The organism is Stagnihabitans tardus, assembly GCF_009925085.1.
GTDB lineage: Bacteria > Pseudomonadota > Alphaproteobacteria > Rhodobacterales > Rhodobacteraceae > Stagnihabitans > Stagnihabitans tardus.
Map to the genome: position 1 here is coordinate 110,064 of NZ_JAABNR010000010.1, position 54,805 is coordinate 164,868.

Below are 54,805 nucleotides of genomic sequence, written 5' to 3' on the forward strand. Positions count from 1 at the left end.
GGCGCTGCCCCCGGCCTGCGGCCTCCCCCGGGATATTTGGGCCAAGTGTGAAAGGGGGAAGGAAGAAAGGGAGTATTTGAGCCAAATTGAAAGCAGGGGGCCGGGGGCGGCAAGGGAGTATTTGGGCAAGCATGAAAGGGGCTTGAGTTCGGACGCCTGGCCGTCAGGATGGGGCCAAAGGAGAGCCCCATGACCCCAGTTGCTGACCGTCGTCCCCTGTATCCCTCGATCCCGGCTGGCCGCGAGGGGCGGCTGCGGGTGAGCGCCTTGCACGAGATTCGCTGGGAGGAGAGCGGCAATCCCTTGGGCAAGCCTGTGGTCGTGCTGCATGGGGGGCCGGGGTCGGGCGTGTCGGACTTCATCCGGCGCGGGCATGATCCGGCGCGCTATCGCATCATCTCTTTCGATCAGCGGGGCTGTGGCGGCTCGACGCCCTTTGCGGAGTTGGAGGGCAATACGACCTGGGACCTGGTGGCCGATATGGAGAAGTTGCGGGTCCACCTGGGGGTGGAGCGCTGGCAGGTGGTGGGGGGGTCGTGGGGGTCCACCCTGGCGCTGGTCTACGCGATCAGCCATCCTTCGCGGGTCACGGAGTTGGTCCTGCGCGGCATCTTCATGCTGCGGCAGGAGGAGGTGGACTGGTTCTATGAATGGGGCGGGGCGTCCTTCCTGTTTCCCGAGGCCTTTGCGGATTACGCGGCGGGGGTGAGCGGGCGCGGGTCGCTGGTGGCGGAATACCACCGGGTCCTGACCGGGCCCGACACGCCCGAGCGGCGCCGGGCCGCCATGGCCTGGACGCTGTGGGAGGCGCGGACGATTTCGCTCTTGCCCGACCCCAAGCGCGAGGCGGCCTGGGAGGATGACCGTTTCGCCCTGGCCTTCGCGCGGATCGAGAATCACTACTTCATGCATCGGGGCTTCTTCGACCGCGACGACTGGATCCTGGCCCATGCCGACCGGCTGAAGGACATCCCCGGGGTCATCATCCATGGCCGCTATGACGCCTGCACGCCGGTCAAGAACGCCGTCGATCTGGCTGCGGCCTGGCCCGAGGCGCGGTTGGTGATCATCGACGACGCGGGCCATACCGGGGTCGAACCCGGGATTGCCGATGCCATGGTGCGCGCCACCGATGCATTTGCCTGAAGAACGGGCAGGGCGCTCGCCGGGGGCAAAGGTTCTGTTGACATCTGCGTGAAGAAGTTGCCCAATCGGTCAGGAACCAAAGACGGGACTCATCCCGCGAAGATAAAATTCCAACGATGACAGGGAGTTGCTGATGACCTTTCTTCCTCTTGCCCGCAAGGCTGGGGCTGCTGCCCTCGCAGGGCTGCTGCTGACCGCGGCGCCGACCGCGCTTTTCGCGGAGACGCCTGCCGATACGCTCGTGGTGGCCTCGGCCATCGACGATATCGTGTCCCTGGACCCGGCCGAGGCCTATGAGTTCTCGGGCCTCGACATGGTCAACAACGTCTATGACGGGCTGGTGGAAATCAACCCGGTGACGCTGGAGCTGGAGCCGGGCCTGGCCGAAAGCTGGTCGGTGGCCGATGATGGCGTGACCTATACGTTCAAGATGAAGTCGGGCGTCACCTTTGCCTCGGGCAATCCGGTGACGGCGGATTCTGCCGCCTGGTCGCTGCAACGCGCGGTCAAGCTGAACAAGACCCCGGCCTTCATCCTGAACCAGTTCGGCTGGACGGCGGAGAATGTCGACAGCATGATCACCGCCTCGGGCGATGTGCTGACGATCAAGGTCGACAAGCCCTTCGCGCCGACCTTCCTCTACAACTGCCTGACCGCTGGCGTGGCCTCGATCGTCGATGCCGAGACGGTCAAGACCCATGACGTCGCGGGCGACATGGGCAACGAATGGCTGAAGTCGAACTCGGCCGGGACCGGGGCTTATGTCCTGGCCTCCTTCAAGCCCAACGAGGGCATGGTCCTGACCGCGCGTCCGGGCTACTGGCGCGGCGATGCCAAGATCGCCAATGTCTTCATCCAGCATATCCCCGAAGCCGCGACCGAGCGTCTGCAGCTGGAAAAGGGTGACATCGACGTGGCGCGCAGCCTGACGCCGACCGATGTCGAGGGCATGGCGGGCAATGCCGATGTCAAGATCCAGTCCGACGTGGGCGGCCAAGTCTACTACATGGCCTTCAACCAGAAGAACGAGAACTACAAGAACGCCAAGTTCCTCGATGCGATGCGCTGGGCCATCGACTACCAGGGCATGGCCGACACGATCATGAAGGGCGCGGTCATCCCGCACCAGGCCTTCCTGCCCAAGGGCTATCTCGGCGCGCTGGACGACCTGCCCTATAGCCTCGACCTGGAAAAGGCCAAGGCGCTTCTGGCGGAATCGGGGATCGAAAACCCGACGATCAAGCTCTCGGTCCGCAACTCGGCCGACCGGATCGACGTTGCGACCTCGATCCAGAACACCTTCGGCCAGGCGGGCATCAAGGTCGAGCTCGACGTGGGTGAGGGTGCCGATCAGCTGAAGGCCTACCGCGCCCGGACCCATGATGCGACGCTGCAGACCTGGGGCCCGGATTATCCTGATCCGAACACCAACTCCTCGACCTTCGCGGAAAACCCCGACAACTCGGACGAGGCCAACAACACGGGCTACCTGGCCTGGCGCAACGCCTATGACCCGGGCGAGATGACCGCCATGAGCCAGGCCGCCGTGATGGAGCGTGATCCCGCCAAGCGCGTCGAGATGTATGCCGAGATCCAGAAGAAGCACCGCGAGACCTCGCCCTTCATCCTGATGTTCCAGCAGGCGCGTCAGACCGGCCTGCGGGCCGGGGTCGAAGGCTTCTATACCGGTGGCGCGGTGGATGCCGCCGCCTACTGGCTGGCCACGAAGTAAAGGCATGGCGCCGTGGGGATGACCCACGGCGCCTTTCCCATGACCCCTTTCCTGAAGCAAACGGGCAAGACCCTGTTTTCGCTGGCCCTGACCTTTCTGGGCCTGCTGATCGTCACATTCATCATCGCCCGCGTGGTCCCGGTCGATCCGGTCACCGCCATCCTGGGCGAGCGCGCGACGGGCGAACAGATCGCCGAGATGCGGGCCAAGCTCGGCCTCGATGACCCGATCTGGAAGCAGTTCGGCATCTATCTCTGGGATGTGATTCATTTCGACCTCGGCACCTCGATCCGCACCCGCGAGCCGGTGCTGGAGGAGGTCGGCCGCTATTTCCCCGCCACCCTGGAATTGTCCACCCTCGCCACGATCTTCGGCGTCCTCTTCGGTGTCCCGGCGGGCGTGCTGGGCGCGACGCGGCCCGGGTCGGTCTTTGACCAGTTCACCAGGCTTTTCGGGTTGATCGGCTATTCGGTCCCCGTCTTTTGGCTGAGCCTCATCGGGCTTCTCTTGTTCTACGGCCAGTTGGGCTGGGTCGGCGGGCCGGGGCGGCTCGATAGCATGTATGACATGATGTATGACATGAAGGTCCCCGCCGTCACCCATATGATCCTGATCGACACGGCGCTGGCCGGAGAGTGGGACATGTGGAGGAACGCGGTGTCCCACATCATCCTGCCTGCGGGGATCCTCGCCTGGCTCTCGATGGCCTATATCTCGCGCATGACGCGGTCCTTCATGATGAATGAGATGGGGCAGGAATATATCACCACCGCCCGCGTCAAGGGCATGCCCGAGGGCCGCGTCATCTGGGTCCATGGGCTGCGCAACACGATGGTGCCGCTGATCACCGTGATTGCGCTCTCCTACGCCTATCTCCTGGAGGGCGCCGTCCTGACCGAGACGATCTTCGCCTGGCCGGGCCTTGGCCGCTACATCACCGACGCGCTCTTGATCGGCGACATGCCTGCCGTTCTGGGCGGCACCATCGTCGTGGGCGCCGTCTATATCGGGCTGAACATGCTCTCTGACATCCTGTACCGCCTGGCAGATCCGAGGGCCCGATGACCTGGAACGAATGGCTCCTTGACCCCAACCCCAAGTCCCGCGCCCAGTCCCGCGCGGGGCAGGCCTGGCTGCAATGGTTGCGCTTTCGGCGCAATCACCTGGCCATGGCGGGGCTTTTCATCACGCTCGCCCTGGTCCTGGCCGCGATCTTCGCGCCCTGGATCGCGCCGCATGACCCTATCGCGCAGTCTCTGGCCGACCGCTTGCAGCCGCCCCTGACCCCGGGCCACCTGATGGGCACGGATGATTTCGGCCGCGATATCCTCAGCCGCATCCTCTACGGCAGCCGCATCACGCTTTACATCGTGGGCCTGGTGATCCTGACCGCCCCCGTGGCTGGCCTGATCATCGGCACGGTGGCGGGCTATTTCGGCGGCTGGGTCGATGCGGTGCTCATGCGGATCACCGACATCTTCCTCGCCTTCCCCAAGCTGATCCTGGCGCTCGCCCTCGTCGCCGTCCTCGGCAAGGGGATGGAGAATGCCGTCCTCGCCATCGCCCTGACCTCCTGGCCGCCCTATGCAAGGGTCGCAAGGGCCGAGACCCTGACCGTCCGAAACTCCGACTACATCGCCGCCGTGAGGCTGCAAGGCGCGGGCGCCACGCGGATCATCTGGGGCCATGTCATGCCGATGTGCCTGCCCTCGGTGATTATCCGAGTCACCTTGGACATGGCAGGCATCATCCTGACCGCCGCGGGCCTGGGCTTCCTCGGCCTTGGCGTGCAGCCGCCGGACCCGGAATGGGGCGTCATGATCTCCGCCGGCCGCAAGTTCCTGTTCGAGCAATGGTGGGTCGCCACCATGCCCGGCCTTGCGATCTTCCTGGTCTCATTGGGCTTCAACCTGATGGGAGACGGCCTCCGCGACGTCCTCGACCCCAAGGGGGCGCGATGACCCTGCTGTCCGTCGAAAACCTGCGGGTGACCTTCGACACCGAGACCGGCCCGGTCCAGGCCGTGCGCGGCGTGTCATTCTCCCTGGGCCGTGAGCGGCTGGGGATCGTCGGCGAAAGCGGCTCTGGCAAGACCATGACGGGCCGCTCGGTCCTGCGCCTGATCCGCCCCCCGGGCCGGATCGAGGCCGATGCGATGGTCTTCGACGGCCAGGACCTGATGCGCCTGCCCGAGCCGCAGATGCGCGCCCTCCGCGGGCGGCGGATCGCCATGGTCATGCAGGACCCCAAATTCTCCCTGAACCCGGTGATGAAAGTGGGCGCGCAGCTGACCGAGGGGCTCCGCCAACGCGACCGCATGTCGGCGAAGGAAGCCCGCACCAAGGCCCTCGCCGCCCTCGAGGCCGTCCAAATCCGCGACCCCGAGCGCGTCATGGAAGCCTGGCCGCATGAGCTTTCCGGCGGCATGGGTCAGCGCGTGATGATCGCGATGATGCTGATCCCCGAGCCCGACCTGCTGATCGCCGACGAACCCACCTCGGCCCTCGATGTCACCGTCCAGGCCGAGGTCCTGTCCATCCTCGACAACCTGGTCAAGACCCGTGGCATGGGGCTGATCTTCATCTCCCACGACCTGCGCCTCGTCTCACGCTTCTGCGACCGGGTGCTGGTCATGTACAAGGGCCGCGTGGTCGAGGAGCTCGCCGCCCGCGACCTGATGCAGGCCCGGCACCCCTATACGCAAGGGTTGCTGAACTGCCTGCCCAGGATCGGAGGGCCCCGCACCCCCCTCCCCGCCCTGGACCGCTCTGCCGCATGGGCGAAAGAATGATCGAGATCGACAACCTCTCCGTTACCTTCCAAGCCTCCGGCCGCGTGGTTCGCGCGGTGGAAAACGTCTCCCTCTCCGTCGCCGAGCAAGAGAGCTTCGGTCTGGTCGGAGAATCCGGCTCCGGCAAATCGACCATCCTGCGGGCCATCTGCGGCCTCGCCCCCATCTCTGGCGGCTCCATCAAGATCGATGGCAAGCCCGTGACGCCGCAAACCAAGGCATTCGCCCGCCAGGTCCAGATGGTCTTCCAGGACCCCTATGCCTCGCTCCACCCCCGCCACACGATCGACAGCGTGCTGTCCGAGCCGCTTGCGATCCACGGGATCAAGAACACCGACACCCGCATCGAACAGGCCCTGACCGATGTGGGCCTTCCCCCCGCCTTCCGCTTCCGCTTCCCCCACCAGCTCTCGGGCGGTCAACGTCAGCGCGTCGCCATCGCCCGCGCCCTGATGCTGGAGCCGCGCATCCTCCTCCTCGACGAGCCCACCTCGGCATTGGACGCCTCGGTCCAGGCCGAGACCCTGAACCTCCTGACCCGCCTCCGCGAAACCCGGGGCCTCACCTTCCTCATGGTCTCCCATGACCTCGCCGTCATCGACCACATGTGCGACCGCATCCTCGTCATGCAGCACGGAAAAGCGGTCGAGACCCTGACCCGCGAGGCCCTGGCCGCCGCCGAGATGACCACCGACTACGCCCGCGCCCTCTTCACCGCCTCGGCCGACCGGATGCTGGCGTGACCCCTCTGGACACTCAAATTCATCTTTTCATAAATATCCCGCAGGGGTCCGGGGACGCGAAGTCCCCGGCGCTATCAAGGAGAGCCCATGTTTCCGGTTTTCGACGGCCATAACGACATCCTCCTGCGGCTCTACAACGCCCCCGAAAAGCGGGAAGCAATCTGGCTGACGGGGGAGGGCAAGGGACATCTCGACCTGCCCCGGATGAAGAAGGGCGGCTTCGCGGGCGGCTTCTTCGCCATCTATATCCCCTCGCCGCATGACGACGACGGCATCGACTATCAGCAGTTGATGGAGAACCCGCCCTTCCTCCTGCCGCTCCCCGCCCTCATCCCGGCCTCCGAGGCGCTGCCGGTGGCCTGGGCCATGGCCAACCACTTCCTCTGGATGGAGCGCGCCAGTGCCGGCGCCTTCAAGCTGGTGCGGAGCGTGGCCGAGATCCGCGCCAATATGGCGCAGGGAGTGATCTCGGGCATTCTGCACATGGAGGGCGCCGAGGCCATCGGCCCCGACCTCGACGCGCTGCATGCGTTCCACGCCATGGGCCTGCGCTCGCTGGGCCCGGTCTGGTCGCGGCCCACGGTCTTTGGCCATGGCGTGCCCTTTGCCTTCCCCTCGACCCCCGACACGGGTGCGGGCTTGACCGAGGCGGGCAAGCGCCTGGTCCGCGAATGCAATGCGCTGAAGATCATGGTCGACCTGAGCCATATCAACGAAAAGGGCTTCGACGATGTGGCGGCGATCTCGGATGCGCCGCTCGTCGCCACCCATTCCAACGCCCATGCGGTGACCCAGTCGTCCCGCAACCTGACCGACCGCCAGCTTGCGGTGATCGCCGAGAGCGGCGGCATGGTGGGGCTGAACTACGCCACCTCTTTCCTGCGCCGCGATGGCAAGCAATCGGCCGATATGGACTGGACCGATGTGCTGGCCCACCTGGACCATCTGCTTGCGAAGCTGGGCGAGGATCACGTGGGCCTCGGGAGCGATTTCGACGGCGCGACCATCCCGCAGGGGATCGGCGACGTGACGGGTCAGCCCGCGCTGCAACAGGCCATGCTGGACCATGGTTATGGCGAAGCGCTGGTGAAAAAGATCAGCTCCGAGAACTGGTTGCGGCTTCTGGAGCGGACCTGGGGGGCGTGAGGGCGTCGAGGTTCCCGCCTGCGCGGGAACAGCGCGGCGCTGCGGTCAGTCGGTCACCCGGGCCTCGACCGAGATGCGATCCAGCTCGACCCCTTCGCGGGTCAGGGTGACCGTGCCACGATAGTCTCCTGGCGCCGCGTCGATCTTGCGGCCCTGCGCGCGGAAGGCCCGGGCCTGGGGTTTTTCCAGAACGGCCTCGCCTTGATACACTGCACCTTCGGGACCCTGCAGGTCAAAGGTCAGCACATCGCCCGGCCTTGCGCCAAAGACCTCGCCCCAGATCACCAGGGCCCCGGCATGGGCCCTGGGCCCGGGCAGGGCGCCCGCCTTGACCGCTTCGTAATCGGGGATCGCGTCGGCAATGCCCGCCTGGACCAGACCCGCAGGGACATAGGGCAGGGGATCGGCCCAAAGCGCCTCGGCCGGGCCGCAGGTCGCGGCCTGGGAGAAGGGATCGATGGGTTTCCCGCCCCGGCGGAGGGTCAGGTGCAGATGCGGGAAATCGGCATTGCCCGACTGCCCGATGAGGCCGAGCGGAGTTCCCGTCTCGACGACCTGGCCCTTTTGCACCAGGACCGACCCCTCGCGCAGGTGGCAATATTGCTCTTGGCCCAGGGCGCTTTCGATCAGCACGCCATTGCCGCAATCCTGGCCCTCGGGGAAGGGGGCGGCGTCGGGGACCCCGTCGCGGATGCCCTTGACGACGCCGGGCAGGGCGGCGGTCACGGTGACGCCCCGGGCCATCTCCGCCCGGTTGGCGATGGCGATATCGGTGCCGTCGTGGCCGTCGTAAGAGAGGCTGCCGCAGCCGTAATCCTGCACCCCGGCTCCCGGATCGCGGTCGACATAATGCTGGATGAAGCAGGTCTCGCCCAGGGTGCAATCGACCGGAAAGGCCAGCGCCTCGGCCTGGGCAAGGCCGGGCAGGGCGCCCCAGGTCACCAACGCAAAGGCGCCCCCGCGCAGGCGGGGGCCTCTTGCGGCGCAGAAAAAGGCCCCCGCTTTCACGAGGGCCCCAATCCTGCTCATTCCGCCGTCAACAAGGGCGGCTTCTGACCGGTCAGGCGGGGCTTGCCCGGCTCTTCATAAGTCAGGTGGATCATGTCGTCCTTGACGCCGACATGGACCAGGCCACCCTTGGTGAGCTTGCCGAAGAGCAGCTCCTCGGCCAGCGGCTTCTTGATATGCTCCTGGATCACGCGGCCGAGCGGTCGCGCGCCCATCTTGTCGTCATAGCCCTTGTCGCCCAGCCAATCGGCGGCTGCGGGCGAAAGGTCGATATGGACGCCACGGTCCAGAAGCTGCGCCTCCAGCTGCATGACGAACTTCTCGACGACCGAGCGGATGATTTCCTTGCCAAGCGCGCGGAAGGAGATGACGGCGTCCAGGCGGTTGCGGAACTCGGGCGTGAAGATGCGCTCGATGGCGGCGGTGTCTTCGCCCTGGCGCTTTTCGCGGCCGAAACCGATGGCGGCCTTCTGCATGTCGGACGCGCCCGCATTGGTCGTCAGGATCAGGACGACGTTGCGGAAATCGACCTGGCGGCCGTTGTGATCGGTCAGCTTGCCGTGGTCCATCACCTGCAGAAGGATGTTGTAGACATCCGGGTGCGCCTTTTCGATCTCGTCGAGCAGAAGCACGCAGTGCGGGTGCTGATCGACGCCATCGGTCAGCATGCCGCCCTGGTCAAAGCCGACATAGCCCGGAGGGGCGCCGATCAGACGCGAGACCGCATGCTTCTCCATATACTCCGACATGTCGAAGCGCAGGAGTTCGACGCCCAGAATCGAGGCCAGTTGCTTGGCGACTTCCGTCTTGCCGACACCGGTCGGGCCCGCAAAGAGATAGTTGCCGATGGGCTTTTCAGGCTCGCGCAGGCCGGCCCGCGCCAGTTTGATCGCGGAGGACAGGGCCTCGATCGCACTGTCCTGGCCGAAGACCACGCGCTTGAGGTTCTTTTCCAGGTCGCGCAGCACTTCCGCATCGTCTTTCGACACCGACTTCGGGGGGATGCGGGCGATCTTGGCGACGACGGCCTCGATTTCCTTTTGACCGATGGTCTTGCGACGCTTCGACTCCGACAGCAGGTGCTGCGCCGCCCCCGCCTCGTCGATCACGTCGATCGCCTTGTCGGGCAGCTTGCGGTCGTGGATGTAGCGCGCGGACAGTTCCACCGCCGCCTTGATGGCGTCATGGGTATAGCGCAGGTCGTGGTGCTCTTCGAAATAGGGCTTCAGACCCATCAGGATCTTGACCGAATCCTCGACCGAGGGCTCGTTCACGTCGATCTTCTGGAACCGGCGGGAGAGCGCCCGGTCCTTTTCGAAGTGCTGGCGGAACTCTTTATACGTGGTCGAGCCCATGCAGCGCAGCTTGCCGCCCTGCAAGGCGGGCTTCAGGAGGTTCGAGGCATCCATCGCCCCGCCAGAGGTCGCGCCCGCGCCGATCACGGTATGGATCTCATCGATGAAGAGGATGGCATCGGGATGCTCCTCCATCTCCTTGACCACGGCCTTCAGACGCTCTTCGAAGTCGCCGCGATAGCGGGTGCCCGCCAGAAGCGCGCCCATATCCAGCGAGAAAATGGTCGCCCCGGCCAGGATCTCCGGCGTCTGGCCGTCGATGATCTTCTTGGCCAGGCCTTCCGCGATGGCGGTCTTGCCCACGCCGGGGTCACCCACCAGCAGGGGATTGTTCTTGCGCCGGCGGCAGAGGACCTGGATCGCGCGTTCCACCTCGGCCTCGCGGCCGATCAGAGGGTCAACGTCGCCCTTCAAAGCCTTGTCGTTCAGGTCGACGCAATATTTCGACAGCGCCGATTCCTTCTCCGCCCCGGCCTCGGCCTTGGGCGTCTCGTGATGCGGTTCCTCGGCGCCGGTCACCGGGCGCGCCTCGCCGAAGGAGGGGTTCTTCGCCACGCCATGGGCGATGAAATTGACCGCGTCATAGCGGGTCATGTCCTGCTCTTGCAGGAAGTAGGCGGCATTCGACTCGCGTTCGGCGAAGATCGCGACCAGGACATTGGCCCCGGTCACCTCGGTCCGGCCCGAGGACTGCACATGGATCGCCGCGCGCTGGATGACGCGCTGGAAGGCGGCAGTGGGAACGGCCTCTGACCCTTCGACATCCGTCACAAGGGTCGAGAGGTCGTCATCGATGAATTCGGTCAGCGTCTTGCGCAGCGCGTCCAGATCGACCGAGCAGGCCTTCATCACGCGGGAGGCGTCGGGTTCGTCGATCAAGGCCAGCAGGAGATGCTCCAGCGTGGCGAGTTCGTGGCGGCGGGCATTGGCCAGAGCCAGCGCGCCATGGATGGCCTGTTCTAGGGTCGTCGAGAATGTCGGCACCGTTTCGTGCTCCTGTCCTGCAGGTCGTCAGGCTGGGGCGGGCATCGCCCCGGGCCTGTCTTCGACCGTGGCCTCATACTCTTAAGGATCGGTTTTTAGCGCGCCACTTCAAGTGCTATTTCTGGGGAAAACTGCCGGAAGGCCCGATGGGTCACAAAATGTGATGATGACCGCCCCCCCGCGGCCTAGAACTTGTCCTTCCGCGCGCGAATTTCGGCAAAGGCCTCGACGTCGGAGGTCTTCCCGATTGCGGCTTTCAACAGGGGCGCGCGCAGGAAAGGGTTGGTCGCCTTCTCCAGCGCCAGGGTCGAGGGCACGGTGGGCTCGGCCATGGCATTGGCGCGGGCGGTGGCCGCGATCCGGGCGGCAAGCGCCGTGTTGTCGGGGTCCACCGTCGCTGCAAAGCGCAGGTTGGAGGCGGTGTATTCATGGCCCGAACAGATCAGCGTGTCATCGGGCAGGGCGGCCAGCTTTTGCAGGCTCTCCCACATCACGGCCGGAGAGCCTTCAAACAGCCGCCCGCAGCCGCCTGCCATCAGGCTGTCGGCGGTAAAGCACATCCCCGGGAAGGAAAAGGCGATATGTCCCATCGTATGGCCCGAAACGTCCAGGACCACGCCCTCGACACCGCCGATGGTCACCCGGTCGCCCTCGGCCAGCGCGCGGTCAAGGCGGGGCAGGCGGGCAGAGTCGGCCCGCGCGCCCAGAACCATGGCCCCCGTCGCCTCGACCAGCGCTGCCACGCCCTGGACATGGTCGGCATGGTGATGGGTCAGAAGGATCATCCCCAGCTTCCAGCCGCGCTCTTGCAGGGCCTCGATCACTGGAATGGCGTCGGGCACATCGATGCAGGCGCATTGGCCCGTCTCGGGATCGCGGATCAGGAAGGCGTAATTGTCCTTGAGACAGGGGATCGTGACGAGGTCGAGCATGGGCATTCCACCGGCAATGAGACTGTGCCACTGTGACCGCGAAAGGACCGGGGGACAATGCATCTCGATGTCGTCGATCTGCGCAACTTTTACTACCGCACGGCCCTGGGTCGCGTGGCGCAAAGGGGCATCCGCGAGCGCGTGACCGAACTTTGGCCGCCCCTGCCGGGCCAGACCGTGGCGGGCTATGGCTTTGCCGTGCCGCTGTTGCGCCCCTACCTGGCCGAGGCGCGGCGGGTGATCGGGCTCATGCCGGGGCCGCAGGGGGTCATGCCCTGGCCCTTTGGCGAGGCCAATGTCTCGGTCCTGTGCGAGGATGGCGCCTGGCCCTTGGCCACCGGCTTTGTCGACCGGCTGATCGTGATGCATGGGCTGGAGACCTCGGACGACCCGGCCCTGGTGCTGGAAGAGGCGCATCGGGTGATCGGCCCCGGGGGGCGGGTGCTCTTCATCGTGCCCAACCGCATGGGGCTCTGGTCGCGCGGCGACGGCACGCCCTTTGGCCATGGCCGTCCCTATTCCATCGGCCAGATGGAGGCCGAGCTGAAGCGCCACGGTTTCACCCCCGAACGCGCCATGACGGCGCTCTTCTCGCCGCCCTCGGTCTCGCGCTTCTGGCTGCGGACCTCGAACTTCTGGGAGTGGATGGGGCGGCGCGCGCCCTGGCTGGCGGGGGGGGTCCTGATGGTCGAGGCCTCCAAGCAGGTTTTCCAGCCGACGCGGGGGGGAATCGGGGCCATCGTGCGCCGCCCGCTGAGGGCGCTGGAGGGGCTTCCGGCGCCCGCCCCGGTGCCGCGCCGGGGGGCGGAAACCGAGGCTTTGCCGCATCACGAGGGCGTTACGGGGGCGTGACGCGCGGCCCTTTCGCATCTGCGGCAAAAGACCCTTACCGAAGCCTTACTTCACGCGGGATTCTTGGTTGCGGGGTGGCAGTCGCTCTGCTATGCACCCCCCAACTTTGACAAGACGCAGACAATAGTGTGCGCCAACGGTGGCACATGGTCGCAAGCCCATGTGTCCAGACAGCGGAAGGGTTGACGTGTCCGAAACAGCATCCATCTCGCTCAGCATCGCCGGGCGCTATGCCCAGGCTCTGTTCGAACTGGCCAAGGAAGAGGGCGCGCTGACAGCCCTTGAGGCCGACGCCAACGCCCTGGGCGTGGTCCTTGCCGAAAGCCCCGAGCTGAACGGCGTGATCCATTCTCCGGTCATCGGTCGTGATGAGCAAACCGCCGCGCTGAACGCCGTGGCCGCTGCCATGGGGCTGCATGCGCTGACCCGGCAGACCATCGCCCTGATGGCGCAAAAGCGCCGACTTTTCGTCCTGCCGCAACTGGTCTCCGACCTCAAGGCGCGGATTTCGACCGAGAAGGGCGAAGTGACTGCCGAAGTGACCTCTGCCGTGGCCCTGTCGCCCGCGCAGGCCGAGGCGCTGACCGCCGCCATCAAGGCCAAGACCGGCCGCGATGTGAAACTGAATGCTGCCGTCGATGGGTCTCTCATCGGTGGCCTCGTCGTCAAGCTGGGCTCGACCATGGTCGACACCTCGATCAAGGCCAAGCTCGCCGCACTCCAGAATGCAATGAAAGAGGTTGGGTAATGGGAATCCAGGCTGCTGAGATCTCTGCGATCCTGAAGGCGCAGATCAAGAACTTCGGTCAGGATGCCGAAGTTGCCGAAGTGGGTCGCGTTCTGTCCGTCGGTGACGGCATCGCCCGCGTTCACGGGCTGGACAATGTCCAGGCCGGTGAAATGGTGGAATTCCCCGGCGGTATCCGCGGCATGGCGCTGAACCTCGAAGTCGACAACGTCGGCGTCGTGATCTTCGGCTCCGACCAGGACATCAAGGAAGGCGACACCGTCAAGCGCACCAAGTCCATCGTGGACGTGCCCGCCGGTGACGGCCTCTTGGGCCGCGTCGTGGACGCCCTTGGCAACCCGATCGACGGCAAGGGCCCCATCGTCGCCTCCGAGCGCCGCGTGGCCGACGTCAAGGCCCCGGGGATCATCCCCCGCCAGTCCGTGCACGAGCCCATGGCCACCGGCCTCAAGGCCGTTGACGCCATGATCCCGATCGGCCGTGGCCAGCGCGAGCTGATCATCGGCGACCGTCAGACCGGCAAGACCGCCGTGGCGCTCGACGCGATCCTGAACCAGAAGTCCTATAACGACGCCGCTGGCTCGGACGAATCCAAGAAGCTTTATTGCATCTATGTCGCCATCGGGCAAAAGCGCTCGACCGTGGCGCAGCTGGTGAAGAAGCTGGAAGAGACCGGCGCGATGGCTTACACCGTCGTCGTGGCCGCGACCGCTTCGGACCCCGCTCCGATGCAGTTCCTGGCCCCCTTCGCCGCCACCGCCATGGGCGAATACTTCCGCGACAATGGCCGTCACGCCCTGATGATCTACGATGACCTGTCCAAGCAGGCCGTGGCTTACCGTCAGATGTCGCTCCTGCTGCGCCGCCCGCCGGGCCGCGAAGCCTATCCGGGCGACGTCTTCTATCTGCACTCGCGCCTGCTGGAGCGTTCGGCCAAGCTGAATGCCGACTTCGGTTCGGGCTCGCTGACGGCTCTGCCGGTCATCGAAACCCAGGGCGGCGACATCTCGGCCTTCATTCCGACGAACGTGATCTCGATCACCGACGGCCAGATCTTCCTGGAATCGGAACTCTTCTACCAGGGCATCCGTCCCGCCGTGAACACCGGTCTGTCGGTGTCCCGCGTGGGCTCCTCGGCCCAGACCAACTCGATGAAGACCGTGGCCGGTCCGGTGAAACTGTCGCTCGCCCAGTATCGCGAGATGGCGGCCTTCGCCCAGTTCGGCTCTGACCTCGACGCCTCGACCCAGGCTCTCCTGAACCGTGGCGCCCGTCTGACCGAGCTGATGAAGCAGCCGCAATACTCGCCGCTGACCAACGCGGAAATCGTCTGCGTGATCTATGCGGGCACCGCGGGCTTCCTCGACAAGGTCGGTGTGAAGGACGTCGGTCGCTTCGAAGCGGGCCTCCTGAATTACCTGCGCACCACGCGCAAGGACATCCTGGAGTGGCTGACCTCGTCCGACCCGAAGATCAAGGGCGCCGACGAAGCGAAGCTGAAGGAAGCCATCGCCGCGTTCGCCAAAGACTTCGCTTGATCCTGAAAGGACAGGGACATGCCCAGCCTTAAGGACCTAAAAAACCGTATCGGAAGCGTGAAGAACACGCGGAAGATCACCAAGGCCATGCAGATGGTCGCCGCGGCCAAGCTGCGGCGCGCCCAGGACTCCGCCGAAGCCGCCCGGCCCTATGCCGATCGGATGAACGCGGTCATGGGCGCTCTGGCCGCTTCGGTCGGGACGGGTGACGGGGCTCCGAAGCTCCTCGCCGGTTCGGGCGCGGACAAGGTGCATCTCCTGGTCGTCATGACCTCCGAGCGCGGCCTTTGCGGCGGCTTCAACACCACGATCGTCCGGCTTGCCCGGGCCAAGGTCGCGGAGTTGCTGGCTGCCGGCAAGACGGTGAAGATCCTCACCGTCGGCAAGAAGGGCCGCGAGCAGATGAAGCGCGACTATGGCCAATACTATGTTGGCCATGTCGACCTGACGGCCGTGAAGCGCGTGGGCTATGCCGACGCCCTGGGCATCGCCCGGGACGTCATCGCCCGGTTCGAACATGGCGAGGCCGATGTGGTCACGCTGTTCTACAACCGCTTCCAATCGGTGATCAGCCAGATCCCGACGGCTCAACAGGTGATCCCTGCGGTCTTCGAAGGGGCGGAAACCACCGCCTCCTACGACTACGAACCCGGCGAAGAGGCCATCCTGGCCGACCTTCTGCCGCGCAACGTGGCGACCCAGGTCTTTACCGCGCTCCTTGAAAACGCCGCCTCCGAACAGGGCGCGCGGATGTCCGCCATGGACAACGCGACCCGCAACGCAGGCGACATGATCAACAAGCTGACGGTTGTGTACAACCGCTCGCGTCAGGCTGCGATCACCAAGGAACTCATCGAAATCATTTCGGGCGCCGAGGCGCTCTGATAACCGGAGACACGAAATATGGCTCAAGGTAAGGTCACTCAGGTCATCGGCGCCGTCGTGGACGTGCAGTTCGATGGCGCCCTTCCCGCAATTCTGAACGCGGTGAACACCGACAACAACGGCAAGAAGCTGGTGATGGAAGTCGCCCAGCATCTTGGCGAGAACACCGTGCGCTGCATCGCCATGGACGCGACCGAAGGTCTCGTGCGCGGCGCCGTGGTCGTGGACACCGGCGCCCCGATCACCGTTCCGGTGGGCGACGCGACGCTGGGCCGCATCCTGAACGTCATCGGCGAGCCGGTGGACGAAAAGGGCCCGGTTGACGGCACGCTGACCCGCGCCATCCACCAAAAGGCCCCGGACTTCGCGGCGCAGGCCACCGAGTCTCTGGTTCTGGAAACCGGGATCAAGGTCATCGACCTCCTGGCTCCCTATGCCAAGGGCGGCAAGATCGGCCTCTTCGGCGGCGCGGGCGTGGGCAAGACGGTTCTGATCATGGAACTGATCAACAACATCGCCAAGGTGCACTCGGGTTACTCCGTGTTCGCCGGCGTGGGTGAGCGGACCCGTGAAGGGAACGACCTCTACCACGAAATGATCGAATCGGGCGTTATCAAGATCGACGACCTGGCGGCCTCGAAAGTGGCGCTGGTCTATGGTCAGATGAACGAGCCGCCGGGCGCCCGTGCCCGCGTCGCCCTGACCGGTCTGACGCTGGCCGAGCAGTTCCGCGACCAGTCCGGCACCGACGTTCTGTTCTTCGTGGACAACATCTTCCGCTTTACCCAGGCCGGTTCGGAAGTGTCGGCTCTTCTGGGCCGTATCCCCTCCGCCGTGGGCTATCAGCCGACGCTGGCCACCGACATGGGCGCCCTGCAGGAGCGCATCACCTCGACGAAGAATGGCTCGATCACCTCGGTGCAGGCCATCTACGTTCCGGCCGACGACTTGACCGACCCCGCGCCGGCCACCTCGTTCGCCCACCTCGACGCCACGACCGTTCTGTCGCGTGCGATCTCGGAGCTTGGCATCTACCCGGCCGTGGACCCGCTGGACTCGTCCTCGCGTCTTCTGGACCCGGCCGTGATCGGGCAAGAGCACTATGACGTGGCCCGTTCGGTGCAGGGCATCCTGCAACGCTACAAGTCGCTGCAAGACATCATCGCCATCCTCGGGATGGACGAACTGTCGGAAGAGGACAAGCTGACCGTGGCCCGCGCCCGGAAGATCCAGCGCTTCCTCTCGCAGCCCTTCGACGTGGCGAAGGTCTTCACCGGTTCGGACGGCGTCCAGGTGCCGCTGGCCGTCACCATCGCCTCCTTCAAGGCGGTTGTGGCTGGCGAATATGACCACCTCCCCGAAGCGGCCTTCTACATGGTCGGCGGCATCGAGGAAGTGAAGGCCAAGGCCGCCAAACTGGCCGCAGCGGCCGCCTGACATGGCCATTCCGGTGGGAAAAACGGGCAAGGACATCGCCTTCTCCCGCGAGACCCACCGGGAAGCCACCCATGCCCCGAACCGCGCCTATCTTGCGGAATATGTCCGCAAGAACGGCGTCGGGGCAGAGATCGGGGTCTTTTGGGCGCATTTCTCGGAAGTGATCCTGAAGACCTTCGCCCCGGCCAAGTTCTACCTGGTCGACCCCTACCACCGGCTGCATGGCGAGACCTATCCCGCCTGGGGCCCCTATACCGACAAGGGCCGTCTGCGCGTCGCCGAGACGCTGGATGCGGCAAAGGCGGTCAGGGATTCGGCGCCGGATGTGGTCGAGCTGCGGGAACAATTCTCGACCGAGTTCCTGGCAGAGATGCCTGTGGAAAGTCTCGATTGGGTCTACCTGGACGCGGGCCACAAATACGAGATGGTCAGGGACGACCTTGCCGCGATCCTGCCCCGGCTGAAACCCGATGGGGTGATCCTGGGCGACGACTACTTCGCCGATCCGAATTCCGCTCATGGCGGGGTCAAGCAGGCGGTGGACGAATTCGCAAAGGCCCAGGGGTTCGAGCTGATCGTCGGGAAATACTGTCAATACGTCTTGCGCCGACCTGCGGCGCAGACGGCATGAATGGAGCAATAGATGCAAGTCGACATCGTCACGCCCGAGCGCCGTCTGCTCTCGATGGCCGCCAACGAAATCCAGATCCCCGGCGCCGAGGGTGACCTGACCGCCATGGCCGGCCATGCGCCCGCCATGATCGGCCTGCGCCCCGGCATCCTGCGTGCCAAGGACGGCTCGGGCGAGAAGGCCTATGTCGTCACCGGCGGCTTTGCCGAAGTCAGCGCGACCTCGGTCACGATCCTGGCCGAAATGGCGATCCCGGTCGAGGAAGCCACGCCTGCGGTGCTGGACAAGCTTCTGTCCGATGCCTCCGAGGCCGCTGCGGTCAACCCGTCCAAGGATGCCGCCGACAAGGCCTTTGCCGATCTGGCCGCGATCAAGGCCGCGCTTTCGGGCCACTGAACCCGAAAATCCGCGAAAAGCCCTGCCACGTGCAGGGCTTTTTTGTTTCTTGACCTTTTGTTGACGAACTTTTGGGATATCTTCGCGCAAAAGGCGAGTGGGCGATGAAGCGGATTACTTCGGGAAAGTTGGGTGTCGTTCAGGGCAGCAAGGTCATGTTCTCGGACTTTGCCGATGGCGGCCCGATGTGGACCGGGCAGGGGGAGCGTCAAAGCCGCCACTCTGTCGTCTTCAAGGAGTCCTTCCGCGAGGCACCTGCCGTCATGGTGGGGCTGGCCATGTGGGACATCGACCACAAGAGTACCTCGCGCGGCGACCTGGTGGCCGAGAATGTGACACGCAAGGGCTTCGACCTGGTCTTCCGCACCTGGGGCGACACCCGCGTCGCCCGCATCCGCGCCGACTGGACCGCGATCGGCGCCATGCGGGATGACGACGACTGGGAAATCGAGTGAAGGTTGCCCGGGCCAGACCCCGGGGCTCGCCTCAGCGGTTGTACATGCCCTCATAGATCGGGACAAGGGTCTCGGTCTCGAAGAGTGAGGAGACCGACGTTCCGTTCCAGATGTTCAGGATGGCCTGGGCGAACATCGGCGCGGTCGGCACGATGCGGATATTGGGGCAGTTCTTCACCGCGTCGGTGGGTTCGATGGAATCCGTGATCACCAGCGACTTCATCACCGATTTCGAGACACGTTCGACCGCCGGGCCCGACAGGACGCCGTGGGTGATATAGGAATGGACCTCGGTGGCGCCATTCTCGATCAGGACCTCGGCGGCTTTGCACAAAGTGCCGGCCGTGTCGCAGATGTCATCGACGATGATGCATTTCTTGCCTTCGACATTGCCGATGACCGTCATGCCCGCGACCTCACCGGCCTTTTCGCGGCGCTTGTCCACGATGGCGAGCGGCGCGCCGATGCGCTTGGCCAGCTCCCGCGCCCGGGCCACGCCGCCGACATCGGGCGACACGACCATGACGTCATGCAGCTGCGCCTTGAAGTGGTGCTCGATATCCAGCGCAAAGACCGGCGAGGCATAGAGGTTGTCCACCGGGATGTCGAAGAAGCCCTGGATCTGCGCCGCATGCAGGTCCAGCGTCAGGACCCGGTCGATGCCCGCTTCGGTGATCAGGTTGGCGACCAGCTTGGCCGAAATCGGCGTGCGCGCCTTGGCGCGGCGGTCCTGGCGGGCATAGCCGAAATAGGGGATGACCGCCGTGATCCGATCCGCCGAAGACCTCCGCAGCGCATCGGCCATGATCAGCAATTCCATCAGGTTGTCATTGGCCGGGTTCGAGGTCGGCTGGATGATATACATATCCTCGCCGCGCACATTCTCGAAGACTTCGACGAAGATCTCCTGGTCGTTGAAGCGCTCGATCCGCGCGTCCACCAGGTTCACCGACATGCCGCGATGCATCGACATGCGGCGGGCGATCGACTTGGCCAGCGAGAGGTTGGCATTGCCGGAGATCAGCTTCGGTTCAGTCATAGCGGGCATCTGGGGACCTGTCGCAGGGGGATTCGAGACGTTGACACCGCTTAGCAACCTTCTACCCTCTTGACCATGGATGTGACCGCTAACAGGGGGCTCAAGATGCCGCAGATCGACTACTATCTCGCCTTGCAGTCGCCCTATGTCTACCTCGCAGGCCGCCGCCCCTGGGAGATCGCGGCCAGGCATGGCTATGACCTTGTCCTGAAGCCGGTCGATGTGGCGCAGCTTTTCCCGCGCACCGGCGGCAAGGTGCGGGAGGAGCGCCACCCTTCGCGCAAAGATTACGCCGCGCAGGACCGCGCCCGGCAGGCGCGCAAGCTGGGGCTGAGGTTGGACCCGGCGCCGCTTTACCGCTCTGCCAATCCCGCGCCCGCCGCCTATGCGCTGATCGCGGCGCAAAAGGCCGGGGGCGGCGACCTTGGGGCCTATGTCCAGGCCATCACACGCGGGCTCTGGGCCGAGGGGAAGGACCATTCGGACGACGCGGTGATCGGGGCGGCCTTGGCCGAGGCGGGCTTCGACCCCAAGGTAGCCGACCGGGGCATGCTGATGGCCGCCGAGACTTACGCTGCGAATCTCGAGGAAGCCGTCTCGCGCGGGGTTTTCGGCGTGCCGTTTTTCGTTGTAGGGGAGGAGAAGTTCTGGGGGCAGGATCGGCTGGAGGATTTGGACCTATGGATCTCGGGCAAATAGACATCCCGCACCGGGTCTGGCATGCGGAGGCCAAGGGCGCGGTCCTGATGCTGCATTGCTCCCTGGCCCATGCCGGCGCCTGGGCCGCGCTGGCCGATCACCTGCCCGAGCGCCAGCTGATCGCGCCGGACCAGGCCGGCCATGGGCGCCAACCCGGCTGGGACGGGGCGCGCAGCCTGCATGACCAGACCTACGAGGATGCGCTTGAGCTCGCGCCCGAGCGCTTCGACCTGGTGGGCCATTCCTTCGGCGCAACCGTGGCCTTGCGGATCGCGCTGCGGCATCCGGGGCGCGTGCGCAGCCTGACCCTGATCGAGCCGCCGCTTTTCGTGGCCGCCCGCCAGGCCGGGGATGCGCGCTATGCGCCGCACCACGCCCGCCACCGCAGGATCGAGACGCTGATCCATGACGGCCAGCGCCAGGCCGCGCTGGAGGCTTTCCATGCCGATTGGGGCAATGGCGCCACCCTGGCCGATCTGCCGCTGCGGACGGTCGACTACATGCGCGACCGCATCCACCTGATCGCCGCCCAGGCGCCGGTCCTGGGCGAGGACGGTGCGGGGCTTCTCGCGCCCGGAGGGCTCGAGGGCCTGACCATGCCGGTGATGCTGATGGAGGGCGCGATGAGCCCCGATATCGTCGGCGCCATCCATGACGCTCTGGCGGCGCGCATCCCCTCGGCCCGGCGCGTGGCCGTGGTGGGGGCGGGTCACATGCTGCCCATCACCCATCCAGCCGAGGTCGCAAGGGCGCTGCGCCCGATGCTGGGGCTTTAGGCGCTGGCGAACCGCGCTGGAGGGGTTTCACACCCCTCCAGACCTCCCCGTGGGATATTTGTGCCAATGTGAAAGGGGAAGAAGGGGCCTCTGCCTTTCCGCAGGCCTTGCCCTGTGCCAGCCTGGCGCTCTCTTCCCGCCGCGTAGCCCGGGGTATACCCCGGGGTTACGGGCAGAGTGCCGAGATCAGCGCATCCACGTCGTCCTGGGTCGTCGACCAGGAGGCCACGAAGCGGGCATATTCGCGGGCGCCCTCCTGCATGGCGTAGTATTGCGCGCCACGCTCTGCCGCGCGGGCATTGGTGCCGGGGGCGAGCCAGGGGAAAAGCATGTTGGCGGGGGCCGGGTGCCTCAGGCTCGCGCCCGGCACGCGGGCGAGGCCCTGGACGAGGCTTTGGCCCATGGCATTGGCGTTCTGCGCCAGGGTCAGCCAGAGGTCGCCCTCCAGATAGGCCTCGAACTGCGCCGAGAGGAAGCGGTGCTTGGAGAAGAGATGGCCCGCGCGTTTGCGGCGCAGTTCCAGCTCCCAGGCCTTGGAGGGGTCGAAGAGCACCACGGCCTCCACCCCCATGCAGCCGTTCTTCGTCCCGCCGAAGGAGAGGACGTCGATCCCCGCCTTCCAGGTCATCTCCGCAGGCGTCGCCCCGGTGGCCACCAGCGCATTGGCAAAGCGCGCGCCGTCCAGGTGGCAGGGCAGGCCGCGCGCCTTTGCCAGGGCGGTCAGGGCGGCGATTTCGGCGGGCGTATAGACCGTCCCCGCCTCGGTCACATTGGTCAGCGAGAGGCAGCCGCGCTGGACGCCGTGGACGCCGCTCTCGCCGATGGAGCCCAGGGCCCGCGACAGGCCCTCGGGCGTCACCTTGCCGTGCTCGCCCGGGATGCCTATCAGCTTGGCGCCGCCGGTATAGAACTCCGGCGCGCCGCATTCATCCACCGCGATATGGGCGGTCTCATGGGCGAAGACCGCCGCCCAGGGTTGGGTGATCAGCGCCAGCGAGAGCGCATTGGCGGCCGTGCCGGTGGCGACGAGATGGACCTCGGCCTCCGGCGCCTCGAAGAGCGCGCGGATGCGGGCGCGGACCCGGGCCATGATCGCATCGGCGCCGTAGCTTTTCATGTAGCCTTCATTGGCGCGCACCATCGCCGCCATGATCTGCGGCGCCACGCCCGAGGTATTGTCCGAGGCGAAGAACATCCTAAAGCCCCTCTTCGATGATATAGTCTTCCCAGTCGTCTTCCGGCACGGCCAGTTCCGAGATCACCCAGCCGCGCACCGATTCCCCCGCCCGATGCGGGCTCTCGGGGTCTCCGGTCAGCAGGGGGTGCCAGTCGGGCAGGGGTTTGTTCTCATAGCGCAGACGATAGGCGCAGGTCTTGGGCATCCAATAGGCGACCCGCTTCAGGCTGGCGGGCGAGAGGCGCACGCATTCCGGCACGAAGCTGTGGCGGTTGTTGTAATCGACGCAGCGGCAGGTCTGGGCGTCCAGAAGCTTGCAGGAGACGCGGGTGAAGGCCAGCTCGCCCGTGTCCTCGTATTCCAGCTTGTTCAGGCAGCACTTGCCGCAGCCGTCACAAAGCGCTTCCCATTCCTCGGGGTTGAGCTTGGTCAGGGGCAGGGTCCAGAATTCATTGCGCTTGGTCATCGCCGCAATCTGGCCCGCCCCGTGCCGAAAGGAAAGCCCGCCGCTTTCAATTTGGCTCAAATATCCACGGGGATTTTCAAGGGGGCCCTGGCCCCCTTGAAGCGGGGGGCTCGGGGGGCGGCAGCCCCCCGATCTGGGGGGTGCGGGGGGGCGAAGCCCCCCCGCCTACGAAAGGATATCCCGCGCCCGCAAGCAATCCGCCGCCATCTGGTCCAAAAGCCCCTGCAACCCGTCGAATTTCATCTCGGGCCGCAGATAGTCGACCAGGGCCACCGAGAGATGCTGGCCGTAAAGATCCCCGGTGAAGTCGAAGAGAAAGGTCTCGAGGTTCGGCACCGTGCCGCCGAACTGCGGCCGCACGCCCAGCGAGGAGGCGCCGATATAGGACCCCGCTTGCGGCCCGGTCAGGATATCGACCTTGACCGCATAGACGCCAAGCTTGGGCAGATGCAGGCCCTGGACCGACATATTGGCCGTCGGATAGCCCAACTCGCGCCCGCGCTTTTCGCCATGGATCACCTCGCCCTCGATGCGGTGGAGGTGGCCCAGCATCTGCGCCGCATCGCGCGGGCGTCCCTCGGCCAGGGCGCGGCGGATCGCGGTCGAGGAGATCTCTTCGCCCTCATGGGCGATCAGGGGGGCTACGGTCACGCGCAACCCATGGGCGGCTCCGAGGCGCTGCAGGTCCTCGGCCGTGCCCGCCCGGCCCTTGCCAAAGCGGAAATCGGCGCCGACGACGACATGGGAGACGCCAAGCCCCTCCTTCAGCACCTCGGTCACGAAGGTCTCGGGTGACATGCTGGCGATCTGGGCGTCGAAGGGCAGTTCGAAGAGCTCTGCCACGCCAAGGCGCGCCAGGCGATTGGCCCGGGCCTCGGCATTCATCAGGCGGAAGGGAGGGGCCTCCGGGGCGAAGACCTGGCGGGGATGGGGCTCGAAGGTCACGACGCCCAGGGGCGCCGCGCCGCGTGCCAGGTTGATCACCGACTGGTGGCCCAGGTGGACGCCGTCGAAATTCCCCATCGCCACCGAAGCGCCGCGCGCCTCGGGTGGCAAACCGTTCCAGCCGTGGTTGATCCGCATGCTACCCCTTGGCGGGACAGCCCCGCGCCTCAGTCCAGTTTGGCCGAGGGCGCCATGACCAGCGCCTCGCCTTTCAGCACCACGGTATTGCCCACCGAGCAGAGGGTTTCAAGGGTCACCCGGCGCCGCGCATGGTCGATTGCGGTGACTTTCACCTGCGCCGTCAGGTCATCCCCCGGGCGGACCGGCGCCATGAAGCGCAAGGACTGCGAGAGATAGACGGTGCCATGGCCCGGCAGATCCTCGCCGATGACCGCGGAAATCAGGCTGGCGGTCAGCATGCCATGGGCGATGCGGCCCTGGAACATGGTTTCCTGCGCGTAAGCCTCGTCCAGGTGGACGGGGTTCCGGTCGGTCGAAACCTCGGCAAAGAGCGCGATATCGCGGTCGGTGATGCGCTTCCTGCGGGAGGAGGTCATGCCGATCTCGATATCCTCGATGCAGACGCTGCGCGGTGCATGGTTGTCCAGCATGATTCTCCCCGGTTTGGTTGTCGGGGAGAATAGCGATGCTGCGCTGCGGCGTCAATTCCGTCTCGCAAGAAAGATGCAAGACTTAAGTCTTGGGCGTAACTTTGTTACTGTAGTGTCGGAATGGCATAGGTCGCGGGCAGGGCCTCACGCGACAGGAAGGCCTCCAGGCGCGCCGGGTCGGGGGCATCCACGGGGCCGAATTCATGGGCCGAGATGCCGCCGGTGACGTAAAGCGTGTCCAGACCCTCCTGGAAGCCGCCCTTCACATCGGTCCAGAGCCCGTCGCCGATGCACAGGATGCGCGGGTCATCGAGGCCAAGCTGGCGCCGGGCCAGGTCATAGATCGGCGGATGGGGCTTGCCGAAATAAAGCGCCTCGCCGCCGAGTTTCTCATAGGCCTGGGCCAAGGCCCCCGCGCACCAGAGGCGCTTGTCGCCATAGTCCACGATGATATCGGGATTGGCGCAGAGCATGGTCAGGCCGACGTTGCGGGCCTGGGCGAGGTGCAGGCGGTAGTCCTCGGGGGTCTCGGTCAGGTCTTGGGCGAGGCCGGTGCACAGAAGCACCTCGGCCTCCGGGATGGCGACCCTTTCGATCTTGGCGGCCCAAAGGTCGGCGGGCAGGTCGGTGAAGAAGCTCTCGTCCTTCTCCGCCCCGATGAAGCCCACCCGCGTGCCATAGTCGCCCGAGAAGAGCGCCAGTTGCGTCGCATCGCCCGAGGTGACGATCAGGTCCCAGGCGTCGCGGGGCACGCCCATGCGGTCGAGCTGCGCGGCCACGGCGCCACGCGGGCGCGGCGCGTTGGTCATCAGGACGACCCGGCCTCCCTGCGCGCGGAAGGCCTGGAGCGCCGCCACGGCCCCGGGAAAGGGCGTATAGCCGTTGTGCAAACAGCCCCAGAGGTCGCAGAAGACCGCGTCGTAATCGGCAGCGATCTCGGCGAGCGAGGCGATCAGGCGTGGCATCTTGGGTCTCCTGCGGGACTTGTGCTGGAATGGAAACGGCCGGGAAGGTCCCGGCCGGGGAGCCGCCGGGTCAAGCCCGGCGGAGCCTTGGTCTGTGGGTTAGAGCTTCAGCGCAGGGATGATCTGCTTCTTGCGGCTCATGATGCCCGGCAGGACGACCGTGTCGCCCGAGACCTTCACGCCGAAGGAGGCTTCGGCCATTTGGCGAACCAGGTCGTTGGGGACGAGGAGCGTCGCCTCTTCCTTGATGATGTCCACGACGAACAAGAGAACCTGGTCCGCGCCGTCTTCCTTGGCCACGCCGACCATCGATTCCATCAGGCTGTCCTTGCGGTCCAGCACCACTTTCGGCGCGGTGGTTTCCAGCACGGACACCCGCAGCTCCTTGCCGGCGACATTGTATTCCTTGCTGTCCATGCGCAGAAGCTCGGCATCCGAGAAGGCCGAGACATCGGACTTGGCTTCGAACATCTTGGTCGCCAGCTCGGCGATCGAGACGCCGAGGTCGGCGGCCAGCTTCTCGGCCACGGCCTTGTCATGGGCGGTGGTGGTGGGCGAACGGAACTCCAGCGTGTCGGAGATGATGCAGGAGAGCATCGCGCCCTTCACGCCGCGCGGAGCGCGGGCGAGGTCAGCGCCCATCAGGTCATGCATGATCGTGGCGGTGCAGGCCAGGGGGCGGATGGTGATGTCGATGGGCGACTTGGTCTTCAGCCCGCCGACCAGCATGTGGTGGTCGATGATCGCCTGAAGCTTCGCCTCGTTGATGGAAGCGGGCAGTTCGGCCGGGTTGTTGGTGTCGACCACGACCACCTTGTCGTCAGCGGTCACGTCGCCGATGATCTCGGGCTTGGCCAGGTCCCAATGCTTCAGCACGAAAAGCGCCTCCGTGTTGGGCTCCCCAAGCAGGCAGGCCTTGGCGGGCGTGCCCTTCACTTCGGACAGATACCAGGCCCAGGCGATGGGCGAGCCGGTGGAATCGGTGTCGGGGGATTTGTGGCCGAAGACCTTGATCGACATGGGATGCCTCTTTGGATGCGGAAATTTTGCCCGGCTTATAGGCGGGAAAGCTGGCCTTGTCACGCCTTGGCGTTCTGGCGGTATTGTCGCAGGATGTGACCCAGGACCGCCACCATGACCACCGTCCCGCCGATCACCGTGGGCAGGGTCGGCGTCTCGCCGTAGACCAGCCAGACCCAGACCGGGGCAATCGGGGCCTCGAGCGCGCCCAAAAGCGCGGTCTGTATGGGCGCGATCCGGGCCGAGCCCATGAGGAAAAGCGCGAAGCCGAGGGTGGAGTTGATCAGGCCGAAGCCTGCCAGGAGCCAGAGTTGGTCTCCGGCAGGCATGGCACCTGCGAAGGGCAGGGCGATCAGCACCGAGAAGACCGCCGAGGTGATGCCGGCGGGGAGCGTCGGGATCTCGGGGTGCTTGCGGGCGATGACCATCATCAGCGCCATGCCAAGGGTCATCACCACCGCGAGACCGTCGCCCAGGAGATTGCCGTCGCCTCCCAGCCCCACCATCAGGACCGCGCCGAGGAAGGCCACCGTGCTTGCGATGACCGCATCCCGTGTCGGTCGCGTGCCCATCATCACCCAGGCGAGCCCCGCCGTCATGAAGGGCACGGCGGCGTAGATGATCGAGACATGGGCAATCGAGCTCATCCGCAGCGCGCCGATATAGGCATACATGCCAAGCCCCGAGATCGCCGCATAGGCCCAGCCCGCCCGCCCGAGCCGCCCGAAGTCGCGCAGGCCCTTGACCCCGTCGCGCCACAAAAGCACCGCCAGAAGGCCAGCGGTGCCGAAAAGACCCCTCCAGACCAGCGTTGTGAAGAGGTCCTCGCTGATGGCCCGGGTAAACAGCCCCGCCGTGCTCCAGGCGAGCGTCGAGACCGCGACCAGGACCAGGCCAAGCCCCTGGTCGCTCAGGGCGCGGGCCATGCGTCCCCCGGGGTCCAGGGGGTGACCTGCCAGCCCTCTGCGGCAAGAAGGTTCAAGACGCCCTTCTCGCCCCCCAGATGCAGCGCGCCGAAGGCGGCGACCAGGGGACCCGCCTCGGAGGCCTTTTCCAGCACGGGCACCCAGGCGGCGTTGCGCCCGTCCAGCAGGGTGTTGAACATCAGTTTCATCTGCCGGTCGACCTCCGCCGGATCGAGGCCGAAGTCGTCGATGGCCATTTGCCGGGTGAAGGCGATGTAAAGCTGGCTCTCGCCCCGGAAATAGGCGCCGACCAGGGTGGCGGCCATGTCATCGGACTTGGGCTCGATCAAGAGGCCCTGGCGGATCATGTCCAGCTGTTCCTCCGGCGTCAGGTTGGAAAAGACCTTGACCGCGGTGTCGAAGGGCTCCAGCGAGTGAATGGGCAGGCCCTGTTCGGCGGCCAGCGCCGAGAGCCTGCGGTCGAGACCGTTCAGGATCTCTTCCGTCGCCCCAAGGCAGGCGGGTTTTTCCAGCATCGAGGCCACGACCCAGGGCCGCGTCTTGAGGACGGTCACGGGATAGGTGCCCCGGCGCTGCAGCGCTTGGGACAGGGCCGCCCAGTCCTCGGCTCCAAGGCGGTCGCGCAGGCTGGGGCCCTTTTGGTCGAAGAGCGCCTCGGGATGGCTGCCGAGCCAGGATTTCAGCGCCGCTTCGTCCTTGGGCGCCAGTTCGACCCAAAGCCCGCTGGCGCCCTGGATCGCGGGGGCCAGCGTCGGGACCAGGTCGTCGAAGCGAAAATGGTCCAGGTGATAGGTGCCGATCAGCAGCATCTGCGCCTCGCCCCGCCGGGCTTGCCAGAAGTTGCCGGTGGCGAAGGGGATGTCACTGACCAGCGCCGCGCGGGTCTCGGGGGACAGGTCCGCGATCAGGTCGCGGCTGTCATCGCAGAGCCCGGCGGCGAAGGCGGGCAGGGCGAAGCAGAAGGCCAGGGCGCCGAGGGCGGCTTTGAGCGAGGAGAGGATCATGGGCCGACCATGGCACGCCGGACGGCCAAGGCCAAGGGCGCTTGGGGCGCTTCACCAGTCATGAGAATTTCGCATGTCCGGGTGTTGACAGGCGCCGCATCTGTGCCTAACTCAGGCCTCGTTAGCACTCAGCTGACGCGAGTGCTAAAACTTTTGAACCTGGATACCCAAGGGAGTGACCCAGATGGCTTTCAAACCGCTTCATGACCGCGTGCTGGTCAAGCGCATTCAGTCCGAAGACAAGACCAAGGGCGGGCTGATCATCCCGGAAACCGCCAAGGAAAAGCCCTCGGAAGGCGAAGTGATCTCGGTGGGCGCTGGCGCGCGCAAGGACAATGGCGAGCTGATCGCTCCGGCCGTCAAGGCAGGCGACAAGATCCTGTTCGGCAAGTGGTCGGGCACCGAAGTGACCCTGAACGGCGAAGAACTGCTGATCATGAAGGAAAGCGACATCATGGGGATCATCGGCTGACCCAGCCGCAGGGTGCGCTTGAGCGCACCTCCCCTGTCGTTCGAAGTGGTGCGTTGAAACGCACCCTACACCACCTCAAATCGGAGTCTGCAAAATGGCTGCTAAAGACGTTCGTTTCAACACCGATGCCCGCGACCGTATCCTGCGTGGCGTCAATGTCCTGGCCGACGCGGTCAAGGTCACCCTGGGTCCGAAGGGCCGCAATGTCGTCATCGACAAGTCCTTCGGCGCACCGCGCATCACCAAGGACGGCGTGACCGTTGCCAAGGAAATCGAACTGGCCGACAAGTTCGAGAACATGGGCGCCCAGATGGTGAAGGAAGTCGCTTCCCGCACCAATGACGAAGCGGGCGACGGCACCACCACCGCCACCGTCCTGGCCCAAGCCATCGTCAAGGAAGGCATGAAGGCCGTCGCCGCCGGGATGAACCCGATGGACCTGAAGCGCGGCATCGACATGGCCACCGCCAATGTCGTGGCTGCGATCAAAGCCGCTGCCCGCCCGGTCAAGGACTCGGACGAAGTGGCCCAGGTCGGCACGATCTCGGCCAACGGCGAAGCTCAGATCGGCCGTTTCATCGCTGACGCGATGCAGCGCGTGGGCAACGAAGGCGTGATCACCGTCGAAGAGAACAAGGGTCTGGAGACCGAAGTCGAAGTCGTCGAAGGCATGCAGTTCGACCGCGGCTACCTCTCGCCCTATTTCGTCACCAATGCCGACAAGATGACGGTCGAGCTGGAAGACGTCTTCATCCTGCTGCACGAGAAGAAGCTCTCCTCGCTGCAGCCGATGGTTCCGCTGCTGGAATCGGTGATCCAGTCGCAGCGCCCGCTCTTGATCATCTCGGAAGACGTCGAAGGCGAAGCCCTGGCGACGCTGGTCGTCAACAAGCTGCGCGGTGGTCTGAAGATCGCGGCCGTCAAGGCTCCGGGCTTCGGCGACCGTCGCAAGGCCATGCTGCAGGACATCGCGATCCTGACCGGCGGCCAGGTGATCTCGGATGACCTGGGGATGAAGCTGGAAGCCGTGACCCTGGACATGCTGGGCCGCGCCAAGAAGGTTTCGATCAACAAGGACAACACCACCATCGTCGATGGCAATGGTGCCAAGGCCGAGATCGAAGCCCGCGTCGCGCAGATCCGCAACCAGATCGAAGAGACCACTTCGGACTACGACAAGGAAAAGCTGCAAGAGCGCGTGGCGAAGCTCGCTGGCGGCGTGGCCGTGATCCGCGTCGGCGGCATGACCGAGATCGAAGTGAAAGAGCGCAAGGACCGCGTCGATGACGCCCTGAACGCGACCCGCGCCGCTGTCCAAGAGGGCATCGTCGTCGGTGGTGGCGTGGCCCTGGTGCAGGCCTCCAAGGGTCTCGCTGCGCTGAAGGGCGCCAACAGCGACCAGGACAACGGCATCGCCATCATCCGCCGCGCGCTGGAAGCCCCGCTGCGTCAGATCGCTGAAAACGCTGGCGTCGATGGCGCTGTCGTGGCTGGCAAGATCCGCGAATCGAACGACCCGTCCTTCGGCTTCAACGCCCAGACGGAAGAATATGGCGACATGTTCAAGTTCGGCGTGATCGACCCCGCCAAGGTGACCCGGACCGCCCTGGAAGATGCGGCCTCGATCGCCTCGCTCCTGATCACCACCGAAGCCATGATCGCGGATCGTCCCGAGCCCAAGGCGGCTCCGGCTGGCGGCGGCATGGGCGGCATGGGCGGCATGGACGGGATGATGTAATCATCCCGGACCCATGGTCCAGGTTTGGGGGCGCGCTGAAAGGTGCGCCCCTTTTCCGTGGCGCGACCTTGTCCGCCAGAGCCGCGCCGCCCCGGGCCTGACCCGGGGCCTCGACCTTTCAAAAGCAGCGCGTTCCGCGCAAGAACTTTGCCTCGCCTCTGGCTTGTGGCCAACCGGCTTTGGGGAGGGGGGCGGAGGTGCCACCAGGTGCGGCGAAGGGGAGGGCGATCCCTCAGGCGTTCTTGGCCAGGCGGTCTTCCAGCACGTCGAAGGGCAGGCCCGGCTCGTCCTTGGCGCAGCGGATGACCAGCGAGGTTTTGACGTTGGCGACGTTCTCGGCCTTGAGGAGCTGCTCGGTCAGGAAGTTCTGGAAGGTGGACAGGTCCGGCGAGACGCATTTCAGGATGAAGTCGATCTCGCCGTTCAGCATGTGGCACTCGCGCACCAGGGGCCAGGCGCGGCAGCGGGATTCGAAGGTCGAAAGGTCGGCCTCGGCCTGGGAGTTCAGGCGGACCATGGCGAAGACCGCGACCTCGAAGCCCAGTTCCCTTGCGTTGATGTCGGCGTGATAGCCGGTGATGTAGCCCTCTTCCTCCAGCGTCCTGACCCGGCGCAGGCAGGGCGGCGCCGAAATCCCAACGCGCGAAGCCAGCTCGACGTTCGTCATCCGGCCGTCGGCCTGCAGCTCCGAGAGGATCTTGCGGTCGATCGGGTCCAGTTTGAATACGGGCATGGGGGTCTCCTTTGGCGGTGGCTTACGCCAAGGGCCTGCTTTGCGCAATAATCTTGCACGGCGGCGCAAGAAAAATTCGCAAAGCGCCGTCCGGGGCGGCTTTGGTGCCTTTATTCCGGGCAAGGCGGCCTTGCCTTTTCCGGCTCTTTCCCAAGGCCCGCGTTTTGCCTATATCAGGCGGCCAAAGATGGAGAGTGAGATGGGCGAGACGCGGCACACCAAGGTTCTGATCATCGGCTCGGGTCCGGCGGGCTATACGGCGGCGGTCTATTCGGCCCGCGCCATGCTGGAGCCGCTGCTCATCCAGGGCATGCAACCCGGCGGCCAGCTGACCATCACCACCGAGGTCGAGAACTGGCCGGGCGAAAAGCACATCCAGGGGCCGGATCTCATGGTCAACATGCAGGCCCATGCGGAGGCCATGGGGGCCGAGGTGATCTCGGACTACATCACCAAGCTGGACCTGGGCGTGCGGCCCTTCGTGGCCAAGGCCGACAGCGGCATGACCTATACCGCCGATGCGGTGATCCTGGCGACCGGGGCCCAGGCCAAGTGGCTGGGGCTGCCGTCGGAAGAGAAGTTCAAGGGCTTTGGCGTCTCGGCCTGCGCGACCTGCGACGGGTTCTTCTATCGCGGCAAGGAGATCGTGGTGATCGGCGGGGGGAATACCGCCGTGGAAGAGGCTTTGTTCCTGACGAACTTCGCCTCCAAGGTGACGCTGGTCCATCGCCGCGACAGCTTGCGGGCGGAAAAGATCATGCAGGACCGGCTCTTCAAGCATCCGAAGATCGCGGTCGTCTGGGATTCCGAGGTTGTCGAGGTCCTGGGCACCGAGGCGCCCTTGGGCGTCACCGGGGTCAAGACGAAGAACCTCAAGACCGGGGCAGAGGGCGTCATCCCCTGCGCGGGCTTCTTCGTGGCCATCGGCCATGCTCCCGCCTCTGACCTGGTCAAGGACCAGCTTCCCCTGCACAACGGCGGCTATGTCGAGGTCGAACCCGGCACGACCCGCACCGCCATTCCGGGCGTTTTCGCCGCTGGCGACCTGACCGACCATGTCTATCGCCAGGCCGTGACCTCGGCGGGGATGGGCTGCATGGCGGCGCTGGATGCCGAGCGCTATCTCGCCTCCTTGGGCTGAGCCGTTCCGGTCCGCAGGGCCTTTGCCGAAAAACGGGCCAAAAACCGCTCAATTCGCGGCATTTTGGCCCTTTTTAACGAGAATCGCAGCACTTGGCTTGATTATTCCCCGGTCCGCAGTCAAAAGCCCGGGCAACCAAGGCCGCGCGCCTGTCCTTTGCCGTTCCGACATCCTGATGAGAGAGCCATGTCCAAATCCAATCTTGCGCCCATCCCCGAATTGTTCGTCTCTGCCGATGAAGCCCAACGACTGAAGGTTGCGGCGGGCGACATGCCCTCGTGGGATCTGACCGCGCGCCAGGTTTGCGACCTGGAGCTTCTGATGAACGGCGGCTTCTACCCGCTGAAGGGCTTCAACACCCAGGCCGATTACGACAACGTGGTCGAGAACATGCGCCTGGCGGATGGCACGCTCTGGCCCATGCCCATCACGCTGGACGTGTCGGAAAAGTTCGCCGAGGGCGTGGCTCCGGGCACCGAGATCGCGCTCCGCGACGCCGAGGGCGTGATCCTCGCCGTCATGACCGTCTCGGACAAATGGGTGCCGAACAAGGCCAACGAGGCCGCCAAGGTCTTTGGCTATGGCGCCGATGACATGGCCCATCCGGCCATCGCTTATCTGCACAACGTGGCCGGTCCGGTCTACCTCGGCGGCCCGATCAAGGGTCTGCAAGCCCCGGTCCACTATGACTTCAAGGCCCGCCGCGACAGCCCGAACGAGCTCCGCGCCTATTTCCGCAAGCTGGGTTGGGAGAAGATCGTTGCCTTCCAGACCCGCAACCCGCTGCACCGCGCCCACCAGGAGCTGACCTTCCGCGCCGCGAAAGAGGCCCAGGCCAACCTCTTGATCCATCCGGTCGTGGGCATGACCAAGCCGGGCGACGTCGACCACTTCACCCGCGTCCGCTGCTACGAGGCCGTGCTGGACAAGTATCCGCAGTCGACCACGACCATGTCTCTGCTGAACCTCGCCATGCGCATGGCCGGCCCGCGTGAGGCCGTCTGGCACGGGTTGATCCGCCGCAACCACGGCGTCACCCACTTCATCGTTGGCCGTGACCATGCCGGCCCGGGCAAGAACTCCCAGGGCAAGGATTTCTACGGCCCCTATGACGCGCAAGAGCTCTTCACCAAGTACGAAGAGGAAATCGGCGTGAAGATGGTCGACTTCAAGCACATGGTCTATGTGCAAGAGCGCGACCAGTATTACCCCGCCAACGAAGTGCCGGAAGGCTGCACGGTCCTGGACATCTCGGGCACCGAACTGCGCCGCCGCCTGCGTGAGGGCCTGGACATCCCGGCCTGGTTCTCCTTCCCCGAGGTCGTGGCGCAGCTGCGCAAGACCTCTCCGGCGCGCGACAAGCAGGGCTTCACGGTCTTCTTCACCGGCCTCTCGGGCTCGGGCAAGTCGACGATTGCGAACGCGCTGATGGTCAAGCTGATGGAGATGGGCGGGCGCCCCGTCACGATCCTGGACGGCGACGTGGTGCGCAAGCACCTGTCCTCGGAACTGGGCTTCTCGAAAGAGCACCGCGACATCAACATCCGCCGCATCGGCTATGTGGCGTCGGAGATCACCAAGAACGGCGGCATCGCGATCTGCGCCCCGATCGCGCCCTATACCGCGACCCGCCGCGCCGTGCGCGAGATGATCGAGGCTTACGGCGCCTTCATCGAAGTGCACGTGGCGACCTCGGTCGAGGAATGCGAAAAGCGCGACCGCAAGGGGCTCTACAAGCTGGCCCGCGAAGGCAAGATCAAGGAGTTCACCGGCATCTCGGACCCCTATGAAGTCCCGACCAAGGCCGAACTGGTGCTGGAAACCGCTGGCGTGGACGTGGACCACTGCGCCCACCAGGTGATCCTGAAGCTGGAAAGCCTGGGCCTGATCAAGGCCTGATCTCGGCAAGAGCCAAGGCAAAGGCCGCCCCTCGGGGCGGCCTTCGTCATTTGGGCGCTTTGGGTCCGCCGCGTAGCCCGGGGTATACCCCGGGGCCCCCTCAGTGGACCGAAACCGGCGCCATGTCGTGCTCGCGCGCGAGCGCAAAGGCCAGGTCGCGGTTGACGACGAGCGCCAGGCGCTCGCCGCTGGCCTTGTGGACGGAGTAGATCGTGGTCAGACCCTCGACCTGTTCCTGAAGCGCGTCGGGCAGGTCGGCCACGGCCACCGGGCGAACATAGACGATGCCGCCCTCGGTCTTCAGCCCTGCGAATTTGTGATCCATGCTGACCTCCTATTTCCGCCCAATGCGGATGGTTTGAACGACGGTTTCCGGCGCGTGGCGTTGCAGGTCGATGTGCAAGAGCCCGTGGTCGAGGTTGGCCCCCGCGACCTCGACCCCATCGGCCAGCACGAAGCTGCGCTGAAAGGCGCGCGCCGCGATGCCGCGATGCAGATAGACACGGTCCAGCCCGTCCTCGCCCTGGCGGCCGCGGATCACCAGCTGGCGATCCTCGACGGTGATTTGCAGGTCTTCGTCGCGGAAACCCGCCACGGCCAGGGTGATGCGATAGGTGTTGTCCGAGGTGGCTTCGATGTTGAAGGGCGGATAGCCCTCGTTCCCGGATTTGGCGGTGCGTTCCACCAGCCGCTCCAGCTGTTCGAAGCCCAGGAGATAGGGATGGGCGGTAAAGGTCAGTTTCGTCATGCGCGGTGTCCTTGGTCAGCGACATCGTAGACCCGGGCCCGTCTGGCACCCGGATAAGTCGAATATGGGGCGGGCCCGGCCCCCGCGCAAGGGCTCGAATAGGCGCAGAATCTTGCCCAATTTTCCGCGAATCACTGTATACTGACCATCAGGTCAGAATGCCCGTATAGAAGGCCCCGCTCATGAACGCCCAGAACACGCTGTCTTTCGAAGAGATGCTGCGGATCAAGCTCGAGGTCCTCAAGCGCGAACACCGCGACCTGGACGAGGCGATCTACGCGCTGGAGACCTCTGGCCGGCCCGATCAGCTGACCCTGCGGCGGCTGAAAAAGCAGAAACTGGCGCTGAAGGACCAGATCACGCGGCTGGAAGACCAGATGATCCCCGATATCATCGCCTGAACTTGCCCTTTGCCTGCAATCCCGCTATCGCCCCTCCAAACGGAGGTGCCGATGCCTGACATTGCCATCATCATGGGAAGCCAGTCCGACTGGGCGACCATGAAGGAAGCCGCCAAGATCCTCGATGAATTGGCGATCCCCTACGAGGCCAAGATCGTCTCGGCCCATCGCACGCCGGACCGGCTGTGGTCCTTCGGCAAGAGCGCCGTCGAACGGGGCCTCAAGGTGATCATCGCGGGGGCAGGCGGGGCGGCGCATCTGCCGGGGATGATGGCCTCGAAGACAAGGGTTCCGGTGATCGGCGTTCCGGTCCAGACCAAGGCGCTCTCGGGGGTGGACAGCCTCTATTCCATCCTGCAAATGCCCAAGGGCTTTCCGGTCGCCACCATGGCCATCGGGGCCGCAGGGGCGGCCAATGCGGGCCTGATGGCGGCGGGGATCCTCGCGCTGAACGATCCCGCGATTGCGGCGCGTCTGGACGCCTGGCGCGAGGCGCTTTCGGCCTCGATCCCCGAGGAGCCCGTCGATGACTGAGACGCTAGGAATCCTGGGCGGCGGCCAGCTTGGCCGCATGCTTTCGGTCGCGGCCTCGCGGCTGGGCTACCGCACCCATATCTACGAGCCCGGTGCCAATCCCCCGGCGGGCCATGTCGCCGACCAGGTCACGACCGCGCCCTATGAGGACGAGGCCGCGCTCCGCGCCTTTGCCGCTTCGGTCGATGTGATCACCTATGAGTTCGAAAACGTGCCGACCTCGGCGCTCGACCTCCTGGAAAGCCTGAAGCCGATCCGCCCGAACCGGCGCGCCTTGGCGACCTCTCAGGACCGCATCCTGGAGAAGGACTTCCTGAACGGCCTCGGCATCGTGACCGCGCCTTACGCCTCGGTTACCGATGAGGCCAGCCTGCAAGCGGCCATCGCCAAGATCGGCACGCCCGCGATCCTGAAGACCACGCGGCTGGGCTATGACGGCAAGGGCCAGGCGCGGATCAAGGAGCCGGCCCAGGCCGCTGCCGCCTGGGCCTCGATGCAAGGCGCGCCTTCCGTGCTGGAGGGCTTCGTGGACTTCACCCACGAGGTCTCGGTCATCGCCGCCCGCGCCCTGGATGGCTCGGTCGCCTGTTTCGACCCCGGCGAGAATGTCCACAAGGACGGCATCCTGCGCACCACCACGGTTCCCGCCAAGCTGACCCCCTCCCAGCGGTCAGACGCCATCCTGATCGCCGCCCGCATCCTGAATGCGCTGGATTATGTCGGCGTCATGGGGGTGGAGCTTTTCGTGACCTCCAAGGGCCTGATCTGCAACGAGATCGCGCCCCGGGTCCACAACTCCGGCCACTGGACGCAGAACGGCTGCGCGGTGGATCAGTTCGAACAGCATATCCGCGCGGTCATGGGGCTCCCCCTCGGCGACGGGTCGCGCCACAGCGATGTGGTGATGGAGAACCTGATCGGCGACGATGTGCTCAAGGTCCCCGCGATCCTGAAAGAGCGTCACGCCGCCCTGCATCTTTACGGCAAGGGCGCGCCGCGCCCGGGCCGCAAGATGGGCCATGTGAACCGCGTGAAGCCCTAGGCCACAGATTTAAGCCCTCGGTTTCAACAGCTGCCCCAGCGCCTCGGACCATTTCAGGTCCGGGGAGAAGCGGCCCTCGGCCAGATAGGTCATGACCTGGACGATGACCTCGGGCGAGTTCATCATGAAGGTGTGGCTGACCGGCAAGGTCAGATGCGCGCGCATGCCCTCGACCTTGGTCGAGGCGACCGAGACCTTGCCGTCATCCGGCCCCGGGATCAGCCGCGAGAGGATCGGGTTCAAGGACCGCGTCCCCGCGATGACGCCGAGGTCGAAATCGACCGGCGGCAGGGCGCGGGGGCCTTCGGGCCCGGTGCCAAGTTCGGCCCCCGCAGGCCCATTGGCCCATTTGAAGAGCGCCCAATCCGACAGCGCATCCACGACCTCGGAGCCCTGGTTCGGCGGGGCCAGCATCACGACGCGCCCCAGGTTCTCGGGCCGATGGTCGCGCAGCCAAAGCCGCAAGAGGATGCCGCCCATCGAATGTGTGACGAAATGCAGCTTCTCCCCGGCGGGGCAGGACGCGACACGCTCTCCCACCATCTCGGCCAGCTCCGCCACCGTCGCCGCGCGCGAGGGGTAGCTTTCGTTGACCACGTGATAGCCCTGCGCCCGCAAGGCGCCGTCCATCAGCAAGAGCGAAGCCTCGGTCCGCGCCAGCCCATGCAAGAGCACGACGCATTCCCCCCGGGCGGGAAGGGGGCCAAGGGCGGCAAGGGCAGCAAGGAAAAGGGCAGAGGAGCGGCGCATGGCGCCATCATCCTCCGATGCCGCCAAAGCGCAAGGGCCGAGGCGCGGTCCCGGTCGGCCAAAGGCGGGGCCTGCCCGAAATCCCGCCGCTTTGCAGCAAGGGAGAGGGGGGCTTGCGGAACCATCTCCTTCGTGCGGGGCGGGGCAGGGAATGGGCTGCCCCGCAGGGCGGCCTGCGCAGGGCTGCACATGTCTTTTGCGACAGGGCAGGTCGGGCCCGCTTGATCGATGGGGGGAAAGCGGCTAAGCCCATGAGGCCGGGGCTTTCCCGGTATTCTCAGGGCGGGGTGCAATTCCCCACCGGCGGTGACAGCCCGCGAGCGCCTCTTCGGAGGGTCAGCAGATCCGGTGGAACTCCGGGGCCGACGGTATAGTCCGGATGAAAGAGAATGAGTGCCAGGCCCGTTTTCGCGGGCCTGTCTCCTCATGATCTCCCTGGGTCACAGGTGGTCATTGAAAGGAGACAACCATGACTCAGAATGGCATGACACAAAACCTGAAGGGCGCGGCCTTCATGGTGCTGGCGGGCATATGCTTTGCGGCGGCCAATGCGGTGACTTATGTGATCACCTCGCCGGCCGAATGGGGCGGCCTGGGCTTCAAGCCGCAGTCCGACACCTTCTGGCAATACCTGATCGCGACGCTGTTCTCGGCCCCCTTCATCCTGCGCCATGGCCTGGCCGGGTTCAAGACAAGGCGGCCGGTGCTGCACCTGGTGCGCGTCGTGGTCTCGGCGCTTGGGGTGCTGCTTTTCGTCATGAGCCTCGCCAACCAGGTGCCGATCTGGCAGGTGATTTCGCTCGTCATGACCTCGCCGATCTTCGTGCTGGTTGGCGCGGCGCTTTTCCTGGGCGAGACGGTGAGCGCGCCGCGCTGGATCGCGGCGGCGGTCGGGCTGGCGGGGGCCACGATCGTCTCGGGGCTCTGGACCACGGGGCTGACGGCGGCGATGCTCTATCCGGTGGGGGCTGCGGTGCTTTGGGCGGGGTCGTCGCTCTTGACCAAGGTCCTGACCCGGACCGAAAGCGCGCCCTCGATCACGCTGTGGCTTTTGGTGCTCTTGACGCCGATCAACGCGGCACTGTCGATCCATGCGGGCTTCGAGCTGCCCACGGGCCAGATCCTGATGTGGCTGATCCTTGGCGGCGTGATCATGATGGCGGCGCAATACCTGCTGACCTGGTCCTATGCGGCGGCGGATGCGGCCTTTGTCCAGCCCTTCGACGACCTGAAGCTGATCTCGAACATCCTGATCTATGGCATCGTCTTCGGCTATTGGCCCGAGGGCAATATCTGGTTCGGCGTGGCGCTGATCCTGGCGGGCTCGCTTTACTTGCTGTGGAGCGGCCGCAAGGTCGAGGGCCCGCAGGCCCTGGCCGCGTAAGGGGGGCGCTGCCCCCCAAACCCCCCGGAGATATTTGGGCCAAATTGAAAGCAGCCTTGGTCTTTCAATTTGGTTCAAATACTCCCTTGCGACAGAGGCCGCCCGCGCTCCGGGCGGCCTCTGGACATTTCGGGCGCCGGGGATAGGCTGCCGCAATGGCTGTGAAACGCTTTCCTCGTCTGGCGGTGCGGGCACTGATCCTTCATGGGGATCGGCTGCTTCTGGTCAATGCCTATCCGGGCGGGACATCTGACCTCTGGTGTGCGCCGGGAGGCGGGGTGGAGCCGGGGGCCTCGCTGCCCGAGAACCTCGCGCGGGAGGTGATGGAGGAGACGGGGTTGACGGTGGAGGTCGGGGCGCCCGCGCTGGTCAACGAGTTCCATGATCCGAAGACCGGGTTCCACCAGGTCGATCTGTTTTTCCGCTGCAAGGTCACCGCCGGGGTGATCGACCCCGCCTGGGTCGATCCCGAGGCGGTCGTCACCCAGCGGCGCTTCTTCTCGCGGGCCGAGATGGCGGGCATCCGCTTCAAGCCCGACAGCCTGGCCGAGGCCGCCTGGGGCGAGGGCTGCCATTACGACCCGCTGGAGGTCATCGTCCCATGAGCCGCGCCTTCGTCAAGGAGGGCGATGGCTCGCTGGAGCCCTTGCCGGACCTGCCGATCTCCTCCCAGCCGAATTTCGTCACGGCACGCGGGCTGGCCGCGCTTCAGGCCCGGTTGCGCGACCGGCAAGAGGCCCTCGCCGCCCTGAAGGCCCGGGCGGAGCGGCTGGACAAGCTGCCCGAGGCTGCGGCCGAGCGGGATATCCGTTACCTCGAGGCGCGGTTGAAAAGCGCGATCCTGGTGGAGCCTCCGGCGAGCCTGGATGAGGTCGCCTTTGGCCTGCGGGTGCGGGTGGCGGGGCCCCAGGGCGAGGCCTGGTACGAGATCACCGGCGAGGATGAGGCCGACCCCGCCCTGGGCCGCATCACGCCCCATGCCCCCCTGGCGCGGGCCCTGATCGGGGCGCGGCTGGGGGATGAGGTCGTCTGGCGCAGGCCCTCTGGTGCGCTGACGTTGGAAGTCTTGGAGATTGCCCATGCCGATCCGATCCCTTGATCCCGCAGCCGACCGCGATGCGATCCTGGGTCTCCTGACCGAGGCGCGGGATTACTATCAGCTTTGGCTGGGCCGCGATCCCGTCGCGGAGGATGTCGAAGAGATGCTGACCGCTGGCCCCCCCGGTTGCGATCCGGCGGTGTCGCATCGCCTGGGGCTTTGGGGGGAGGGGCTGGAGGGGGTGGCGGAGCTCTCCTTCGGCTTTCCAAGCGCCGAGGATGCCTACCTGGGCCTGATGATCCTCGCCCCCCGGGCGCGGTCACGGGGGCAGGGGGCGGATTTCCTGGCCCATGTCGAGGGCCTCGCCCGGGGACGCGGCTGCCCGAGGCTTTACCTCGCGGTGCTGGAGGCCAACCCGAGGGGCCGCGCCTTTTGGGAGCGGATGGGCTTTGGTCCGACCGGCGTCATGCGCGAGATGGAGGAGAATGGGATCCTCCACCGCGTGCATCGGCTGGTGAAGACCCTATAGCGTCACGCGCACCTCGATCAGGCGCGGCCCGTCGCAGGGCTGGCTCAGCGCCCAATGCAGGACATCGGGGTCCTGGGGGACAGAGGTGAAGGGCAGGTCGCAGGCGGCGGCGAAGGGCTCCATCCGCAAGGGCGAGGGGTGGCAGCCGATGACCTCGGTATTGGCGCCGCGCATGGCATCGGCGATCTCGCGGAAGGCAGCGTTGTTCCAGACGAGGAAGGTGATGGGCAGGCGCTCATCGACGGCGGTGCGGAGTTCGCCGGGCGAGAATTGCAGGCCGCCGTCGCCGATCAGGCAGACGGTCTTGACGCCGGGGTTGGCCATGGCGGCGCCGACGGCGGCTCCGGGGCCGAAGCCGAGGGCTCCGTAGCCGGTGGCGGCGTTGAACCAGCCGCCGGGGCGGTCGTGGTCGTAATAGAGGTTGCCCGCATAGACCGGCTGGGTGCTGTCGCCGACGATCTGGGCGCCGGGCAGGGCGCTGCGGATCGCCTCGACCATGTCGAGCTGGCCGGGCATGGTGGCGGAAAGATCGCCCAGGATGGCGCGGGCGGCGTGGCGGGTGGCCTCGGCCCTTGCGGCGCCCTCGCGGCTCCGCGGGGTGACCCGCGGCAGAAGCGCCGCCATGGTCGCCCCGGCATCGCCGAGGAGCGGCAGGGCGGCCGTCCAGCGCGCCAGTTGCGCCGGGTCGCGGTCGATGCGGATCATGGCCGAGAGGTCGGGCAGGCCGTCATCGGCATACATGTCGTAATCGGTCTGGCCGATCTCGGTGCCGACCGCCAGAATCTGGTCTGCGCCCTGGATCAGGTCGCGCACCGGGGCGAGGCTGGGCGAGGCGGGGACCACCAGCGGATGGCCATGCATCATGCCGCGCGCATTGGTGGTCTGGATGACGGGGGCGTCGAGCGCCTCGGCCAGGGCTTTCAGCTTGGCCTCCTGGCCGCGCGCGCCGCCTCCGGCCAGGATCACCACGCGGTGGGCGGCGTTCAGAAGCCCGGCCGCCTGGGCCAGCTGATCCGCAGGAGGCTCCGGCTCGGGGGCCGGAGCGGCGGGGGGAGCGAGGGGCGGGCAGGGCAGGGGCATGACATCGGTCGGGACCTCGATATGGACGGGGCCCGGGCGACCGGTGGTCAAAAGGGCCCAGGCCCAGTCGAGCACGGGGCCCACCTCTTCCGGCGCGGTGATCTGGCGGGTCGGGCAGAGCGTCGCAATCATCGCGCCCTGATCGGGGAGTTCATGGAGCCGCCCCAGGCCGCGCCCCAAGCTGTCGCGGCGGTTGACGCCCGAGATCACCAGGACGGGCACGCTGTCCTCGCGGCTTTGCGCCATGGCGGTGATCGCATTGGTGATCCCGGGCCCCGTGATCACGAAGGCCACCCCGGGTTGGCCGCTTGCCCGCGCATAGCCATCGGCCATGAAGGCGCAGCCCTGTTCGTGGCGCGCGGTCACATGGCGGACCGGGCTTTCGGAGAGGCCCCGGTACAGCTCCACCGTATGGACCCCGGGGATGCCGAAGACGACCTTCACCCCCCGCGCCGCCAAGCCCTCGACCAGTCTTTCCCCAACGGTTCTCATTCACGCCTCCATCCGGCGGGCGATAAAGGCCGCGATGCGGCGGCAGGCCTCGGTGATTTCGGCGTCGCTGCGGGTCAAAGATATCCGCAGCCAGCCGTTCAGGCTGGGGCCGAAGCTCTCGCCCGGCATGACGGCCACGCGTTCCTCGAGCAGGAGCTTGCGCGCGAAATCCTCGCCCGAAAGCCCCGTGGCGCGGATATCGACGACCGAGAACATCCCGGCCTGGGGTTCATGGACATGAACCGCGTTGACGCCGTGCAGGGCCTCTTTCAAGAGCCGCGCCCGGCGGGAGAAACGTTCCACCATGCCCGGCGCGACCGGAGAGGGGCGCGAGACGGCGAGCGCGGTCATGTCGGCGATGAAGGGCTGGTTGCCGAAAAGCATGGTCTCGGCCACGGGCAGAAGCCTTGCCATGAACTCGCCCGGACCCACGGCCCAGCCCGAACGGAAGCCCGGGGCGGCGTGGGATTTCGAGATGGACGACACCACGATGGTCCGTTCGGCGAAGTCGGGGATATCCAGCGGAGAGAGGAATTCTCCGCCGAAGATCAGCTCTTCATAGACCTCGTCGGAGAGGATCCAGAGGTTGTGCTCGCGGGCCAGCCGCCCCAGGGCCATCAGGTCCTCGCGGGTCAGGACGGCGCCGGTCGGATTGTGCGGCGTGTTCAGGAAGAGCACGCGGGAGGCGGGGGTGATGCGGGCGGCGACGTCCTCGGCGGCCATGCGGAAGCCGTTTTCGGGGCGCAGGGGGACGGGGACGACGCTGGCGCCGGGGGCCCGGATCACGGCCTCGTAGGTCGCATACATCGGGTCACCCACCAGGACCTCGTCGCCGGGGCCGACGAGGCCGGTCAGGACGGCATAAAGCGAAGTCTGGGTGCCGGGGAAACACATGATCTGGTTGGGGCCGATGGTGCGGCCCGTGCGCTTGGTATAGCGGGCGGCGAGCGCCGCCAGCAGGCCAGGCTCGCCACGCCCGTTGGAATAGCCATAGCGCCCGGCGCGCATCGCGGCATTGGCCTTGTCGAAGAGCTCTTCGGGGGGCGGCACATCGGGTTCGCCGATGGTCAGGGGGATGACCTCCTGGCCGGTCTGCATCATGGCCTTGGCCATGGCATGGACCTCCCACTTGGCGCCGCCAAGCCCTTGAAGACGTTCGGTGATGGGCGCGTAACGCATGTCAGACCTCTGCCAGGATCGGCGCGGAGAGAAGAAGCCAGGGGGTCAGATCAACCCCCAATATCGAGCCCACCGAACGGATTCCCAGTTCGGCCAGCTCGCCCGGTGCAAAGGCCTCGGGCAGGGCGCAACCCTCCATCCACAGGCCGTCGATCACCGCGTTGCAGGCGATGGCCATGCGGCGGGCATGGGGCTCGGGCCAGTCGCCGGGCAGGGCGGCGATCAGGCCCTGAAGCCTGTCGCGATAGCCCAGGTAGGTCTGCGCATGGGTGTCATGCATCACCGGGTCGCGGCGGGTCTCTTGCAGGAAGGTCGCCCAAAGCATCAGCGCCTCGGGATCGACGACCGGCGCGGTCAGCGAGGCCGCGACGAAGGCCGCCAGCCGGGCCTCGGGCGCATGGGGGGCCGCGCGCAGGACCGAGGCCGAATCGTCGGTCATGCGGTTCATGAGGTGGCGATAGGCTGCGATCAGAAGCTGGTCCTTGGACTGGAAATAGTGCCGGATCAGCCCCGCCGTCACCCCCGCCCGTTCCGCAATGGCCCGCACCGTGGCATTTTGCGCCCCCCCCTCGGCCACAAGCGCCAGGGTCGCCTCGACCAAGGCCTGACGGCGCTTGTCTTCCGCCTCGCGGCGATAGGGCTTGCGTTCGCTGGACATGGGAGGGCCTTGTTATCCGGTCGGATAATTCTTGGAACAGATTCGACCGCGCCGCAAGCCGGGGAAGGGCTTGCGTTGCAATAATTGACGGGCCTGTCGGGTTTCCCTCGCGTCAGGGGAAGATCTCGTCCGGCTTCACGCCCCAGAGGTCGGCCTTGGGCAGCCAGCCCTTTTCGCCCTCGACCATAATGCGGCACCAGTCCGGCACGCATTGCACCAGCCGCCCCACGACATTCAGCTCGTTCTGGAACAGGACCTCCGAGCCCTCGTCGGGCGCCGAATGGGCCTCGGCCATGTCCTTGGTGACCAGGACCGAGCGCACGCCGGAAAGCAGCATGTAATGAATCCAGCCGCCCGCGCCATCGGCATCCTCGACCCTTCGCCAGTGTTCGTATTCAGCGGTGATCTTCAAGGGCATGCCCTCGCGGGTGAAGACCCAGTCGATGCGGTGGGTGAGGCCCGGGCCGCGCCGCGCATTGCCCTCGGTGCCCTTGAGGCTGACATAGCGCGGGATGGGCAGGCCGGTGACCGCACCCTTGGAGGGGTCGCGCGGCGTCTCGTCGCGGGTCTTGGGCGCCTTGGCCATGGCCTTGGCATCGCCGCCCTCGGCCTGTTCCTCGATCGAGGCCTCTTGGCCCCAGGCCATGGGGGCGCCGGCCGCAAAGGCCCATCCCAGGATCATCAGGGCCCCAAGCCCCGCCTTAAGGTCAACGCGCATCATCTGTCCTGCTCGCCTGGCGCCTGCGTCCTGTTGTCACCGGGTGTTGCGCCCGGGCTTGTGCTTGGTGCCGCAAGGCCTCACTTTGCCATCAAAGGCCGGAATTGGGAAGGGAGGGTGCGTCATGGGGGGATCACGTCTGAATGTCGTGGTGACGAGGGCTTTGCCGCAGGTGGTGGAGACGCGGTTGAAGGAGCTCTTCGATGTCGAGCTCCGCGATCCGGACAGCCCGATGACCCGGGAGGAGCTGGCCGAGGCCATGGGGCGCTGCGATGTCCTGGTGCCCACGATCACCGACAAGATCGACGCGGGGCTGATCGGCCAGGCGGGGCCGAGGCTGAAGCTGATCGCGAATTACGGGGCGGGGGTGGACCATATCGACGTCTCGACCGCGCGGGCCAAGGGGATCCTTGTGTCCAACACGCCGGGCGTGACGACGGATGACACGGCCGATATGGCGATTGCGCTGATGCTGGCCGTGACGCGGCGCATCCCCGAGGGGCTGGCGGCGATGAAGGGCGAATGGGCCGGGTGGTCTCCGATGGGCTTCCTGGGCGGGCGGATGGCGGGGCGGCGGCTGGGGATCCTCGGCATGGGCCGGATCGGCCAGGCCGTGGCGCGGCGGGCGCGGGCCTTCGGGCTCCAGGTCCATTACCACAACCGCAAGCGCCTGCGCCCCGAGGTCGAGGCCGAGGTCGAGGCGACCTGGTGGGAGAGCCTCGATCAGATGGTCTCGCGGATGGACATCATCTCGATCAACTGCCCGCATACGCCCGCGACCTTCCACCTGATGAACGCGCGGCGGCTGAAGCTCTTGAAGCCCTCGGCGGTGATCGTGAACACCTCTCGGGGCGAGGTGATCGACGAAAACGCCCTGACACGCGGCTTGCGGGCCGGCGAGATCGCGGGGGCGGGCTTGGATGTGCTGGAGAACGGGCGGGTGAACCCGAGGCTGCAAGAGCTGCCGAACGTCGTGCTTCTGCCGCATATGGGCTCGGCCACGGTGGAAGGCCGGGTCGAGATGGGCGAGAAGGTGATCATCAACATCAAGACCTTTGCCGATGGGCACAGGCCCCCGGATCAGGTGGTTCCGGGGATGCTGTAACCGCGCCCCCAGCGCCTGGCCGTTCCCGCGCAGGCGGGAACCTCACGCTTGGTGACAGGAGGCTCCGGGTCGGGGCCCGGAGCAGCTTCACGCCGGGGACGCGTTCAGGCCCTTTTCGTCACCGAGATCAGCACCCCCGCCGCCACGATCAGCGCCATGCCCGCGACGGCGAGCGGGCTGAGACCCTCGCCCCACAGCACCCAGGTCCAGGCGGCCGAGGCGGGCAGGATGACATATTCCATGACCGAGACCCGGCTGGCCTCGGCGATCTGATAGGCGCGGACCATGAGGCCTACGCCCAACAAAGACCCTGCCGCCTGGACGAAGGTCCAGAACCAGAAGGCACCCGTCGGCACCACGGGGCCGCGCAGCAGGAAGCCCTCGGGGCCTGCGGGGACGATCAGGGGGTGAAGGCTTAGCACCACCATGCCGATGGCGCCTGCGATGCCAAGCGCGATGAAGAAGCCCGCCAGCAGCGTCTCGGCGCTTTCCTGCGGGCACCAGCGGCGGGTGGCGATATTGCCCATGGCGTAAAGCGCCCCGGCGATGACCGGCAGAAGCGCGGGCAAGGAGGCGCCCGCAAAGGCCTCGGGGCCCAGGACCATCACCACCCCCGCAAAGCCAAGCGCCACGGCAAGCGCCCCAAGGGCGCTGATGGGCGCGCCGTAGAAGAGCCGCTCGATCAACAGGACGAAGATCGGCGCGGTGAAGAGGCCTGCGGCGACCAGGGCCACGGGCAGGAACCCCAGGGCGCCGAAATAGATCACCATGGCGCAGCCGTGGATGAAGGAGCGCGCCACGACCATACGTGGCACCACCATCCCCAGCCGCAGGCCCAGGGGCCGCGCCACGGCCCACAGAAGCGCCACCGCCATAACCGTCCGCGTGGCATGGAACTGCCACAGCCCCGCCTGGTCGGCGATGACCTTCACGAAATTGTCGGTGAATCCGATGATCGTGGCATAGACGACGATCATCCCAAGGGCTTTGAGGTTGCGGTTCTCTGTCATCCCCCCATCAACCCCGCCCCGGCCCGCTTTTCCCGCCTGAATGCGACCTTTGGGCGACGCTTTGCCCAAGCCAAGGCTTGTGATTGTGAAGCCCCGCCCTTGGGGTTAGGGTGGGGCAAAACAGGCAATGCAGGCGCAATGACCGCCCTTGAGAAATACCAGCGACTGGAATGCACCGGGCTTTGGCGCCTGACGCCCTCGGCACAGCTGCGCGAGGTCGTCGTGGGCCTGCGCGAGACGACGCTGGTCTTTGCCGATCCGCGCACCGAGATGGCGCTGTCGCATTGGTCCCTTCCTTCCGTCGAACGGGTGAACCCCGGCGAGATGCCCGCCGTCTTTACCCCGGGCCGCACCGATGAGGGCGGGCCCTCGGAGACGATCGAGCTGGAAGACCCCGACATGATCGCGGCCTTGGAGGTCGTCCATACGACCCTGATCCGCCGCCGTCCGCGCCCCGGTCGGCTGCGGGGCGGTGCCGTGGCGCTGGGCGCGGGGGTGGCGGCGCTGGCGCTGCTCATTTGGCTGCCCGATGCGATGATCTCGTATACGGCCTCGGTCCTGCCCACGGCGACGCGGGTGCAGATCGGCAAGATGGCCCTGGCCGATGCGCAGCGCCTGACGGGCTCCCCCTGCGCCGAGCCCCTGGGCGCCCGCGCGGGCATCGCCCTTGCGCAGCGCATGGCCGCCCTGGGCGTGGGCGAAATCGCCGTGGTCCGCGACGGGGCGCAAGAGGTCACGGTCCTGCCCGGCGGCATCGTGCTCCTGGCCAACGGGCTCCTGACCTCCTCCGAGGACCCCGAGCCCGTCCTTGGCCGGATCCTCGCGGCATTGGTCGCCGCCAAGGAGGCCGATCCGGTCGTCCCCCTTCTGCATCACGCGGGCCTGATCTCGACCACGCGGCTTCTGACCAGCGGGGTCCTCCCCGAAGGCGCGGTCGAAGGCTATGCCGAGGCCGCGCTCTCCACCCGGGCCGAGGCGCCGACCGAACCCCTGCTCGAGGCCTTCAAGACCCTGGGCCTCTCCTCGACGCCCTATGCCAAGTCGCTGGACCCCGAGACCGATATCCTGCCGCTGATCGAGGGCGACCCGTTCCAGGGCCGCTCCCCGGCCCCGGTGATCAGTGACAACGACTGGATCAGCCTTCAGGGCATCTGCGCGACCTGAGGCAGGTCGCGCAAAAGTGGGAACCGGTTTTGCGCAGGAAGACCTGCGCCAACCACCTCAGCGCACAAAGGCATCCGCAAAGCCCGCCGCCCGCAGGGCACTCAGCCCGGCCTGGGCCTCGGCGGCCGAGGCGAAGGGCCCGGCCATGACCACTTTCAGCCCCTTCTGGCTGCCGGTCGAGACCGGAAGCCCAAGGCCCGCGATCTTGCCCGCCGCCCTTTCGGCATTGGACGGGTCACCAAAGCAGCCGACCTGCACCAGGATGCCACCCTGCGCCGCCTCTGGCGCCGACATGGTGGCCAGGGTCACGCGGGAGGCCTGGGCGCGGGGTTGCGCCTTGGGCTGCTCCTTTGCGGGCAGGTCGGCGATCAGCACCATGGGGACCTCTTGCGTGTAAAGCCGGTCCTGCGCGGCCTGGCCCGCAGGCGTGCCCACGCCGCGCATCGGGTTCAGCCGGTCGTCCTTCCAGGCATAGGCCCAGCCCTTCGGGGGCTTGGGCAGGGTGCGGCGCACCGGTTCGGTGAAGGTCACGGTGACTTCGGGCGCCGCCTGGGTCACGACGGGCAGGGCGACAGGCTGGGCGACGGGGGCAGGAGCCCGGGGCGCGGCGGGGGCAAAGAGGAAGGCGAAGAGCCCCTTGCCCGGGGTCCGAGGCTGGGCCTGCGTCGTTGGGGCCTGCGGCGCCGGGGCCTCTGCCACGACGACCGGAGCCGCAGCCGGCAGCTCTTCGGCCACCTGCGGCGGGCGCGCCGAGCCGGTCGGTTGCATCCCGCAGATCGGCCGACGGGAGCCGTCGATGCGCGGCACCCAGTTCACCCGCCCGTCGAAGCCCGCACGGACAAAGACGCAGCCCCGGCTGTCAATGAACTGCTGGCCCTTGAATCCCGCAGGCGGCGGATTGGCAGGGGCCGTCACCTGACGCAGCGACTGCGCCCCCGCCGTTCCGGCCAAGGCCATAAGCACGGCTCCGGCCAAAGCCGGACCCCAAATCCTGACACGCATGCTCGCCCTCATTCTTGTTTTGGACGAATCATGAATCAGGATTGTTTCCAAGTAAAGGAAGATCACCGGATCAAGCGGCGATTTGCCCCTTATTTGGTGCCGAACATCCGGTCGCCCGCATCCCCTAGGCCCGGAACGATATAGCCATGGTCGTTCAGATGGCTGTCGACCGAGGCCGTGACGATCTGCACATCGGGATGGACCTCTTGCATATGCTTGATCCCCTCGGGCGCGGCCAAAAGGCAGAGGAAGCGGATGTTCTTCGCCCCCTTCTCCTTCAACAGGCTCACCGCGGCCGCCGAAGAGTTCCCCGTGGCCAGCATCGGATCGACGACGATCGAGATGCGCTCGTCCAAATGGTCGGGCAGCTTGCAGTAATACTGCACCGGCTGCAGCGTCTCGGGGTCGCGGTACATGCCGACGAACCCGACCCTTGCCGCCGGGATCAGCTCGAGGATGCCATCCAACAGCCCGTTCCCCGCCCGCAGGATCGAGACCAGGGCCAGCTTCTTGCCGTCAATCGCCGGGGCCTCCATCGGACACAGCGGCGTCTCGATGGATTTCGTCGTCATCGGCAGGTTGCGCGTGACCTCATAGGCCAAAAGCAGGGAGATCTCGCGCAGAAGCTGGCGGAAGGAGGCGGTGGAGGTGTCCTTCTCCCGCATCAGGGTCAGCTTGTGCTGCACCAAGGGGTGGCTCACGACGATCAGGGGTTCCATTCAGCGCTCCATCAGCTTGGCGATCTTCTCCTTCGTATCCTTGTCGCAGAAAGCCGCGTCAAGCGCCCAGCGGTTGAGGGTCGCGAAAACCCCCTCGTCCCAGTCGAAGGCCTCTGACAAGAGCTCATACTCCCGCCGCAGGGTCGTATGGAAAAACGGCGGATCATCGGTCGAGACGGTGACCTTGACGCCCCGGTGGAACAGCTCGCCAATCGGATGCTTGCGCCAGCCGGGGTAAAGCCCCAGCGCCATGTTCGACCCCGGGCAGCATTCCAGAACTACCCCCGCCTCGGCGATCTCGTCGACCAGGGCCAGGTCCTCGATGGCCCTGACCCCATGGCCAATCCGGCGCGCCCCGAGCGCCAGGGCCTCGCGCACCTCTTCGGGCCCTTTCAGCTCCCCGGCATGGAGCGTCAGGCCAAGCCCCGCCTCGCGCCCGCAGTCGATCCCCCAGGCGAAGTCCCTGAGCGCGCCCATCCGCTCATTGCCCGCCACGCCGATGCCGGTGACAAAGCCCCCCGCAACCTCCGCCGCACAAAGCGCCGCGCGGCGGCCCTGCATCGGGTCCATATGCCGGATCATCAGGGCAATCCCCCGCACCGTGATCTCCGGCACCGAGGCCGCCGCCTCCTCCATGGCCAAGACATATTCGCGAAAGGCCCCGACATCGCCCCCACCGCAATAATCGGGGCAGAGGAAGTGTTCCGCATAGACCACCCCCTCCTCGACTTGAGCCTCCAAGACCGCCCGCATCAGCCGCGCATAATCCTCGGGCCGCGTCAGGACCGAGACCGCCGCCTCGTAGACCCGCACGAACTCCGGGAATCCCGAGAACCGATATCCCCCCCGCTCATCGAAGATGCCGGAGATATCGACCTTCTTCTCCCGCGCCAGCCCCCGGATAAAAGCCGGAGGCGCCGCCCCTTCCAGATGCAGATGCAGTTCGATCTTCTTCATGCCCACTCCCGAACGGCCCGCCCCTCAAGAGCGGTCCGTCCTTCATGCTTGCTCAAATATCCCGGGGGTTTGGGGGCAGAGCCCCCAAGTGCGGTCACAGAAAGCTCCGCCCCGGCCCCTGCGCCTGAACCCCCAGATGCGCCGCCACCGAGGCCGCCACATCGACAAAGCCCCTGATCCCCAAGGCCCCCACTGCGCCATATCCCACGACCGGCACCCGCTCCCGCGTGTGATCGGTCCCGCGCCAGGTCGGGTCATTGCCATGATCGGCGGTGAAGAGCGCCAAGTCCCCGGGCCGCAGCCGCGAGAGGAACCCCGCGACCTTCCCATCAAACCACTCCAGCGCGCGGGCATAGCCCGCCACGTCGCGCGGATGGCCCCAAAGGCTGTCGAACTCGACGAAATTGGCAAAGGTCAAGGAGCCGGGCTCCGCCTCACTCCCCAGCCGGTCCAGGTGATCGAAAAGGTCAAGGTCACCCTTGCCCTTCCAGAGCTTCCCCACGCCCTGCATCGAGAAGATATCGCCGATCTTGCCCACGGCATGGGTCATCCGCCCCGCGTCCTGCACCCAGTCCAGCAGCGTGGGCCCCGGCGGCGCGATGGCGAAATCCTTGCGGTTGGCGGTGCGCTTGAAGGCCCCGGGGCTGCCGGTGAAGGGCCGCGCGATGACCCGCCCCACCTTCATCGCATGAAGATGCGGTGCCAGGTCGGCGCAGAGCTTCAAGAGCCGCTCCAGCCCGAAGGCCTCTTCATGCGCGGCGATCTGGAAGACGCTGTCGGCCGAGGTATAGCAGATCGGCCAGCCGGTCTGCAGATGTTCCGCGCAGTGCTTCTCGATGATCGGCACGCCCGAGGAATGGCAGTTGCCGAGGATGCCTTCGGTCCCCGCGAGCCGACAGACCAGGGCTGTGATTTCCGGCGGAAAGGCAGGGACCGTGTCGGGGAAATAGGTCCAGTCCCAGGGCACCGGCACGCCCGCCAGCTCCCAATGGCCGGAGGGCGTGTCCTTGCCCCGGCTGACCTCCTCCGCCGCGCCCCAAAGGCCCGCAGGAGTTGCGGAAAACCCCGGCATCCGGACCCCCGAGGCCAGCTCGACCGCCGCCCCAAGGCCCAGCCCGTCCAGGACCGGCATGCGCAGGGGCCCACTGCGGCCCTGATCGGCCCGGCCCGAGGCACAGGCTTCCGCGATATGGCCCAATGTATTGGCGCCCGCATCGCCAAAGGCCGCCGCATCCGGCGCGCCCCCGGCGCCGACCGAATCCATCACGATCAGAAAGGCGCGCGGCATTCCGGTCTCCTCAGGTGATCTTCTTCAGGACCAGCGCCGGTTCCTCGGGCGGATGGTCCTGCATGACATAGGCCGCCAGCACGGCTTGGGCGGCGGCAAGGGCCTGGTCCTCGGTCGCGGCATGGACCAGGGCCAGGGGCGCGCCGCGTCCGAGGTCCTCGCCGATCCCGGCCAGGTCCGAGAGGCCCACGGCCGGGTTGATCCGGTCGCCCTCGCGCATCCTTCCCCCACCGAGGCGCACCACGGCGAGCCCCAGGGCCTGACCGTCGATCCGGCCGACGAAACCGCCCTCGGGGCAGGGCACCTGGACCACCACCGGCGCTGCGGGCAGGCGGTCGGGCCATCTGTCGATGAAGTCGGCAGGGCCGCCCTGGGCCTGGACCATGCGTCCGAACCAGTCGGCGGCGCTGCCGTTTTCAAGCGCCTGGGCGATCCGCCCGGCGCCGTCCTTGGCATCATCGGCCAGGCCGCCGAGCGCCAGGGCCTCGCCGCCCAGCTCCATCGTCAGGTCCCAGAGCGCGGTGTTGACCGAGACCCCGGTCAGGGTCTCCATCACCTCGATGACCTCCAGCGCATTGCCCGCCGCGGTGGCCAGGGGCTGGCTCATGTCGGTGATCAGCGCCGAGGTCATGCAGCCCGCACCATTGGCGGTGGAGACAAGGGCGCGGGCCAGGACCTCGGCCTCCTCCAGCGTCTTCATGAAGGCGCCCGAGCCGCATTTGACATCCAGGACCAGGGCCTCGAGCCCGGCGGCGAGTTTCTTGGAGAGGATCGAGGCGGTGATCAGGTCGACGCTTTCGACCGTGGCCGTCACGTCGCGGACGGCATAGAGTCGGCGGTCGGCGGGCGCGATCTGGCCCGAGGCCGAGACGATGGCGCAGCGCGTCGTCTCCATCTGGCGGCGGAGCTGGTCTTCGCTCAGGCCGGTGCGAAAGCCGGGGATGGCCTCGAGCTTGTCGAGCGTCCCCCCGGTATGGCCCAGCCCCCGTCCCGAGATCATCGGCACATAGGCCCCGCAGGCGGCCAGCGCCGGGGCGAGCAGAAGCGAGACGCAATCGCCGATCCCCCCGGTCGAATGCTTGTCGATCACCGGGCCCGGCAGGTCCCAGGCCATGACATCGCCGCTGTCGCGCATGGCGCGGGTCAGGGCGACGCGGCCCTCTTCGCCGAGGCCCTTCAGCAGCACCGCCATGGCAAAGGCCCCCGCCTGGGCATCGCTGACCCCGCCCGAGGCGAGGCCCTGGGCGAACCAGCCGAGCTCCTCCGCCGAGGGGCTTTGCCCGTCGCGGATCTTGGCGATGATGGCGCGCGCATCCATCGGGGAGGCCATCAAGGCGCCATGAACCCGGCGTTGAAACTGCCGGGCAGGAGCTCTGCCACGGTCATGGTTTTCGATTTGCCGGCGGTGGTGCAGAGCGTGACAAGGACCCCCGGATCGGCGAATTCGGCGATCTTCTGGCGGCAGCCGCCGCAGGGGGGGACGGGTTCGGGGCAGTCGGCGATGACGAGGATCTCGGCGATCCTTTTGTCTCCGCTGGCGCACATGGCCGCGATGGCGCCGGCCTCGGCGCAGGTGCCTTCCGGATAGGCCGCGTTTTCCACATTCACGCCAAGGTGGAGATGGCCTTCGGTCGAGCGCAAGGCCGCGCCGACCTTGAAGCGGGAATAGGGGGCATAGGCGTTTTCGCGTACCTGGGTCGCGGCTTCGAGCAGGGTCATGATGGCTCCTTGACCGTTTGGACAAGGATGATCCGCTTTGCCATGGCTTGCAAGCCTTTGCGCCGAGAGGCCCGGCGGGCTGGCGCCCTTGTGCTCTCGTCGCCCGAAGCGGGGGGGCTGCCGCCCCCCCGCACCCCCCTGCCCAAAGGGGCGCACGCGCCCCTTTGGAAACCCCGTGGACGTTACAGGATCGTCGTGGGGACTTGGCCGGGGAGGGAGACTTCGAGGAGTTGCAGGTCGGGGGTTGTGTCGGTGTAGCGGGTCGCCAGGCCCGGGGGGATGACGAAGGCGTCGCCGGGGGAGAGGCGGTAGGGCTCTTTCCCCTCGCCGTGAAGGGTCATTTCGCCGGACATGACGAAATTGAAGAGGATGTCGCCCTGGTGCTTGGTCCAGGGGCTTTCGCCGCCCGTGGGTTTGGCGACCATGACGGAGGCCACGCCTTTCGTATTGGCGTTGATCGTCGTGTCTCGGGCCTGGAAGCCCGGGATGCGGAAGGGGGCGAAGCTGCCGGTGGAGCCCACATTGTGGACGAAGCGCTGGCCCTCCCATTCGCGGTCGGGGTTCACGGTCGCATTGGGCAGGGTCATCTCATGGTCGATCTCGGTGATATGCTCGGCAGGGACGCCGATCTCGATCACCTCGATGCCCTCGCCGGATTCCAGGACGCGGTGGCGGATCGTGGGGGGCTGGATGAAGCAATCGCCCGCATGGAGGCGCCGGATGCCGCCCTGGTCTTCATACAGCACATCGACCCAGCCCTTGATGCAGAAGATCAGCTGGAAGCCCACTTTATGGAAATGCACCATGTCCGGGACCTTGCCATCGGGCACGCGGATGTGGCTGGCGATCATGGCGCCGCCGAGGCGGGTGGGGACGAGGTCGCGATACATCATCCCC

58 protein-coding genes and 1 riboswitch (1 of these 59 running past the window's edge) are annotated in these 54,805 nt (G+C 66.4%); of the genes, 30 read left to right on the top strand and 28 right to left on the bottom strand.

The annotated features are described in order from the left end of the window. Positions 1–189 precede the first annotated feature (189 nt). The 7 genes from pip to GV832_RS12040 all read left to right on the top strand — a co-directional run bounded on the left by pip (position 190) and on the right by GV832_RS12040 (position 7,558). Positions 190–1,146: a prolyl aminopeptidase gene (gene pip, locus GV832_RS12010; protein WP_168775114.1), complete on the top strand. Its 957-nt coding sequence runs from the start codon at positions 190–192 to the stop codon at positions 1,144–1,146. A gap of 133 nt (positions 1,147–1,279) precedes the next feature. After that, positions 1,280–2,878 carry an ABC transporter substrate-binding protein gene (locus tag GV832_RS12015; RefSeq protein WP_168775115.1) on the top strand — a complete coding sequence of 533 codons (1,599 nt, stop codon included), beginning with the start codon at positions 1,280–1,282 and terminating at the stop codon, positions 2,876–2,878. A 39-nt stretch (positions 2,879–2,917) separates the two neighbouring features. After that, on the top strand, positions 2,918–3,943 hold the full coding sequence (locus GV832_RS12020) for an ABC transporter permease (protein ID WP_168775116.1): 1,026 nt from the start codon (positions 2,918–2,920) through the stop codon (positions 3,941–3,943). Further along, on the top strand, positions 3,940–4,839 hold the full coding sequence (nikC, locus tag GV832_RS12025; protein ID WP_168775117.1) for a nickel transporter permease: 900 nt from the start codon (positions 3,940–3,942) through the stop codon (positions 4,837–4,839). Before GV832_RS12020 ends, nikC begins: the two co-directional genes overlap by 4 nt. Further along, positions 4,836–5,669, top strand: coding sequence for an ABC transporter ATP-binding protein (locus GV832_RS12030; RefSeq protein WP_168775118.1), 834 nt, complete (start codon positions 4,836–4,838; stop codon positions 5,667–5,669). Before nikC ends, GV832_RS12030 begins: the two co-directional genes overlap by 4 nt. Then, positions 5,666–6,412 (top strand): ABC transporter ATP-binding protein, encoded by a 747-nt coding sequence (locus GV832_RS12035; protein WP_168775119.1) that lies wholly within the window; start codon positions 5,666–5,668, stop codon positions 6,410–6,412. The genes GV832_RS12030 and GV832_RS12035 overlap by 4 nt, the downstream gene beginning before the upstream one ends. A gap of 87 nt (positions 6,413–6,499) precedes the next feature. Beyond that, positions 6,500–7,558 (top strand): dipeptidase, encoded by a 1,059-nt coding sequence (locus tag GV832_RS12040; protein WP_168775120.1) that lies wholly within the window; start codon positions 6,500–6,502, stop codon positions 7,556–7,558. 45 nt (positions 7,559–7,603) lie between these two features. Here the strand turns inward: GV832_RS12040 and GV832_RS12045 are convergent, their stop codons facing one another. The 3 genes from GV832_RS12045 to gloB all read right to left on the bottom strand — a co-directional run bounded on the left by GV832_RS12045 (position 7,604) and on the right by gloB (position 11,837). Then, the gene (locus GV832_RS12045; protein ID WP_168775121.1) at positions 7,604–8,587 is read right to left on the bottom strand and encodes a M23 family metallopeptidase; all 984 of its coding nucleotides are present in this window, start codon (positions 8,585–8,587) and stop codon (positions 7,604–7,606) included. After that, a complete protein-coding gene (clpA, locus tag GV832_RS12050) occupies positions 8,584–10,905 on the bottom strand; it encodes an ATP-dependent Clp protease ATP-binding subunit ClpA (protein WP_168775122.1) in 2,322 nt (773 codons plus the stop codon). The genes GV832_RS12045 and clpA overlap by 4 nt, the downstream gene beginning before the upstream one ends. 185 nt (positions 10,906–11,090) lie before the next feature. Beyond that, positions 11,091–11,837 carry a hydroxyacylglutathione hydrolase gene (gene gloB / locus GV832_RS12055; protein WP_435531758.1) on the bottom strand — a complete coding sequence of 249 codons (747 nt, stop codon included), beginning with the start codon at positions 11,835–11,837 and terminating at the stop codon, positions 11,091–11,093. Positions 11,838–11,894: 57 nt separating this feature from the next. On the opposite strand from gloB, the gene GV832_RS12060 reads away from it, so the two are divergent. The 8 genes from GV832_RS12060 (at position 11,895) to GV832_RS12095 (ending at position 18,779) form a co-directional block, all read left to right on the top strand. Beyond that, complete coding sequence (locus GV832_RS12060; protein ID WP_168775124.1) at positions 11,895–12,689, top strand: class I SAM-dependent methyltransferase; 795 nt, start codon at positions 11,895–11,897, stop codon at positions 12,687–12,689. A gap of 187 nt (positions 12,690–12,876) precedes the next feature. Beyond that, complete coding sequence (locus GV832_RS12065) at positions 12,877–13,437, top strand: F0F1 ATP synthase subunit delta (protein ID WP_168775125.1); 561 nt, start codon at positions 12,877–12,879, stop codon at positions 13,435–13,437. After that, positions 13,437–14,975, top strand: coding sequence for a F0F1 ATP synthase subunit alpha (gene atpA, locus GV832_RS12070; protein ID WP_168775126.1), 1,539 nt, complete (start codon positions 13,437–13,439; stop codon positions 14,973–14,975). The genes GV832_RS12065 and atpA overlap by 1 nt, the downstream gene beginning before the upstream one ends. An 18-nt stretch (positions 14,976–14,993) precedes the next feature. After that, positions 14,994–15,860, top strand: coding sequence for a F0F1 ATP synthase subunit gamma (locus GV832_RS12075; RefSeq protein ID WP_168775127.1), 867 nt, complete (start codon positions 14,994–14,996; stop codon positions 15,858–15,860). An 18-nt stretch (positions 15,861–15,878) separates the two neighbouring features. Further along, positions 15,879–17,297, top strand: coding sequence for a F0F1 ATP synthase subunit beta (gene atpD / locus GV832_RS12080; protein WP_168775128.1), 1,419 nt, complete (start codon positions 15,879–15,881; stop codon positions 17,295–17,297). Position 17,298: 1 nt separating this feature from the next. Further along, positions 17,299–17,928, top strand: a complete 630-nt coding sequence (locus GV832_RS12085; RefSeq protein WP_168775129.1) for a class I SAM-dependent methyltransferase — start codon at positions 17,299–17,301, stop codon at positions 17,926–17,928. Between the two features lie 12 nt (positions 17,929–17,940). Next, entirely contained in the window at positions 17,941–18,324 is a 384-nt protein-coding gene (atpC, locus tag GV832_RS12090; RefSeq protein ID WP_168775130.1) for an ATP synthase F1 subunit epsilon, read from the top strand. A gap of 104 nt (positions 18,325–18,428) precedes the next feature. Continuing rightward, entirely contained in the window at positions 18,429–18,779 is a 351-nt protein-coding gene (locus GV832_RS12095) for an H-type lectin domain-containing protein (protein WP_168775131.1), read from the top strand. A 31-nt stretch (positions 18,780–18,810) separates the two neighbouring features. Here the strand turns inward: GV832_RS12095 and GV832_RS12100 are convergent, their stop codons facing one another. Beyond that, positions 18,811–19,827 carry a ribose-phosphate pyrophosphokinase gene (locus GV832_RS12100; RefSeq protein ID WP_168775132.1) on the bottom strand — a complete coding sequence of 339 codons (1,017 nt, stop codon included), beginning with the start codon at positions 19,825–19,827 and terminating at the stop codon, positions 18,811–18,813. 96 nt (positions 19,828–19,923) lie between these two features. Between GV832_RS12100 and GV832_RS12105 the strand changes: the two genes are divergently transcribed. Together GV832_RS12105 and GV832_RS12110 are read left to right on the top strand one after the other, a co-directional pair. Continuing rightward, positions 19,924–20,517, top strand: a complete 594-nt coding sequence (locus GV832_RS12105) for a 2-hydroxychromene-2-carboxylate isomerase (protein ID WP_168775188.1) — start codon at positions 19,924–19,926, stop codon at positions 20,515–20,517. After that, positions 20,499–21,293, top strand: a complete 795-nt coding sequence (locus GV832_RS12110; protein ID WP_168775133.1) for an alpha/beta fold hydrolase — start codon at positions 20,499–20,501, stop codon at positions 21,291–21,293. The genes GV832_RS12105 and GV832_RS12110 overlap by 19 nt, the downstream gene beginning before the upstream one ends. Before the next feature lie 166 nt (positions 21,294–21,459). Here GV832_RS12110 and GV832_RS12115 read toward each other — a convergent pair whose 3' ends face one another. From GV832_RS12115 to GV832_RS12150, 8 genes are all read right to left on the bottom strand, one after another. Beyond that, a complete protein-coding gene (locus GV832_RS12115) occupies positions 21,460–22,488 on the bottom strand; it encodes a threonine aldolase family protein (protein ID WP_168775134.1) in 1,029 nt (342 codons plus the stop codon). Between the two features lies 1 nt (position 22,489). Beyond that, positions 22,490–22,936, bottom strand: coding sequence for a YcgN family cysteine cluster protein (locus tag GV832_RS12120; RefSeq protein WP_168775135.1), 447 nt, complete (start codon positions 22,934–22,936; stop codon positions 22,490–22,492). A gap of 165 nt (positions 22,937–23,101) precedes the next feature. Next, entirely contained in the window at positions 23,102–24,019 is a 918-nt protein-coding gene (locus GV832_RS12125; protein ID WP_168775136.1) for a bifunctional riboflavin kinase/FAD synthetase, read from the bottom strand. A gap of 29 nt (positions 24,020–24,048) precedes the next feature. Beyond that, on the bottom strand, positions 24,049–24,492 hold the full coding sequence (locus tag GV832_RS12130; protein ID WP_168775137.1) for a MaoC family dehydratase: 444 nt from the start codon (positions 24,490–24,492) through the stop codon (positions 24,049–24,051). A 104-nt stretch (positions 24,493–24,596) separates the two neighbouring features. Next, positions 24,597–25,457: a TIGR01459 family HAD-type hydrolase gene (locus tag GV832_RS12135; protein WP_168775138.1), complete on the bottom strand. Its 861-nt coding sequence runs from the start codon at positions 25,455–25,457 to the stop codon at positions 24,597–24,599. A 99-nt stretch (positions 25,458–25,556) separates the two neighbouring features. Further along, a complete protein-coding gene (locus tag GV832_RS12140; protein WP_168775139.1) occupies positions 25,557–26,477 on the bottom strand; it encodes a manganese-dependent inorganic pyrophosphatase in 921 nt (306 codons plus the stop codon). A 59-nt stretch (positions 26,478–26,536) separates the two neighbouring features. Continuing rightward, on the bottom strand, positions 26,537–27,403 hold the full coding sequence (locus GV832_RS12145) for a DMT family transporter (protein ID WP_168775140.1): 867 nt from the start codon (positions 27,401–27,403) through the stop codon (positions 26,537–26,539). Beyond that, the gene (locus GV832_RS12150; protein ID WP_168775141.1) at positions 27,388–28,407 is read right to left on the bottom strand and encodes a TraB/GumN family protein; all 1,020 of its coding nucleotides are present in this window, start codon (positions 28,405–28,407) and stop codon (positions 27,388–27,390) included. The genes GV832_RS12145 and GV832_RS12150 overlap by 16 nt, the downstream gene beginning before the upstream one ends. A gap of 184 nt (positions 28,408–28,591) precedes the next feature. On the opposite strand from GV832_RS12150, the gene GV832_RS12155 reads away from it, so the two are divergent. Next, positions 28,592–28,879, top strand: coding sequence for a co-chaperone GroES (locus tag GV832_RS12155; RefSeq protein ID WP_168775142.1), 288 nt, complete (start codon positions 28,592–28,594; stop codon positions 28,877–28,879). Positions 28,880–28,973: 94 nt separating this feature from the next. Next, positions 28,974–30,617, top strand: coding sequence for a chaperonin GroEL (groL, locus tag GV832_RS12160; protein ID WP_168775143.1), 1,644 nt, complete (start codon positions 28,974–28,976; stop codon positions 30,615–30,617). A gap of 232 nt (positions 30,618–30,849) precedes the next feature. Here the strand turns inward: groL and GV832_RS12165 are convergent, their stop codons facing one another. Next, the gene (locus tag GV832_RS12165; RefSeq protein ID WP_168775144.1) at positions 30,850–31,350 is read right to left on the bottom strand and encodes an Lrp/AsnC family transcriptional regulator; all 501 of its coding nucleotides are present in this window, start codon (positions 31,348–31,350) and stop codon (positions 30,850–30,852) included. A 199-nt stretch (positions 31,351–31,549) separates the two neighbouring features. Here GV832_RS12165 and trxB point away from each other — a divergent pair, with 199 nt between their 5' ends. Continuing rightward, the gene (gene trxB / locus GV832_RS12170) at positions 31,550–32,491 is read left to right on the top strand and encodes a thioredoxin-disulfide reductase (RefSeq protein WP_168775189.1); all 942 of its coding nucleotides are present in this window, start codon (positions 31,550–31,552) and stop codon (positions 32,489–32,491) included. A gap of 186 nt (positions 32,492–32,677) precedes the next feature. Further along, entirely contained in the window at positions 32,678–34,390 is a 1,713-nt protein-coding gene (locus GV832_RS12175; RefSeq protein ID WP_168775145.1) for a bifunctional sulfate adenylyltransferase/adenylylsulfate kinase, read from the top strand. Between the two features lie 100 nt (positions 34,391–34,490). Here GV832_RS12175 and GV832_RS12180 read toward each other — a convergent pair whose 3' ends face one another. Continuing rightward, positions 34,491–34,715, bottom strand: coding sequence for a DUF1150 family protein (locus GV832_RS12180; protein WP_168775146.1), 225 nt, complete (start codon positions 34,713–34,715; stop codon positions 34,491–34,493). A gap of 9 nt (positions 34,716–34,724) precedes the next feature. Next, positions 34,725–35,138, bottom strand: coding sequence for an Hsp20 family protein (locus GV832_RS12185; RefSeq protein WP_168775147.1), 414 nt, complete (start codon positions 35,136–35,138; stop codon positions 34,725–34,727). A gap of 182 nt (positions 35,139–35,320) precedes the next feature. Here GV832_RS12185 and GV832_RS12190 point away from each other — a divergent pair, with 182 nt between their 5' ends. Genes GV832_RS12190 through GV832_RS12200 form a run of 3 tightly spaced genes read left to right on the top strand, consistent with a single transcriptional unit; the run spans position 35,321 to position 37,115 of the window. Next, on the top strand, positions 35,321–35,539 hold the full coding sequence (locus tag GV832_RS12190; protein ID WP_168775148.1) for a YdcH family protein: 219 nt from the start codon (positions 35,321–35,323) through the stop codon (positions 35,537–35,539). Between the two features lie 51 nt (positions 35,540–35,590). Further along, the gene (purE, locus tag GV832_RS12195) at positions 35,591–36,073 is read left to right on the top strand and encodes a 5-(carboxyamino)imidazole ribonucleotide mutase (protein WP_168775149.1); all 483 of its coding nucleotides are present in this window, start codon (positions 35,591–35,593) and stop codon (positions 36,071–36,073) included. After that, positions 36,066–37,115 carry a 5-(carboxyamino)imidazole ribonucleotide synthase gene (locus GV832_RS12200; protein WP_168775150.1) on the top strand — a complete coding sequence of 350 codons (1,050 nt, stop codon included), beginning with the start codon at positions 36,066–36,068 and terminating at the stop codon, positions 37,113–37,115. Before purE ends, GV832_RS12200 begins: the two co-directional genes overlap by 8 nt. 9 nt (positions 37,116–37,124) lie before the next feature. Here the strand turns inward: GV832_RS12200 and GV832_RS12205 are convergent, their stop codons facing one another. Continuing rightward, on the bottom strand, positions 37,125–37,865 hold the full coding sequence (locus tag GV832_RS12205) for a lipase family protein (protein ID WP_168775151.1): 741 nt from the start codon (positions 37,863–37,865) through the stop codon (positions 37,125–37,127). Positions 37,866–38,134: 269 nt separating this feature from the next. Beyond that, positions 38,135–38,260: riboswitch (FMN riboswitch) on the top strand. A 74-nt stretch (positions 38,261–38,334) separates the two neighbouring features. On the opposite strand from GV832_RS12205, the gene GV832_RS12210 reads away from it, so the two are divergent. The 4 genes from GV832_RS12210 (at position 38,335) to GV832_RS12225 (ending at position 40,817) form a co-directional block, all read left to right on the top strand. Further along, positions 38,335–39,249: a DMT family transporter gene (locus GV832_RS12210; protein WP_168775152.1), complete on the top strand. Its 915-nt coding sequence runs from the start codon at positions 38,335–38,337 to the stop codon at positions 39,247–39,249. Positions 39,250–39,404: 155 nt separating this feature from the next. Continuing rightward, positions 39,405–39,854 carry an NUDIX domain-containing protein gene (locus tag GV832_RS12215; RefSeq protein ID WP_168775153.1) on the top strand — a complete coding sequence of 150 codons (450 nt, stop codon included), beginning with the start codon at positions 39,405–39,407 and terminating at the stop codon, positions 39,852–39,854. Then, positions 39,851–40,348: a GreA/GreB family elongation factor gene (locus GV832_RS12220; protein ID WP_168775154.1), complete on the top strand. Its 498-nt coding sequence runs from the start codon at positions 39,851–39,853 to the stop codon at positions 40,346–40,348. The genes GV832_RS12215 and GV832_RS12220 overlap by 4 nt, the downstream gene beginning before the upstream one ends. After that, positions 40,329–40,817 (top strand): GNAT family N-acetyltransferase, encoded by a 489-nt coding sequence (locus tag GV832_RS12225; RefSeq protein WP_168775155.1) that lies wholly within the window; start codon positions 40,329–40,331, stop codon positions 40,815–40,817. Before GV832_RS12220 ends, GV832_RS12225 begins: the two co-directional genes overlap by 20 nt. Here GV832_RS12225 and GV832_RS12230 read toward each other — a convergent pair. The 4 genes from GV832_RS12230 to GV832_RS12245 all read right to left on the bottom strand — a co-directional run bounded on the left by GV832_RS12230 (position 40,812) and on the right by GV832_RS12245 (position 44,908). Next, positions 40,812–42,389, bottom strand: a complete 1,578-nt coding sequence (locus GV832_RS12230; RefSeq protein ID WP_168775156.1) for a 5-guanidino-2-oxopentanoate decarboxylase — start codon at positions 42,387–42,389, stop codon at positions 40,812–40,814. The two genes, GV832_RS12225 and GV832_RS12230, sit on opposite strands and share 6 nt — an antisense overlap. Further along, on the bottom strand, positions 42,390–43,568 hold the full coding sequence (locus tag GV832_RS12235; protein WP_168775157.1) for a pyridoxal phosphate-dependent aminotransferase: 1,179 nt from the start codon (positions 43,566–43,568) through the stop codon (positions 42,390–42,392). Between the two features lies 1 nt (position 43,569). After that, positions 43,570–44,226, bottom strand: a complete 657-nt coding sequence (locus GV832_RS12240; protein ID WP_168775158.1) for a TetR family transcriptional regulator C-terminal domain-containing protein — start codon at positions 44,224–44,226, stop codon at positions 43,570–43,572. Positions 44,227–44,338: 112 nt separating this feature from the next. Then, on the bottom strand, positions 44,339–44,908 hold the full coding sequence (locus GV832_RS12245; protein WP_168775159.1) for an SH3 domain-containing protein: 570 nt from the start codon (positions 44,906–44,908) through the stop codon (positions 44,339–44,341). 160 nt (positions 44,909–45,068) lie between these two features. Between GV832_RS12245 and GV832_RS12250 the strand changes: the two genes are divergently transcribed. Next, a complete protein-coding gene (locus GV832_RS12250) occupies positions 45,069–46,049 on the top strand; it encodes a 2-hydroxyacid dehydrogenase (RefSeq protein ID WP_168775160.1) in 981 nt (326 codons plus the stop codon). Between the two features lie 104 nt (positions 46,050–46,153). Here GV832_RS12250 and GV832_RS12255 read toward each other — a convergent pair whose 3' ends face one another. Beyond that, complete coding sequence (locus GV832_RS12255; protein WP_168775161.1) at positions 46,154–47,059, bottom strand: DMT family transporter; 906 nt, start codon at positions 47,057–47,059, stop codon at positions 46,154–46,156. Between the two features lie 138 nt (positions 47,060–47,197). Between GV832_RS12255 and GV832_RS12260 the strand changes: the two genes are divergently transcribed. Continuing rightward, positions 47,198–48,223 carry a hypothetical protein gene (locus GV832_RS12260; RefSeq protein WP_168775162.1) on the top strand — a complete coding sequence of 342 codons (1,026 nt, stop codon included), beginning with the start codon at positions 47,198–47,200 and terminating at the stop codon, positions 48,221–48,223. Between the two features lie 57 nt (positions 48,224–48,280). On the opposite strand, the gene GV832_RS12265 is transcribed toward GV832_RS12260, so the two are convergent. The 7 genes from GV832_RS12265 to GV832_RS12295 all read right to left on the bottom strand — a co-directional run. Next, on the bottom strand, positions 48,281–49,225 hold the full coding sequence (locus GV832_RS12265) for an SPOR domain-containing protein (RefSeq protein WP_168775163.1): 945 nt from the start codon (positions 49,223–49,225) through the stop codon (positions 48,281–48,283). A gap of 89 nt (positions 49,226–49,314) precedes the next feature. Then, positions 49,315–49,944 carry a uracil phosphoribosyltransferase gene (upp, locus tag GV832_RS12270; protein WP_168775164.1) on the bottom strand — a complete coding sequence of 210 codons (630 nt, stop codon included), beginning with the start codon at positions 49,942–49,944 and terminating at the stop codon, positions 49,315–49,317. Continuing rightward, positions 49,945–50,907: an adenosine deaminase gene (add, locus tag GV832_RS12275; protein WP_354001958.1), complete on the bottom strand. Its 963-nt coding sequence runs from the start codon at positions 50,905–50,907 to the stop codon at positions 49,945–49,947. A gap of 88 nt (positions 50,908–50,995) precedes the next feature. After that, positions 50,996–52,189: a phosphopentomutase gene (locus GV832_RS12280; protein ID WP_168775166.1), complete on the bottom strand. Its 1,194-nt coding sequence runs from the start codon at positions 52,187–52,189 to the stop codon at positions 50,996–50,998. Positions 52,190–52,199: 10 nt separating this feature from the next. Next, a complete protein-coding gene (locus GV832_RS12285; protein ID WP_168775190.1) occupies positions 52,200–53,507 on the bottom strand; it encodes a thymidine phosphorylase in 1,308 nt (435 codons plus the stop codon). An 11-nt stretch (positions 53,508–53,518) separates the two neighbouring features. Next, positions 53,519–53,908, bottom strand: a complete 390-nt coding sequence (locus GV832_RS12290; protein WP_168775167.1) for a cytidine deaminase — start codon at positions 53,906–53,908, stop codon at positions 53,519–53,521. Positions 53,909–54,090: 182 nt separating this feature from the next. Then, on the bottom strand, positions 54,091–54,805 hold the 3' portion of the coding sequence (locus GV832_RS12295) for a cupin domain-containing protein (protein WP_168775168.1). The gene runs 359 nt beyond the window's last position; 715 of the gene's 1,074 nt are visible here — the last part of the coding sequence; its start codon lies off the right edge, out of view — the gene reads right to left on this strand; the stop codon is at positions 54,091–54,093.

Coding starts and splice junctions, on each gene's coding strand:
- GV832_RS12175 (WP_168775145.1), top strand. CDS start 32,678: ATGTCCAAATCCAATCTTGCGCCCATCCCCGAATTGTTCGTCTCTGCC.
- GV832_RS12100 (WP_168775132.1), bottom strand. CDS start 19,827: ATGCCCGCTATGACTGAACCGAAGCTGATCTCCGGCAATGCCAACCTC.
- GV832_RS12290 (WP_168775167.1), bottom strand. CDS start 53,908: ATGACCCTGCTCGAAGCCGCGACCCAGGTACGCGAAAACGCCTATGCC.
- GV832_RS12215 (WP_168775153.1), top strand. CDS start 39,405: ATGGCTGTGAAACGCTTTCCTCGTCTGGCGGTGCGGGCACTGATCCTT.
- GV832_RS12230 (WP_168775156.1), bottom strand. CDS start 42,389: ATGAGAACCGTTGGGGAAAGACTGGTCGAGGGCTTGGCGGCGCGGGGG.
- GV832_RS12155 (WP_168775142.1), top strand. CDS start 28,592: ATGGCTTTCAAACCGCTTCATGACCGCGTGCTGGTCAAGCGCATTCAG.
- GV832_RS12145 (WP_168775140.1), bottom strand. CDS start 27,403: ATGGCCCGCGCCCTGAGCGACCAGGGGCTTGGCCTGGTCCTGGTCGCG.
- GV832_RS12015 (WP_168775115.1), top strand. CDS start 1,280: ATGACCTTTCTTCCTCTTGCCCGCAAGGCTGGGGCTGCTGCCCTCGCA.
- GV832_RS12210 (WP_168775152.1), top strand. CDS start 38,335: ATGACTCAGAATGGCATGACACAAAACCTGAAGGGCGCGGCCTTCATG.
- GV832_RS12280 (WP_168775166.1), bottom strand. CDS start 52,189: ATGCCGCGCGCCTTTCTGATCGTGATGGATTCGGTCGGCGCCGGGGGC.
- GV832_RS12245 (WP_168775159.1), bottom strand. CDS start 44,908: ATGATCCTGGGATGGGCCTTTGCGGCCGGCGCCCCCATGGCCTGGGGC.
- atpD (WP_168775128.1), top strand. CDS start 15,879: ATGGCTCAAGGTAAGGTCACTCAGGTCATCGGCGCCGTCGTGGACGTG.
- gloB (WP_435531758.1), bottom strand. CDS start 11,837: ATGCTCGACCTCGTCACGATCCCCTGTCTCAAGGACAATTACGCCTTC.
- GV832_RS12045 (WP_168775121.1), bottom strand. CDS start 8,587: ATGAGCAGGATTGGGGCCCTCGTGAAAGCGGGGGCCTTTTTCTGCGCC.
- GV832_RS12235 (WP_168775157.1), bottom strand. CDS start 43,568: ATGCGTTACGCGCCCATCACCGAACGTCTTCAAGGGCTTGGCGGCGCC.
- GV832_RS12135 (WP_168775138.1), bottom strand. CDS start 25,457: ATGCCACGCCTGATCGCCTCGCTCGCCGAGATCGCTGCCGATTACGAC.
- GV832_RS12285 (WP_168775190.1), bottom strand. CDS start 53,507: ATGGATGCGCGCGCCATCATCGCCAAGATCCGCGACGGGCAAAGCCCC.
- GV832_RS12035 (WP_168775119.1), top strand. CDS start 5,666: ATGATCGAGATCGACAACCTCTCCGTTACCTTCCAAGCCTCCGGCCGC.
- GV832_RS12130 (WP_168775137.1), bottom strand. CDS start 24,492: ATGCTGGACAACCATGCACCGCGCAGCGTCTGCATCGAGGATATCGAG.
- pip (WP_168775114.1), top strand. CDS start 190: ATGACCCCAGTTGCTGACCGTCGTCCCCTGTATCCCTCGATCCCGGCT.
- GV832_RS12165 (WP_168775144.1), bottom strand. CDS start 31,350: ATGCCCGTATTCAAACTGGACCCGATCGACCGCAAGATCCTCTCGGAG.
- GV832_RS12265 (WP_168775163.1), bottom strand. CDS start 49,225: ATGCGTGTCAGGATTTGGGGTCCGGCTTTGGCCGGAGCCGTGCTTATG.
- trxB (WP_168775189.1), top strand. CDS start 31,550: ATGGGCGAGACGCGGCACACCAAGGTTCTGATCATCGGCTCGGGTCCG.
- nikC (WP_168775117.1), top strand. CDS start 3,940: ATGACCTGGAACGAATGGCTCCTTGACCCCAACCCCAAGTCCCGCGCC.
- purE (WP_168775149.1), top strand. CDS start 35,591: ATGCCTGACATTGCCATCATCATGGGAAGCCAGTCCGACTGGGCGACC.
- GV832_RS12040 (WP_168775120.1), top strand. CDS start 6,500: ATGTTTCCGGTTTTCGACGGCCATAACGACATCCTCCTGCGGCTCTAC.
- upp (WP_168775164.1), bottom strand. CDS start 49,944: ATGGAACCCCTGATCGTCGTGAGCCACCCCTTGGTGCAGCACAAGCTG.
- GV832_RS12240 (WP_168775158.1), bottom strand. CDS start 44,226: ATGTCCAGCGAACGCAAGCCCTATCGCCGCGAGGCGGAAGACAAGCGC.
- GV832_RS12200 (WP_168775150.1), top strand. CDS start 36,066: ATGACTGAGACGCTAGGAATCCTGGGCGGCGGCCAGCTTGGCCGCATG.
- GV832_RS12115 (WP_168775134.1), bottom strand. CDS start 22,488: ATGTTCTTCGCCTCGGACAATACCTCGGGCGTGGCGCCGCAGATCATG.
- GV832_RS12150 (WP_168775141.1), bottom strand. CDS start 28,407: ATGATCCTCTCCTCGCTCAAAGCCGCCCTCGGCGCCCTGGCCTTCTGC.
- GV832_RS12225 (WP_168775155.1), top strand. CDS start 40,329: ATGCCGATCCGATCCCTTGATCCCGCAGCCGACCGCGATGCGATCCTG.
- GV832_RS12250 (WP_168775160.1), top strand. CDS start 45,069: ATGGGGGGATCACGTCTGAATGTCGTGGTGACGAGGGCTTTGCCGCAG.
- GV832_RS12095 (WP_168775131.1), top strand. CDS start 18,429: ATGAAGCGGATTACTTCGGGAAAGTTGGGTGTCGTTCAGGGCAGCAAG.
- GV832_RS12020 (WP_168775116.1), top strand. CDS start 2,918: ATGACCCCTTTCCTGAAGCAAACGGGCAAGACCCTGTTTTCGCTGGCC.
- GV832_RS12255 (WP_168775161.1), bottom strand. CDS start 47,059: ATGACAGAGAACCGCAACCTCAAAGCCCTTGGGATGATCGTCGTCTAT.
- GV832_RS12110 (WP_168775133.1), top strand. CDS start 20,499: ATGGATCTCGGGCAAATAGACATCCCGCACCGGGTCTGGCATGCGGAG.
- GV832_RS12060 (WP_168775124.1), top strand. CDS start 11,895: ATGCATCTCGATGTCGTCGATCTGCGCAACTTTTACTACCGCACGGCC.
- GV832_RS12030 (WP_168775118.1), top strand. CDS start 4,836: ATGACCCTGCTGTCCGTCGAAAACCTGCGGGTGACCTTCGACACCGAG.
- GV832_RS12085 (WP_168775129.1), top strand. CDS start 17,299: ATGGCCATTCCGGTGGGAAAAACGGGCAAGGACATCGCCTTCTCCCGC.
- groL (WP_168775143.1), top strand. CDS start 28,974: ATGGCTGCTAAAGACGTTCGTTTCAACACCGATGCCCGCGACCGTATC.
- GV832_RS12140 (WP_168775139.1), bottom strand. CDS start 26,477: ATGTCGATCAAGGTCTTCGGCCACAAATCCCCCGACACCGATTCCACC.
- GV832_RS12075 (WP_168775127.1), top strand. CDS start 14,994: ATGCCCAGCCTTAAGGACCTAAAAAACCGTATCGGAAGCGTGAAGAAC.
- GV832_RS12120 (WP_168775135.1), bottom strand. CDS start 22,936: ATGACCAAGCGCAATGAATTCTGGACCCTGCCCCTGACCAAGCTCAAC.
- atpC (WP_168775130.1), top strand. CDS start 17,941: ATGCAAGTCGACATCGTCACGCCCGAGCGCCGTCTGCTCTCGATGGCC.
- GV832_RS12125 (WP_168775136.1), bottom strand. CDS start 24,019: ATGCGGATCAACCACGGCTGGAACGGTTTGCCACCCGAGGCGCGCGGC.
- atpA (WP_168775126.1), top strand. CDS start 13,437: ATGGGAATCCAGGCTGCTGAGATCTCTGCGATCCTGAAGGCGCAGATC.
- GV832_RS12105 (WP_168775188.1), top strand. CDS start 19,924: ATGCCGCAGATCGACTACTATCTCGCCTTGCAGTCGCCCTATGTCTAC.
- GV832_RS12220 (WP_168775154.1), top strand. CDS start 39,851: ATGAGCCGCGCCTTCGTCAAGGAGGGCGATGGCTCGCTGGAGCCCTTG.
- GV832_RS12205 (WP_168775151.1), bottom strand. CDS start 37,865: ATGCGCCGCTCCTCTGCCCTTTTCCTTGCTGCCCTTGCCGCCCTTGGC.
- GV832_RS12185 (WP_168775147.1), bottom strand. CDS start 35,138: ATGACGAAACTGACCTTTACCGCCCATCCCTATCTCCTGGGCTTCGAA.
- GV832_RS12260 (WP_168775162.1), top strand. CDS start 47,198: ATGACCGCCCTTGAGAAATACCAGCGACTGGAATGCACCGGGCTTTGG.
- GV832_RS12180 (WP_168775146.1), bottom strand. CDS start 34,715: ATGGATCACAAATTCGCAGGGCTGAAGACCGAGGGCGGCATCGTCTAT.
- GV832_RS12190 (WP_168775148.1), top strand. CDS start 35,321: ATGAACGCCCAGAACACGCTGTCTTTCGAAGAGATGCTGCGGATCAAG.